Below are 57,671 nucleotides of genomic sequence, written 5' to 3' on the forward strand. Positions count from 1 at the left end.
AAAATAATTACTTTTACCCATCGTATTTTGTATGTCGAAACACAAATTTACGATTCATTTAAAGAAGCCATCTTTTTGGCTTCTTTTTTTATTTATTTATATCGGACAACAATGATTAGTTAAATATAATAAGAAGAAAGAGGATTAAAGTATTCTTTCAATTTAAGGTACTTGAAAAATAGTAAAGCCGGTTAGATCTCATAAAATAGTAGAACATTTATAAACCTGTATCCTATTGTTAAATGAAAACCTCACTCAACTTTACAATATTATTATATTTATATCTCTCCAACATTGTATGAACTATCCAAGCTAATAAAGAATAACAATCTTACTATTCCTCCTTGAAATCAACTGATAGAGAGTTTACACAGTAACGTTGTCCGGTTTTTGTAGGTCCATCATCAAATACATGACCTAAATGGCTTCCGCAATTAGCGCACAGTATCTCTGTGCGTTTCATACCGTGAGTTACATCGGAGATATATTCTACTTTTCCAGGTATTGACTCGTCAAAAGAAGGCCAACCGCAATGCGCGTCAAATTTAGTATTGCTTTCGAACAATGATTCACCACACGCCCCGCACGCGTAAGTACCTTTTTCAAAGTTTAAATTGTACTTTCCTGTGTGTGGATATTCAGTTCCTTTTTTTCGAAGAATTCTATAACGTTCTTCTCCAAGTTCTGCCTTCCATTGTTCCTCTGATTTTTCTAATGGATATTTCATTTCTTTACAATTTAAGTTAGTCTTTTTTCAGTATTATAATAATTATCTTTTTTCTATTTATCTAAGAACGTAATTGTTTTTTCAATTACGGCATTATTTCCTAGAATTTTTCGGTGTCCTAAACCATGAGTTAACATCAATTCTCCATTTTTTAAATATTTATGGATATGAATTCCTGCCTTGACAGGAACTTCTGGATCATCGTGATCATGTATAACTAATACAGGAATAGTAGCTTTTGCTGCAGCGATATAAGCAGAATAGCTATTCATCTCTTCACCATATTTCTTTTCGAAATGCAAACGTAATAGTGTGCTAATATTTGGCTTTAACTCTAATTTAGCAACGAAATCATCTAAAATATCTTGGACAATATCACCGCTTCCTATTACAATAGCTTTATTAACTTTTAAACCGCTTTTTATAGCGTTTAGAACAGACATTCCCCCTAAGGAGTGACCGATCGCAGCTTCGAATGGTCCGAATTGCTTATCGATTTCCATAATCGAGCTAATAAAATCGGTCATAATTGTCATTTTTCCTGGAGACTTACCATGAGCAGGAGCATCAAAACTTATTGTAGAATATCCTTGTTTTACTAATTCATCAGCTATCTTAAATAATTGTGTTCCTCGACCGGACCAACCATGAACTAGTAGTATTTTCTTTTTGCTATCTCCGTACTGATACAGAACAATTTCTTTACCAATCTCTGGTATGTTAATTAACTTTTGTGTGCTTTTACGATCCATATCTAACTCCCTTTTAGGAATTTTATGTTTTATTGGAGTCGTAAATAATTTAGAAGCAAAGAGTGTAATGAGTTTTGGTGAAATTAAAGAGATTAATTTACATGTTACTAACATAATCTTAGGAATTTTTAAAGATTGTGTATGTACAGAACTATTTTTTGTCATATCAATAAATTTTCAATCGGGCAATGATGTTAATTTTTTTTTAGTAAATTTAGAAAAACATAAAAGTAGTATTTTTTACAAACGTATTTATTGCTATTAACATAAAAGGGACAAATAAAGCGTAATTGCGATGATCGTACTAGAATTAATTATAAAATCAAATTTCATTTATGGAAATATTTCATATTAGTGCTGAATGTTATCCGGTAGCCAAAGTGGGTGGATTAGCGGATGTTGTAGGAGCGCTACCAAAATATCAAAATAATGCTGGACATCTTGCAAGGGTTGTTGTACCAGGTTATGATACAAAATTTAAAAGTGAAAATGATTTTGAGTGTGTTCATTGGGGACATGTGAAATTAGGTAATTTTAGTTTTCCTTTTAATGTTCTTAAAGAAACCACGGATATGCTGGGTTTTGAACTCTACTTGATAGAAATACCAGATCTTTTTAATAGAAAAGATGTTTACGGTTATGAGGATGACATCGAACGCTTTTTATCATTTCAAATTGCAACTTTAGATTGGATTATTGGAAGAGGTTCAGTGCCAGATGTAATTAATTGTCACGATCATCATACGGGTTTAATACCTTTTATGATGTTATACTGCCACAAGTATAATAAACTTAAAGAGGTGCCCTCAATGATTACAATTCATAATGGATTGTATCAAGGTCAATTCAGTTTTGATAAATTATATTATTTACCTCATTTTGATTTAGCGCACGTTCACGTTTTAGAATGGGATAATTGCATTAACTCATTGGCAGTAGGTATCAAATGTGCATGGGCGGTGACTACGGTTTCTCCAAATTATCTAAATGAAATTAATTATTCAGCTAATGGATTAGAATCCTTGTTTAATTTAGTTCGTTATAAGTCAAAAGGAATTTTGAATGGGATAGATATCGAAGTGTGGGACCCTGAAAAAGATTCTGCGTTAGAAAAAAACTATTCTATCAAAAATTTCGAACTTGGTAAACAAAAAAACAAGGAAAAGCTATGTAAACTTTTTGATTTAGATCCTAGTAAACCGCTTTTTAGCTTCATTGGAAGATTATTAGAGGAAAAAGGAGGAGATTTATTACCCCATGCTTCAGCTCTAGCTTTATCTGAAAATTATCAACAAATAAATATTTTGATATTAGGTTCTGGTAACACAACTATTGAAAAGCAGCTCAATAGTTTATTGCATGATTACAAAGGAAATTACAATACTTTTATTGGCTATAATGAAGAATTAGCGCATCTAATTTATGCAGGTTCAGATTTCCTACTGATGCCATCACGTGTTGAGCCTTGCGGTTTAAACCAAATGTATTCACTTAGATACGGTACGATTCCTATAGTAAGAAGAACAGGTGGATTAAAGGACACCGTAATAGATTTTGGAGATAACGGAAATGGTATTTGTCATGACCAAGCAAGCGTGAGAGATATTTGCTATTCCATTGATAGAGCAGTAGATCTTTTTAATGATAAAAAGCAATTCAATAAAATTAGAAAAATAGGGATGAACACGGACCATTCATGGGAGCGAGTTTGCCAAGAATACATAGAGATATACAAATTAATAAGTAACAAAATATGAAGGCTAAAAAGAAAAATGTAATTGCAATTATATTAGGGGGTGGACAAGGCTCAAGATTATATCCGTTAACCGAAACAAGATCTAAACCAGCAGTACCGATTGGAGGAAAATACAGATTAGTAGATATTCCGATATCAAACTGTATGAATTCTGATATTTACAGGATGTTTGTGTTGACTCAGTTTAATTCTGCTTCATTGAATGCACACATTAAAAACACCTATAATTTCAGTGTTTTCAGTCATGCATTTGTTGATATTCTTGCCGCAGAGCAAACTCCTGATAATCCAACTTGGTTTCAAGGAACAGCCGATGCTGTAAGACAATGTATGCCACACTTTTTAAATCATGATTTTGATTATGCTTTAATACTTTCAGGAGATCAATTATATCAAATGGATTTCAATGAAATGCTTGAAGCGCACATCAACAATGAAGCTGATATTTCTATTGCTACTTTACCAGTTAATGCTAAAGATGCACCAGAATTCGGAATTCTTAAAACTAATTCTGAAAGTTTTATCGAATCATTTATTGAAAAGCCAGCTAAAGAATTACTACCTGAATGGGAATCTGATGTAAGTGACCAAATGAAGAGTGAAGGAAAACATTACTTAGCTTCGATGGGTATTTATATTTTCAATAGAAAATTGTTGATTGACATTATGTCTAATCAGGAAACTAAAGATTTTGGTAAAGAAATTATTCCACAAGCTGTAGGTCATAAAAAAATCTTGAGTTATCAATACGAAGGATATTGGACTGATATAGGTAATATTAATTCTTTTTTTGAGGCAAATATTGGGCTAACAGAAGATTTGCCAAAATTCAACTTATTTGATAATGAAAATAAGATATATACAAGACCTAGATTGCTTCCTCCTTCTAAATTTCAAAAAACTATTGTCGATAAATCGCTTATCTCTGAAGGTTGTATATTAAATGCAAAAGAAATTAATCGATCCGTCATAGGAATTAGATCTCGAATAGGAGATGGAACCATAATTCAAAATTCTTACGTGATGGGAAATGATTTGTATCAGAATATTGATGATATGAATGAAGACATCGTAAACAAGAGAAATTTAATTGGTATTGGAGAGCGTTGTTTTATAAATAATGCATTAGTGGATAAAAATTGTAGAATTGGTAATGATGTTTACATAAACGGTGGTGCGCACTTAGGGGATTTTTCTAATGAATTGTACGCCATTAAAGACGGAATAGTAGTAATTAAAAAAGGGGCAGTTATTCCAGATAATTACATTATCAAATAAATGTAAAAACTGTTATTGCTAAAAATTAATATTCTTTTGATAAAGAGAATTACAAAATCGAACTATGAATAAAGTTATTTCGCACTCTCTTTTCACGGATTTTGACATTGATTTGTTCAAAGCGGGAAAGCATTTTCGCTTGTATGAAAAACTTGGTGCACATCTTATCTCAGTTGATGGAGTCGACGGAGTTTACTTTGCTGTCTGGGCTCCTACAGCTCATTCTGTATCAGTTATTGGCGAATTCAATTTCTGGACGTCTGGCGAACATCAATTGGAAGTGAGATGGGATTCATCTGGTATTTGGGAAGGTTTTATTCCTAATGTTAAAAAAGGCACTACATACAAGTATAGAATACAATCTAGCAATAATGGCGTAATTACAGAAAAAGCAGATCCGTTTGCTTTTTACTGTGAGAAACCACCGCATACAGCATCGGTTATTTGGGACTTAGAGTACAAATGGGGCGATGAAAAGTGGATGAAAACACGTCAAAACCATAATGGATTAGATAAACCTTATTCAGTTTACGAAGTTCATTTAGGATCATGGAAAAGACACAGCAGCGAAAACAGATTTCTAACGTATGTCGAATTTGCGGAAGATCTAGTAAATTATGTAAAGGAGACTGGATTTACGCATGTTGAGTTTATGCCTATTATGGAATATCCTTATGATCCGTCATGGGGTTATCAACTAGTAGGTTATTTTGCACCCACCTCTCGTTTTGGAAATCCACAAGAATTCATGTTTCTAGTTGATAAACTGCACGAAGCTGGTATAGGAGTGATTCTCGATTGGGTTCCTTCTCACTTTCCTGATGACGCACATGGTTTAGGATTTTTTGATGGCTCTAATTTATTTGAACATCCAGATCGTAGAAAAGGTTATCACCCGGATTGGAAAAGTCTAGTTTTTAATTACGGTCGCAATGAAGTACGCTCCTTTTTAATAAGTAATGCACTTTTTTGGTTGCAATATTACCACGCAGATGCACTTAGAGTAGATGCTGTTGCATCAATGTTGTATTTGGACTATTCTAGAAATGATGGAGAGTGGGAGCCAAATATTTATGGTGGAAGAGAAAATTTAGACACCATAAGTTTCTTAAAAGAATTTAATGAAGCTGTTTACTCTAATTTTGAAGGTGTTCAAACTATCGCAGAGGAAAGCACTTCTTATCCAATGGTTTCAAGACCAACATCAATAGGTGGTTTAGGATTTGGTATGAAATGGATGATGGGTTGGATGCACGATACTTTAGACTATTTTAAAAGAGATACTGTTTACAGAAAATATCATCAGAATGATTTAACTTTCTCTATGAATTATGCCTTTTCAGAAAATTTTATGTTACCGCTCTCGCATGATGAAGTTGTATACGGTAAAAAATCAATCGCTGAACGCATGCCAGGTGACGAGTGGCAAAAGTTTGCTAATTTGAGATTATTGTATGGCTATATGTTTACGCATCCTGGCACAAAATTACTTTTTATGGGATGTGAGTTTGGACAAAGTCGCGAATGGAATTTTGAAGGAAGTTTAGATTGGCATTTGTTACAATATCCGTTTCATGAAGGAGTGAAGAAATTAATAACTGACCTAAATAATTTATACAAAACGCAACCTGCACTGTATGAGAAGCAATTTAGCCAAGAAGGTTTTGAATGGATTAATTATTCAGATCATCAAAATGCAGTGATTTCTTTTATTCGAAAAGGGAACAAGCCTAAAGAATCAGTTATCGTTGTTTGTAATTTTACAGAAGTCGTGCGAACTAATTATCGCGTCGGAATTCCTAAGAAAGGAAAATTAACGGAGATTTTTAATAGTGATGCAAAAATGTATGGAGGAAGCGGTGTTTCTAACATCAAAAAAATCGCTATTCAAGCAATGCCATACGATGGTAGAGATTACTCAGCCGAGCTTGTTTTAGCACCATTAAGTGTATCTGTTTTTAAAATCTAAAAAAAATTACCGAGTAAGGTATAAGTAATGATTCTCACTTTTTTGAGAGTCATTATTTATTTTAAGTAAGGAGTAGCTATAACGTTTTCGTGAATAAATATTCATAAACAACTGAATGCGAAGTAATTTTGTATTTTTGACAACCCAAATTTGAATAAAATTAATATTATAAAAAATGATTACAAATACAGAATTAGAATATAAAGGAGATTTATATCCCACAAAAATTGTTTCTTATGACCATGAGGTAGATTCTGTGAGTTTTTATACAGATAATAGTGTGATCTTGAAGGTAACCGTATTAAGAGATAGTTTAATTCGATTCAGATTTACTACCAAAGGATATTTCAGTAATGACTTTTCGTATGCAATTGATAAAAGTCACACTCATGGATACAATTTTTTAGAAGTTACTGATGAAGATGATTATTACCAAATAAAGACTAGTAAAGTCAAATGTAAGATACAGAAAATTGATATGAGATTGTCAATTTTTGATTTAAATGACTGCATTATCTTAGAAGATGAACTTGGTTTTCACTGGGAAGAAAGCTATGAACTAGGAGGTAATATTGTAAAAATGAGCAAAACATCGAAAGATGGTGAGTGTTTTTACGGGCTTGGTGACAAAGCTACACAGCTAAATTTGAAAGGAAAAAGATTAGAGAATTTCGCAACTGATCAATATGCTTTTCAAAAAGATCAAGAACCTTTATATAAAGTTGTTCCTTTTTATATCGGGCTTCATAATAAAAAATCCTACGGAATTTTCTTTGATAATACATTTAGAACCTATTTTGATTTCTGTTATGAAAGAAGAAATGTAACTAGTTATTGGGCTGAAGGTGGTGAAATGAACTACTATTTTATTTATGGTCCCCAAATGGAAGATGTGGTAACTACTTACACAGATCTGACAGGTAAACCAGAATTACCGCCTTTGTGGGCTCTGGGTTATCATCAATGTAAATGGAGCTATTATCCAGAAAGTAATTTAAAAGAGGTAGCTGCAAAATTTAGAGAGTTGAAAATTCCTTGTGACGCCTTGTATTTAGACATCGATTATATGGAAGGATTTCGTTGTTTCACTTGGAACAAAGAGTATTTTCCAGATCCTAAAAGAATGGTCGCTGAATTAGCTGAAGATGGTTTTAAAACAGTTGTTATTATTGATCCAGGAATAAAAATTGATAAAGAATATTTTGTTTACAAAGAAGCTTTAGAGAAAGATTACTTCTGTAAGAGAGCTGATGGTCCTTATATGAAAGGAAAAGTATGGCCAGGAGAATGTAATTTCCCAGATTACACAAATCCAGTTGTGCGAGAATGGTGGGCAGGATTATTCAAGGAATTAATTTCAGACATTGGAGTAAAAGGCGTGTGGAATGACATGAATGAGCCTGCCGTTATGGAAGTTCCCAATAAGACTTTTCCAATGGATGTAAGACATGATTATGACGGAAATCCGTGTAGTCATAGAAAAGCACATAATATATATGGTACTCAAATGGCAAGAGCGACGTATCATGGAGTGAAGCGATTCGCTTATCCTAAAAGACCATTTGTTATAACGAGATCTGCTTATGCAGGAGCGCAACGTTATTCTTCCTCTTGGACGGGAGATAATATTGCTACTTGGGAACATTTATGGATTGCGAACATACAAATGCAGCGAATGTCGATTTCTGGAATGGGATTCACCGGTTCTGATATTGGTGGTTTTGCAGAACAGCCTTCTGGCGAATTGTATGCGAGATGGATTCAACTAGGTGTTTTTCACCCTTTTTGTAGAACACACTCTTCAGGAGATCATGGAGATCAAGAACCTTGGGCTTTTGACGAGGAAGTTATTGATATCACAAGAAAATTTGTGAACTTAAGATATCAGTTATTGCCGTATTTGTACACGATGTTTTGGCAATATATCGAACAAGGTATTCCTATGTTGAAACCATTAGTATATTTTGATCAAGAAGATATTCAAACGCATTATCGAAACGATGAATTTATATTTGGAAATCAAATTTTAGTTTGCCCTATTTTAGAACCAAATGCATTAGGAAGAAGGATGTATATTCCAAGAGGTGATTGGTATAATTACTGGACAAATGAATATTGTAAAGGTGGAAAAGAAATTTGGATTGATACCAAGTTTGATGAAATTCCAATTTTTGTTAAAGCAGGAGCTATAATTCCGAAGTATCCCGTTCAGCAATATGTGGGCGAACTAGAATTTGATGAGTTGTCATTAGATGTTTATTATAAACTTGGCAAAGAAAAGTCTGTAGTATATGAAGATGCTCAAGATGGATACGATTATAAGAAGGGTAGGTATAGCTTTTTGTCATTTCAAACAAATGGAAAAGATAATGAGCTAATTGTTCAAGTCCATAAAGAGGGGAAGTACGATACACAATATTCAAAATATAAAATTAATCTTATTGGACTTCCTTTTGCAATCAAGGCAATTCAAATTGACAATGTTGAATTCTTGTTTGATAGAGAAACTTTAGAAAAAGAGAGTTATTTGATTGTTGATAAAGGATTTACCGCTTTACGTATTATAGGTGAATAACAATAATAATGAAACATTATGTTTAAATTATATAAATGTTAAAGTTTGTTAACAGTGTATATTTGTCCAATAAATTAAATCTTAGATTATGAAAAAACATATATTATTAGGAATATGCGCGTTAGGTTTAGTGTACTCTTGTGCGACTAATCCAATTACGGGAAAAAAGAGTTTGAACTTTGTTTCGAATAGTGAATTGTTTCCTTCATCGTTTCAACAGTATGGCACTTTTTTGAAAGAAAATAAAGTTATTACTGGAACTGCCGATGCAAGAAAAGTAGAAAATGTAGGTTTAAGAATAAAAGCTGCTGCTGAAAAATACTTAATTTACCTAGGACAAGGACAGTATTTAAAAGACTACCGTTGGGAATATAAATTAATTGATAACAAAGAAGTAAACGCTTGGTGTATGCCAGGAGGAAAAATCGTTGTTTACTCTGGTATTTTACCAGTAACAAAAACTGATGCAGGTTTAGCAACAGTAATGGGTCATGAAGTTTCTCACGCATTAGCTAATCATGGTGCTCAGCGTATGAGCGCAGGTCAGTTACAAGAAATTATCGGTGTAGGTGTTTCTGCAGCTACTTCTGGTAAAAGTGAGCAAACGCAACAAATTTGGAATCAAGCTTACGGGATTGGTTCTCAAGTAGGAGTAATGTTACCTTTTAGTAGAGGTCACGAAACTGAAGCTGATAAAATTGGTCTTACATTAATGGCTATCGCTGGATATAATCCTGAGGAGTCTATTACTTTCTGGACAAGAATGGCATCACAATCATCTGGTCAAGCGCCATCAGAGATTATGAGTACGCACCCTTCTGATGCTACAAGAATTGCAAATTTAAAAGTATTAATTCCAGAAGCTAAAGCAATGGCTGCTAAAGTTGGAGTTATAAAATAATCTTCTTTTAGATAATTTTAAAAAAGGCTAATCTCATTTGAGTTTAGCCTTTTTTTTGTTTTAAAATTGCTATTGATTGTTAAAGTTATTGATGAGTAATAAGCTAAGCTTGTTGCTATTTTAATAAAACTATACTTTTTCTTTGGATAAAATTAAATAAATTCGCAACTCAAAATATCTACTATGTCTGATTTACCAAAAGGAAGTAAGAAATTATTAAATGCTTGGGCTTTTTATGATTGGGCAAATTCTGTTTATACTTTAACCATTGCATCGGCAATATTTCCAATATTTTATGAAGCCTTATTTTCTGATCGAAGTCATTACATCAATGCTTTTGGTTTTGGCTTAAAAAATTCAGCGCTCATAAGTTTTGTAACGGCCATTGCCTTTTTACTCGTTGCTGTAATGTCTCCATTATTATCTGGAATAGCAGATTACGCGGGTAATAAGAAGTCGTTTATGAAATTCTTTTGTTATGTTGGAGCACTTTCGTGCATGGGTTTGTACTGGTTCAATTTAAATAACATATATATTGGATTAAGTTTCTATCTTTTTGGTTTGATAGGGTATTGGGGAAGTTTAGTTTTTTATAATTCCTATTTACCTGATATTTCTTTTGTAGAGCAGCAAGACAAAATTAGTGCAAAGGGATATTCAATGGGATATGTGGGAAGCGTAATTTTACTTGTAATCAATTTAGCAATGATTATGAAGCCCACTATATTTGGAATTACAGGTAGTTCAGGTGAAGCGGCAATGAAGGCGATGCGATATTCCTTTGTGATGGTTGGTGTTTGGTGGATAATCTTTAGTCAATATTCGTATTATTACTTACCAAAGGGTAACAGAAAAGATGATAAAAAAGTAACGCATCACTTAATTTTCAATGGCTTTAAGGAGTTAATGAAAGTTTGGATTTTGCTTAAAGCTAATATTGCGCTTAAACGATACCTAGGAAGTTTTTTTATATCTAGTATGGCTGTGCAAACAGCGATGTTAGTTGCTACATATTTTGGTGCTCAAGAAATTGAGTGGTCCTCAAAAGAGGAAAGCACTACAGGACTCATAATATGTATTTTATTAATTCAGCTTGTTGCCATTGTAGGAGCATTGTTGACTTCCAAGGCTTCTGAAAAATTTGGGAACATACCAACATTAATTTTTATTAATTGTTTTTGGGTTTTGCTTTGTGCGGGCTCATTTTTTATCACGCAACCTATCGAATTTTATGTAATGGCTACTTTGGTTGGTCTGGTAATGGGCGGAATTCAAGCATTATCGCGTTCTACATATTCAAAACTACTTCCTGAAACTCAGGATACAGCATCTTTCTTTAGCTTTTATGATGTGGCAGAAAAAATCGGAATAGTAATTGGGATGATGGTTTACGGAATAATTGATCAAATTACTGGAAGTCCTAGATTCGGAATAGCTTCATTGGCAATCTTTTTTATAATAGCTGTTATTCTGTTGAATAGAGTGCCAAAAAAAGGTGTTTTAAATTAATAAAACACCTTACTATAAAATCTATTTTTAATTACAATTTAGTGATATCACCTGAGCCGTTAACTTTAGTATCTTTTTTCTGAGGATCACCGCTATATTTAATATCACCCGATCCAGAAACCCTTGCATAAATACTTTCTGAACAGAAAACCGAACTATCACCAGATCCAGAAACAGTTACATTGGCGTTTTTAGATTTCATTTTAGAAGCCTTTATATCACCAGAGCCACTTAGAACGCTATTGATATTTTCTGTTTTACCATTAAGCACGATATCTCCTGAGCCATTTAGCGTCACATCTAAATCTTTTGACTCAATACTTAATCTTAAATCTCCAGAACCTGTTAGCTTAACAGCAAATTTATTAGCCATAATAGTATTTTTAGTATCGATATCACCTGATCCTGTTAAAGAAACTTGACTAATACTTTCAAATGGAACCGTAATCAACAATTTCTTTCCATTACTGGTGCTTATATTTTTATTTTTTTCGGTGCTGATTTTAAGTTCTTGATTTACTACTTCAATTTTAATATATGGCAATAAATTTTCTTCGCCGTTCAAAGTAATATTCCCCTCTTTTCCAGCAATTAATTCTACATCAAAAAAGCCTATTACTGCAATTTTGTCGTAGGCTGCAGTTACTCTTTTTTCAGAAACTACTTTGCCGTTTCCCTTAATTCTTTGATTAGAGAACCATTGGGCATTTGAGACTGTTGTGAATAATAGTGCACAAGTAAGTGCTAATTGGATTGATTTTTTCATAATTTTTTTTGATTAATGATTATTGTTTATTGTTTTTTTGCAGTGATACGTTTCCATAATCAGACATGATAATTAAATTATTAACTCCCTTTTTCTTGTAAAATCCACTGTACTTTTTTGAATTTGACACTACTTCTTTAACGCTAAAGTCTAGATCGTTATCATAATTAAAATTGGCATATTTCAAGGATACATTAAAATCGAAAGCATAGTTACTGTCATAACCAATATTAATTCCGGTGTAGCCGGCGGCAATGTTGACAGTGTTTACTTTGGCATTAATTCTATCAATATTTAAAGAACTATACTTTGTATTTAATTTTAAATAATCGGAAACTTCTCCAATGCGTATTGTCAAATAATTTCCAGTAGCATTCAATGTTTTGACACTTATAATTGTGATCTTTCCATATTTACTGCTGTATTTGATTTCGTCACTGTCAAATATAGTAACGTCAGTATAATCGGAAATTAAATCTAATTTATTAGCCTCAGTTATTTTCAAATTCGAATATTTTGCAATTACGGTACCATTTTTTAAAAGAGCAATGGTAGAATTTGAGCAGTAATCAATTTGAACTGAACTGTTTTTAAGAAGTTTACCAGTATTTATTTTTCCATATTTACATTTGATTTCAGCATCACCATAAATATCTGCGGTTACAATGTTTCCATATTTGTTAATAAGCTTTACACTTCCATTTTTTGGTATTTTTAATGTGTAATTAATTTCGAAGCTATTATTTCTTCCTTGATTTTTCGAACTCGAATTACTAATAATTGTTGTAGCTGAAACTAAATTTTTTAGTGCAACAATATCTATATCAATATCATTTATGCGCTGATTTACCCACTTTTCATTATCGCCACTTACCTTTATACTGATGTCAAGTTCGACTTTATCTTCATTCCATGTTGTAACAGAAATATTACCATAGGAATTATCAATTGATAGGGTCACATCTGAGTTTACAGTATAGGCTTTACTAATATTCTTCTGTTTCGAATAATTAAAATCGGTTTCTCCTGCGTATCCAAGAAATGGAATGATAAGTAGAAAAAATAAAATTTTACATTGTTTTTTCATCGGGAAGCTGTTTTAATTGTTCATTTTCTTCTATATGTTGCATCACGGTTTGTAAAAACGAAATCCTAGTTTGAAGATTGCTAATCATTGCGTAAATTATTTGCTTGCTTTCTCCGTTGGTTTCTAATTCGATAATTATTTTTTCATAATCTTGATCTAGAATTTTCATTTGCTTTAAAGCATCGTTGATAATTTTTTTATTTTCTGGAGATTTTTTCTCATTTAATTTCTCTAGCTCTTTTTTTATCACAACTGTAAATATGGAATCAGTTTGTCTTGTTTCTTTCGAAGCAAATTGAAACTCGTTTACTTTCTCTTCTGATTTATGAAAAAAAGATATTCCTAGTAACAGCGCAATTGAGGCTGCAATTGCTAACGGAAGAAAATATTTTTTTGATCTTTTTTTAGTCTTTAGTTTATTTAAAAATCGTTTGTTATGACCATCTTGTAAGTCTTCTACGTCCCAGTTTTGATTTACTTTTTGAAATACATTATCTATTTTATCATTTTCCTTTTTCATATTTCTTCTAATTTTTTTCTAAGACTTTCTTTAGCTCGGCTTAAAGTTGTTCTACAGTTAGAATTGCTTATGTTCAAAATTTCGCTAATTTCTTCAGAATCGTAGCCTTCGATATAGAATAGCGTTAAAACCATTCTGTAATTATATTTGAGAGCGTTTATCGTTTCTAATATTTGCTTTACTTTTAAGTTATTAAACGATTCAACATCTGCTGAATCTTCACAATTCTCCTCGATTTTATAAACATTACTTTCAAAATCTTCTAAACTAAATTGATTGTTTTTTTTGTAAAAATCTATACTAGCATTGACAATAATCCTCTTAAGCCAAGAGCCAAAAGCAACTTCTTGCTTGTAATTATTTATTTTATCAAAAGCTTTCAAAAAACCTTCTTGCATAACATCTTCAGCATAGTGGGCATCTTTTACAATTCTATACGAAACATTATACATCGCTTTAGCATAGCGATTGTAAACTTCGCATTGTGCTTTTTGATTTTTTTGCTTACAAAGCAAAATCAAGTCTTCGATATTAATTTGGTTTAAACTCAATCAACTGGTTATGTTATACTATAAAGACTCACTAATTAAATTTTTGTTACACTTAATAAAATTAATCTTTCTTTTTTCTTAAATTATTTATTTTTTTCTTTAAAAAAAGTAATGTTTTCCAATGCGTTTAAATTGTATAAGAAGGGGAAATTCCAAATTGAAACATTCGCTTTGGCACAGAGATTGAATCTTTTACCCTCTAGCAAATATTAGGTATTAAACACGGTTTATATGGTATTAGATTACTTTGAAACGGTATATTTGCTTAAATACTGATTTTTTTTAATGACAAAAAGACTTAAAATAATATATGTCAAATCACAAAATACTTACAATTGACAATCTGTCACTTCAAGAATTTGATTCTGAGGCAGATTTAATTCCACTTTTAACTCCTGAAGACGAGGAGGAAATGAATAATGAAGCTTTACCTGAATTACTCGCCATTTTACCTTTACGTAATATGGTTTTGTTTCCAGGAGTTGTGATTCCAATTACAGCAGGACGTGACAAATCTATTAAATTGATAAATGATGCCAACGCTGCAGGAAAAACGATAGGTGTTGTTGCTCAAATCAACGAAGAGGAAGAAGATCCAACGAAAAAAGATATTCATAAAATAGGAACCGTTGCGCGAATTTTACGCGTGTTAAAAATGCCTGATGGAAATATCACGGTAATTCTACAAGGGAAAAAGCGTTTTGAAATTGACTCTGTAGTAGATGAATTACCATATATAACAGCAAAAATAAAGGAAGTTCCTGAAAAAAGACCAAAGAAAAACGATACTGAATTTTTAGCAATACTGGATTCTGTAAAGGAGTTAGCAATCCAAATTATTAAAGAAAGCCCAAGCATTCCTAGTGAAGCTACTTTTGCAATAAAAAATATTGAAAGTCAATCTTTCTTGATAAATTTTGTTACTTCTAACATGAATTTATCAGTTAAAGAAAAGCAGGATTTACTTGCTATCAATAAACTAAAGGATAGAGCATTAGAGACGCTTCGATATATGAATATCGAGTTGCAAAAACTTGAATTAAAGAATGACATTCAGTCTAAAGTTCGTTTTGATTTAGATCAGCAACAAAGAGAATATTTTCTTCATCAACAAATGAAAACCATCCAAGAAGAGCTAGGCGGTGTTTCACAGGAAGAAGAGATGGACGAGATGTTACAGAAATCTTTGTCTAAAAAATGGGATGAAAAAACCAAAAATCATTTCGAGAAAGAATTGTCAAAAATGCGCCGCATGAATCCGCAAGCACCAGATTTTGGTATCCAACGAAATTATTTAGAATTATTTTTAGAATTACCTTGGAATGAATTTTCGAAAGATAATTTTGATTTAAAAAGAGCGCAAAAAATCCTTGATAAGGATCATTTTGGGTTAGAGGATGTTAAAAAAAGAATGATTGAGCATTTAGCAGTTTTGAAATTGCGCAATGATATGAAATCACCTATTATTTGTTTGACTGGACCTCCAGGAGTTGGTAAAACATCGATTGGACGCTCTATCGCCGAAGCTTTAGGAAGAGAATATGTTCGAATTTCTTTAGGTGGATTACGCGATGAATCCGAAATTAGAGGGCATAGAAAGACATATATTGGCGCAATGCCAGGAAGAATAATCCAAAGTTTAAAGAAAGCTGGAACGTCAAATCCTGTTTTTGTTTTAGATGAAATTGATAAATTATCAAACAGTCATAATGGGGATCCATCATCTGCGTTATTAGAAGTTTTAGATCCTGAGCAAAATAATTCATTTTACGATAACTTCCTTGAAATGGGATATGACTTATCTAAAGTGATGTTTATTGCGACATCTAATAATATGTCGGCAATTCAACCTGCTTTACAAGATAGAATGGAAATTATAAGAATGTCTGGTTACACTATCGAGGAAAAGGTAGAAATAGCGCGTCAGCATTTGTTTCCAAGACAATTAAAAGAGCACGGAATGACTACTAAAGATTTATCCATTGGAAAAAAACAGTTGGAAAAAATTGTAGAAGGTTACACTCGTGAATCTGGTGTTCGTGGACTTGAAGCAAAAATTGCACAAGTAATCCGTAATGCGGCAAAGTCACTCGCTATGGAAGAAGAGTATAATAAAAAAGTAACTGACGAGGACATTTTAAAAGTATTAGGTGTTCCAAGATTAGGGAGAGATAAGTACGAGACTAACGACGTAGCTGGTGTGGTAACTGGATTAGCATGGACTTCTGTGGGTGGAGATATTCTTTTCATTGAATCTTTACTATCTCCAGGAAAAGGAACAATGACTATTACAGGGAATTTGGGAACAGTTATGAAGGAATCGGCAACGATTGCATTAGAATACATAAAGGCAAATACTAAATTATTAGGATTAGATTCTGATATTATTTCGAAATATAATATTCATTTGCACGTACCAGAAGGAGCAACTCCAAAAGATGGTCCAAGTGCTGGAATCGCAATGTTAACTTCATTAGTTTCTTTGTTCACACAAAAGAGAGTGAGGAAAAACTTAGCGATGACTGGAGAGATTACATTGCGCGGAAAGGTTCTTCCTGTAGGCGGAATTAAAGAAAAAATTCTTGCTGCAAAAAGAGCAAACATCAAGGATATAATTTTATGTCACGAAAATAAAAGTGATATTAACGAAATTAAAGCAGAATATTTAGAAGGTCTTTCTTTTCATTACGTAAAAGAAATGAGCGAAGTCTTAGAATATGCTTTAACAGACCAAGATGTAAAAAATGCAAAGGTTTTGTAAATAAAAGAGCTTCCAATATTAAAATTCAAATTCCAAATCTTAATTTTTAAGAATTGGAATTTGGATTTTTTTTTGATTTAAATCAGATTTATAATTTTATCTTCGCAACTGCGTTTTACTTTCATAAATCGCACTTCAAAGAATGCTTAAAAAACTTTTATTATATCTTTTTCTACTTATTTGCGCTGCGTCATACAGTCAAATAGGAGGGAAGTATACCTATCAGTTTTTGAATTTAGTTACGTCGCCAAGGCAAGCCGCATTAGGAGGGAAAGTTGTAACGATTTACGACGATGATGTTAATCAAGTACATTTTAATCCTGCTACTATCAATGCAGAAATGGATAACCATTTAGCTTTGAATTATGGTAGCTATTTTAAGGAAGTCACTTATGGAACAGCATCCTATGCTTACACTTATGATCGTCATATTAACACTTTTCAAGCTGGAGTCAATTATGTGAATTATGGCAGCTTTGAGGGCTATGATGAAAATGGTCAATCGACATCATCATTTACAGGAAGTGAAATAGCACTTTCATTTGGTTATGCATACAACATTCCGTACACAAATATTCACGTAGGAGCTAGCGCTAAATTAATATCTTCAAGTTTAGAGTCGTATCATTCCTTTGGAGGTGCTTTAGATATTGGTGCTTTGTTCATTGACGAAAGAAATGACGTAAATTGGGCTTTAGCAATTAGAAATATAGGAACACAATTTTCTACATATAATGATGTTAATGAAAAGTTACCACTCGAAATTATCGCCGGTGTTTCTCAAGAGTTAGAAAATGTTCCCATTCGTTGGCATCTTACTTTAGAAAATTTGCAGCAATGGAATCTCAGCTTTTCGAATCCCGAAAGAGCAGAGTCATCACTAGATGGCGAGGTGAAGGCTGAAAAAGTTTCATTTGTAAATAATGCTTTACGACACGCAATAATAGGAGTAGAATTATTCCCTAAAAAAGCATTTAATTTAAGAGTTGGTTATAATTTTAGGAGAGCGGAGGAACTGAGACTTTTAGAACAGCGAAACTTTTCGGGAGTTTCTTTAGGATTCGGACTTAAAATGAATAAGTTAAAATTCAATTATTCCTACTCGAGATACACCTTAGCAGGAAATACAAGTCTGTTTGGATTAACAGTAAATTTTCAATAATATAAAAATTTAAATTTTGAATAAAAAAATTACTATCGCAATTGATGGGTTTTCATCGACTGGGAAAAGCACATTAGCAAAGCAAATTGCCAATCATTTAGGATATGTTTATGTGGATACTGGTGCAATGTATCGCGCTGTCGCTCTATTTGCAATGCAAAATGGATATATTACTTCTGAATTTTTTGATAAAGATTCTTTAATCAATAGTTTGCCTTACATAAAACTGCAATTCAAGTTTAATGATGCTTTAGGTTTTGGGGAAATGTACCTCAATGACGTGAACGTCGAAACTGAAATACGCACTATCGAAGTTTCTAGTTTTGTGAGCAAAGTTGCAGAGATTTCTGAAGTTCGATCTAAATTAGTGGAGCAACAAAAAGAAATGGGTAAAGACAAAGGAATCGTAATGGACGGCCGAGATATAGGTACTGTTGTTTTTCCAGAGGCAGAACTTAAAATTTTCATGACCTCAAGTGCAACTACTAGAGCGCAAAGACGTTATGACGAATTAGTAGCTAAAGGTGATAATGTGACTTTTGAAGAAGTTCTTAAAAACGTTGAAGAACGCGATTATATTGATACGCACCGCGCTGATTCTCCTCTTGTAATGGCTGAAGACGCTATCGAAATTGATAATTCTCACTTGGATAGAGAAGAGCAATTTCAGTTAGTTTTAGAAATCGTAATTGACGCTACTAAATCGATATAAATAGTTGCAGATATCATTTTTAATAGTAGATTTACGTCCTCTTATTTTTTAAATAAAAACAATTCATCTTATGGGAATTAAAAATAGATTGATAATAATGAGCTTTCTTCAGTTTTTTGTTTGGGGAGCTTGGTTAATTACAATTGCAAATTATTGGTTTGGCACCAAAGAGTGGGATGGAACGCAATTTGGATTGGTCTTTGGTACCATGGGAATTGCTTCATTATTTATGCCAACGCTAACCGGAATCTTAGCCGATAGATGGATAAATGCTGAAAAATTATACGGAATTCTGCATGTTCTTTACGCTGCCGTTTTATTCTACATTCCCCAAGTCACGAGTCCTGAAAATTTTATTTATATTATGCTTTTGGCAATGTGTTTTTACATGCCAACAATTGCGCTAAGTAACTCTATTTCATACACAGCACTTAAATTAAATGATGAAGATGTAATCAAGAGTTTTCCGCCTATCAGGGTTTGGGGAACGGTCGGTTTTATAGCAGCGATGTGGATTACAAATCTATCTGGAAGCAAAGCCACTGAATACCAATTTTATATTGCAGGTATAGCAGCATTAGTATTAGGTATTTACGCTTTTACTTTGCCAAAGTGTAAGCCACAGAAACTTACCAAAGAGAACGCATCGCTAATGGAAACATTAGGTTTAGAATCATTTAAATTGTTTGCTGATTATAAAATGGCGCTGTTTTTTATATTCTCTATGTTTTTAGGAGGAGCGTTACAGTTAACAAATGCGTATGGTGATGTATTTTTAGATGAGTTTAAGCATTTTCCTAAATATGCTGATTCATTTGTAGTAGAATATTCAACTATAATTATGTCTATTTCTCAAATTTCTGAGACCTTGTTTATCCTTGCAATTCCTTTTTTCTTGAAGCGTTTTGGAATCAAACAAGTAATGTTGATTAGTATGTTGGCATGGGTATTGCGCTTCGGACTATTTGCTTACGGGAATCCAACTACTGGATTATGGATGATTATAATGTCGTGTGTAGTTTACGGAATGGCGTTTGATTTCTTTAATATATCAGGATCACTGTTTGTAGAAACGAATACAGATCCTAAAAATAGATCTTCAGCACAAGGTTTGTTTATGATGATGACAAATGGTTTTGGAGCAGTTTTAGGAAGTTTCACTTCAGGATGGGCTATTGATAAATACTTCACAAAGTCTTTTAACAATACAAAAGATTTAGCTGGCTTTCTAGAAACAGAACCAACAAACTCTAAAATGACTGAGTTTATAACAAGTCAGGGAAATGCGATTTCAAGCGATGGCCTATTTAGTAAAGTAGTTCTAATGAAAGATTGGCATACGATATGGCTTGCTTTTGCAATTTATGCTTTAATTATTGCGGTGGCTTTTGCTATATTGTTTAAACACAAGCATGATCCAAAAGCGCTAGAAAATATCAGTCATTAAGAGCAGCCCGATAAATGGAAAGCCCGATAAATTTTTAAAAATTTGTCGGGCTTTTTTTTATATTTTTAGAATTGCAAGTTAATTTTGATTAGCCCCGATTGAAGCGGCATCCTTTTCAATAGTTTTCAGCATTTTAAAGGCTAGAAACTATAGAAAAGATAAAGCGGAAAGCGGGACTAGATTTCTTGAAAAGTAATAAAATTTGTGCTCCTAATAATCAATCAATTATACTGTTTACAAAGTTTTGTTATTTAATTTAAATGTGCTACTTTTGCAGTCCATTTGGTGAATAAGAGTTTCCTTTGGGGTTCAACTAATTATACAAACAACTTCTGCTGTTTTCTAGCACACTAAGAAACTCGAGAGAATACAGAATACAAATTTTTAATCAGCATGTCTGAACAAGTAAAATCACAAGAAGAGTTTTTAGCAAATTTTAACTGGCACAATTTCGAAGAAGGTATTGATGCTGTTGATCAAAAAAACTTACAAGAATTCGAAGAATTAGTTTCAAAAACTTTTATCGCTACTGATCAAGAAGAGGTAGTTGATGGAACTGTTGTTAGAATTACAGATAGAGACGTTATCGTTGATATCAACGCAAAATCGGAAGGTGTTATTTCATTAAACGAATTCCGTTACAACCCAGCATTAAAAGTAGGTGATACTGTTGAAGTATTAATCGACATTCGTGAAGACAAAACTGGTCAATTAGTTTTATCTCATAGAAAAGCTCGTACTATCAAATCTTGGGATAGAGTTATTTCGGCTAACGAAACAGGAGAAATCGTTAATGGTTTTGTAAAATGCAGAACTAAAGGTGGTATGATCGTTGACGTTTTCGGAATTGAAGCGTTTTTACCAGGATCTCAAATTGATGTTAAACCAATTAGAGATTATGACGTTTACGTTAACAAAATGATGGAATTTAAAGTTGTGAAAATCAACCACGAATTCAAAAACGTTGTTGTTTCGCATAAAGCGCTTATTGAAGCGGATATCGAAATTCAGAAAAAAGAAATCATCGGTCAATTACAAAAAGGTCAAGTATTAGAAGGTGTTGTTAAAAACATTACTTCTTACGGTGTCTTTATTGACTTAGGTGGAGTTGATGGATTGATTCACATTACTGACCTTTCTTGGTCAAGAATTAATCACCCATCTGAAGTTCTTGAATTAGATCAAAAATTAAATGTTGTAATCCTTGATTTTGATGATGAGAAAACAAGAATTCAATTAGGATTGAAACAATTAAATGCTCACCCTTGGGATGCTCTAGATGCTAAATTAGCAATAGGAGACAAAGTAAAAGGTAAAGTAGTTGTAATCGCTGATTACGGTGCATTTATCGAAGTTGCTGAAGGTGTTGAAGGTTTAATCCACGTTTCTGAAATGTCATGGTCTACTCATTTACGTTCTGCACAAGATTTCGTAAAAGTAGGAGATGTTGTTGAGGCTGTTATCTTAACTTTAGATAGAGATGACCGTAAAATGTCATTAGGTATCAAACAATTATCTCAAGATCCTTGGACTGATATCACTTCTAAATACCCAGTAGGTTCTAAACATACAGGTATCGTTAGAAACTTTACAAACTTTGGTATTTTCGTAGAACTTGAAGAAGGAATTGATGGATTAATCTACATTTCTGACCTTTCTTGGACTAAGAAAATCAAACACCCATCTGAATTTGTAAATGTTGGTGAGAAACTTGACGTAGTAGTATTAGAATTAGATGTTGACGGACGTAAATTATCTTTAGGTCACAAACAAACTACTGCTAATCCTTGGGATCAGTATGAAGATTCTTTCGCTGTAGGAACTATCCACAACGGTGAAATTTCTGAAATTGTTGATAAAGGAGCTACTGTAGAATTCGGAGATGATATCGTTGCTTTCATTCCTACTCGTCACCTTGAAAAAGAAGACGGAAAGAAATTGAAAAAAGGTGATTCAGCTGATTTCAAAGTAATCGAATTTAACAAAGAATTTAAAAGAGTTGTTGCATCTCACACTGCTATCTTCCGTGAAGAAGAAGAGAAAAATGTGAAAGCAGCTACTGAAAATACTTCTTCTGCATCTTCATCTACTAATAATGCAGCTGCTGCAACTTTAGGAGATAACAATGATGTATTAGCAGCATTGAAAGCTAAAATGGAAAAATCAGAGAAAAAGTAATTTCTTGAAATTTTTTGAATATAGAAAGCCTCACAGAAATGTGAGGCTTTTTTTTTAGTTATAAATAAACCTATTTTTTCCTACAACACTCTTTCTAGTTATTAGCTATCTTTGAGAATCTAGTATTAATTCTATTTTAATAAAAAGAAATGAAAAGAATAGCATCCATAATTACCTGCCTTATATCAATAGTGGTTTTTGCCCAAAAGGAAAATCTTGTTCAATATGTTAAACCTATCATTGGCACTCAGCGCATGGGTCACGTTTATCCTGGTGCTACATCGCCTTTTGGGATGGTGCAATTAAGTCCTGATACAGATACAATTCCTTATGCAGTAAACGGGAAATACAATCCAGATGTTTATAAATACTGCGCAGGTTATCAATATGACGATAAAACGATTGTGGGCTTTAGTCATACACATTTTAGTGGAACAGGTCATTCAGATTTGGGTGATTTCCAAATCATGCCAACTGTTGGAAAATTGCAATTAAATCCTGGAACAGCAGATAAGCCACTGTCTGGTTTTAGATCTTCATTTTCGCATAAAAATGAGGTCGCTGAAGCTGGCTACTATAAAGTAAAGCTCGATGATGATAATATTTTAGCTGAATTAACAGCAACTACAAGTGTTGGAATGCATCAATATACCTTTCCAAAAACTAACGATGCTCATATAATATTAGATTTAATGGCCGGTATTTATAATTATGAGGATAAAAATGTATGGACATTTGTGCGAGTTGTTAATGATACTTTAGTAACAGGTTATAAACAAACTAACGGATGGGGTAGGACAAGAACTGTATATTTTGCAATGAGTTTTTCAAAACCTTTTAAAGGTTATGGTCAGAAAAATTTTGATACGAAGCAAATCTATCGTGGTTTTTGGAGAAAATTTAATCAAGAACAAAATTTTCCAGAAATAGCGGGTAAAAAAATCAGAATGTATTTTGATTTTGATACAGAAGAAGATGAAAAAGTAAAAATTAAATTTGCTTTGTCACCCGTGAGTCAAAAAAATGCAATTGAAAATATGCAAAACGAGATACCAGATTGGGATTTTGAAAAAGTAAAACTTCAGACGCAAGAAAATTGGAATAATGAATTAAATAAAATTGTAATTGACGCTTCTAATGACAACAAAATTAATTTTTATACCGCAATGTACCATGCTTTTATTAGTCCAACGACTTATATGGATACTAATGGAGAATATAAAGGTTTAGATCAAGAGGTGCATAAAGCAGCTGGATTTACAAATTACACTACTTTTTCTTTATGGGATACCTACCGCGCGTTGCACCCTTTATTTAATTTGGTTCAAACTAATCGCAATAGTGATATGGTACAATCGATGATAGAACATTACAACCAAAGCACACTGAAAATGTTACCGATATGGAGTCACTATGCTAATGATAATTGGTGTATGAGCGGCTATCATAGTGTTTCTGTGATTGCAGATGCGATTATTAAAGGAAGTTACAAAGGTGATGCAAACAAGGCATTAGACGCTTGCGTAGCAACAGCACGAAAGCGAAGTTACGAGAATATTGGTGACTATATTGATAAGGGATATATTGCTGCTGAGAAAACAGATATTTCCGTTTCAAATACATTAGAGTATTCTTATGATGATTGGACAATAGCGCAACTAGCTGAAAAACTTAACCGACAAGATATCTACAATGAATTTATCAAACGCGCTGATAATTGGAAAAACAATTACGATGCTTCAGTTGGTTTTATGCGTCCAAAACTTGCTGATGGAACTTTTAAAAAGGAATTTGACGCATTAAGTACACATGGTCAAGGATTCATTGAAGGTAATAGTTGGAATTATAGCTTTTTTGTACCTCATAATCCTACGGCATTAATTGATACGATGGGAGGCAAAAGCATATTTACAAAAAAACTAGATAACTTATTTACTATGCATTTGCCAGATTCTTTCTTTGCGGAAACAGAAGATATAACCCGTGACGGAATTATTGGTGGTTACGTACATGGAAATGAACCTGCACATCATGTAGCATATTTATACAATTGGACATATCAGCCTTGGAAAACTCAGGCTCAAGTTCGAAATATTATGAAAATGCAATATAAACCGACGCCAGATGGTCTAGGAGGTAATGACGATTGCGGCCAAATGAGTGCTTGGTACATATTTAGTAGTATGGGTTTTTATCCCGTTGCGCCAGGTTCTTCTGAATATTCTATTGGAAGTCCATTGGTGAATAATGCTAAGATTAATTTAGAAAATGGTAAAACTTTTGAGATAGTAGTAAAAAATCAATCTGACAAAAATGTGTTTGTCAAGAATATTACATTAAATGGCAAACCTGTAAATAATTATTCTATTGACCATAGTGAAATTGTAAAAGGAGGGAAAATGATTTTTACGATGAGTAATAAACATAACTAGACTTAAACAGTATTAATTAACTTTAGATCGAAAATTGAAAATAATACTTAATTGAATTTTATGATTATTTAGAGCCTCACAACCGTGAGGCTTTTTTTATATAATTTCGTGGTATTTAGTAGCACAGCCATTTGCTTTCTATTCACTATTAGTCCCGCTTTGCGCTATATCTTTAATAAGGCTTGATGCCTTATTAAAGGATGCCGCTACAATCGGGGCTATTTGAGTATTTTTTATTTTCAGGAGATTAAAATATTTTGTTTATAAATATATGATATTCAGCAATTTGAAAAATACTTTCGTTTTTTTAAAACCAAACTCAATCTTAGTGCGTAAATGACTTTATATAACTTAAAAAAATAGATTATTATGAACACTAGAAAATTTTTATCAGTTGCTTTTATAGCATTAGTATTTGGAGCTACATCATTCGCTCAAAAAACAGTAATGGTTGGTGGAGCAGCGATGTATCCAACAAAAAACATCGTTGAGAACGCTGTAAATTCTAAAGATCACACTACGCTAGTTGCAGCAGTAAAAGCAGCAGGATTAGTTGAGACATTACAAAGTAAAGGACCATTCACGGTTTTTGCTCCAACAAATGCAGCATTTGATAAATTGCCAAAAGGAACAGTTGAAACTTTATTGATGCCAGAAAATTTAAAAATGTTACAAACAATATTAACGTATCATGTTGTTGCAGGAAAAATGAATTCAATGGACATAGCAAAAGCTATCAAAATGGGTAAAGGAAAAGCAACTTTGAAAACTATTAGTGGTGGTACATTAACAGCATGGATGAAAGGAAAATCGTTATACATCACAGATGAAAACGGAAAAAGCGCTAAAGTAACTATTGCTGATGTAAACCAATCAAATGGTGTAATTCACGTTGTTGACGCAGTGGTTTTACCAAAAAGTTAATTGTTGATTATAGGTTGGTGTTTTATTAGTTAAAAAGGCTCTGCAAAATTTGCAGAGCCTTTTTTGTATAAAAAAATCCCATTCACCGAAGCGAATGGGATTTCAAAAAAAAAAAAATTATCTTAAACTTGCTCCAAGTTCAGTTTCAAAATTATTTTGCAATTTACTCATGATTTTATCAATTTGAGTATCAGTCAAAGTTTTTGAACAATCTTGAATTGTAAAGCGTAAAGCGTATGATTTTTTACCTTCAGGAAGATTGTTTCCTTCGTATACATCAAATAAGCTAATGTCTTTTAAAAATGATTTCTCTGTCTGTTTTGCAACACTATAGATACTTTCATATGTTACACTTTGATCAATTAGTAAAGCTAAATCTCTAGTAACCTCTGGATATTTTGGAATTTCAGTGTATTTAATTTTAGTTGTAACAAGTTTTAGAATTAAAGCCCAATTAAAATCAGCGTAGAATACTTCTTGTTTAATTCCAAAGTGTTTCAAAATTGATTTTTTAACAACTCCGAGCTCAACTAATGTTTCCGTACCATATCCAATAGCGATTGCTTCTGAAAATACATCTGAAGTTGCTGGTACATTTTGTGTTTTTGAAATACCTAATCTCGAAAGTATTCCACTCACATATCCTTTAAACAAAAAGAAATCAGATGGCTTTTCTGCTTGAGTCCAACTCTCTTGATTTCTATCTCCAGTCAAAAACATACTTAGATGTTTTTTCTCTTCGTAACCAGCAAGATAGTTGTGGTAGGTTTTTCCGAATTCAAATAATTTTAAATCCGCATTCTTTCTATTGATGTTATAGGACACTGCTTCTAATCCTGAAAATAATAAGGACTGTCTCATTGTAGATAAATCAGCACTTAACGGATTTAACATAGTTACATTATGAGATGCATTTAATTCCGATGAAAGTTCAATGTATGAAGCTGTCGTCAAGGAATTTGCCATCATTTCATTAAATCCTTGAGAATTTAATTGAGTAGCAATTACATTTTGAACCTTATAATCTTCATTTCTAGGAGAATTAGAAACAGTAGCATTTACTTTTTTCGAAAAGTTAATATTGTTGTAGCCATAAACTCTTAGAATTTCTTCTATTACATCAATTTCTCTTTGTACATCTACTCTGTAAGCAGGAATTGTTAATCCTAATCCAGCGTCAGAAAAACTATTTACCTTAATATCTAAGGAAACTAATATTTTCTTGATTGTATCTTTTGGTAATTCTTCTCCAATAATTTTGGCTACTTTACTAAAGTTTAGAAAAACTGTAAAGTCTTCAATTTTCTTAGGATAAACATTAAGAACATCAGATGTGATTTCTCCACCTGCAACTTCTTGAATCAGCAAAGCTGCGCGTTTGAGAGCGTATTCCGTAATAGTTGGATCAATACCTCTTTCAAATCTAAAAGAAGCATCAGTATTTAATTGATGTCTCTTAGCCGACTTACGAATACTTATTGGATTAAAGTAAGCGCTTTCTAAGAAAATAGAAGTTGTGTTTTCTGAAACTCCTGACTTTTTACCACCAAAAACTCCTGCTAAACATAACGGACCTTTCTCATCACAGATCATCAAATCTTCTTCGTGCAATGTTCTTTCGATATCATCTAGAGTAACAAATTTAGTTCCTGCAGGAAGCGTTTGTACTACGATTTTACCGTTTATTTTTGATGCGTCAAATGCGTGTAGTGGTTGACCTAATTCGTGTAATACATAATTAGTAACATCTACAATATTATTTTTTGGATTTAATCCAATTGATTTTAATCTATTTTGTAACCAAGCTGGAGAAGGTTTAACTTCAATACCTGAAATAGTTACACCACAATATCTAGGAGCAAGCTTTGGCTCTTTGACATCAATGTCGATTTTTAGTGTTCTTTTATCAACTCTAAAATTACTAACAGAAGGTGTTATTAATTCGACATTAATACCTTTTTGCTGCATTCCTGCTCGCAAGTCACGTGCTGTTCCTAAATGACTCATTGCATCGGCACGATTTGGCGTTAATCCAATTTCAAAAACTTCATCATTTTCAATTTTAAAAACCGTCGCGGCTGGAGTTCCTGGAATCAATGCTTCATCGAGAACCATAATTCCGTCATGACTTTCACCTAAACCTAGTTCGTCTTCAGCGCAAATCATTCCGTGGCTTTCCTGTCCACGAATTTTTCCTTTTTTGATAGTAAAAGAAACTCCTTCTTTATCATACAATACAGTTCCAATTGTAGCAACAGGCACTTTTTGTCCCGCAGCAACATTGTCAGCTCCACATACAATTTGCAATGGAGTTCCTGTACCTAAATCTACCGTAGTTATTTTCAATCGGTCGGCATCTGGATGCTGAACGCAAGTGAGTACATGTCCAACAACAATTCCTTCTAATCCACCTTTTACGGATTGATATTTCTCAACAATTTCCACCTCAAGACCTAGATCTGTTAGCAAAGCTGCAGTCTCTTCTGATTTACAGTCTATTTTAATGAATTGCTTTAACCAGTTGTACGATATTTTCATTTTACGATTTTATTGAGAGTGCAAATATAAGGATTGCATACTGTAGAAAGAAACAAAATTTTTGCTTTTTTGTAACCATTTATAAAAATTTTGAGCCATTCCAAACAAATAATTGCTAAACAAAAAAGCAAATAAATGAGAATATATTAAGATAATAACTTTAAAAAAACACATTTGAAAATTTAATGCTACTACTTGAATGAATAGTGCTATTACGTTAAGAAATTCAGAGCTAAATTTGAGAAAATAAAATATTTAATGGTATGGGAAATATAGTTAAAAGGCCTGAATTCAAGGCAAAGTATGATAATTTTATAGGAGGAGAATTTGTTCCACCTATTGGCGGACAGTATTTTGATGTTGTTTCTCCCATAGATGGAAAAGTGTTTACTAGAGCAGCACATTCGACTAAAGTAGATGTGGATTTTGCAGTTGATAAAGCGCACGAAGCCTTCCAAACCTGGGGAAAAACATCCGCTACAGAGAGAAGTACCGTTTTAAACAAGATAGCGCAAATTATTGAAGACAATTTGGAATATTTAGCCGCTATTGAAACGGTAGATAATGGAAAAGCAATTCGCGAGACACTTGCTGCTGACATGCCATATGCAGCAGATCACTTTAGATATTTTGCTGGTGTAATTAGAGCAGAAGAAAGTTCAATTACAGAGCTTGATGAGGATACAGTTTCTATTGCTTTAAGCGAACCTTTAGGTGTTATTGCACAAATAATTCCATGGAATTTTCCAATTTTAATGGCTGTTTGGAAATTAGCACCAGCGCTTGCAGCTGGAAATACAGTGGTTTTAAAACCTGCAGAAAGTACACCAATTTCCATTTTAATATTGATGGAATTGATATCAGATGTGCTTCCTGCTGGTGTAATAAATATCGTGAATGGTTTTGGTGCTGAACTAGGAAGAGCATTGGTAACGAATAAAAAAGTGTCTAAAGCTGCATTCACAGGCTCAACTCCAACAGGAAGGTTAGTGATGCAATATGCAACTGAGAATATAATTCCAGTAACATTAGAATTAGGTGGAAAATCTCCAAATATTTTTATGAAGTCAGTAGGGGATGCCGATGATGCATTTTATGACAAAGCGATTGAAGGTGCTGTATTATTTGCATTCAACCAAGGAGAAATATGTACATGTCCTTCAAGACTTTTAGTGCATGAAGATATTTATGAAAAATTTATTGCGAGAGTTATCGAGAGAACGGAAGCAATAATAATGGGGAATCCATTGGATAAAACAACTACAATGGGAGCTCAAACCTCATTAGTTCAAAAAGAAAAAATTCTTAGTTATATAAAATTAGGTAAAGAAGAAGGTGCAGAAGTTTTAACGGGCGGTGAGGAAAATCATCTAGGTGGCGAACTTGCAGGTGGTTATTACATTAAACCAACGCTTTTTAAAGGGAATAATAAAATGCGTATTTTCCAAGAAGAGATTTTTGGACCAGTATTGGCAGTAACGACTTTTAAAACCACTGAAGAAGCTATTGCTATTGCAAATGATTCTATGTATGGATTAGGTGCTGGAGTTTGGACTCGTGATGCGCACGAAATTTACCAAGTTCCTAGAGCTATTCAAGCTGGACGTGTTTGGATCAATCAGTACCATTCTTATCCTGCTGGAGCTCCTTTTGGTGGTTACAAACAATCTGGTATTGGACGTGAGAATCACAAGATGATGTTGGGACATTATCGCCAAACTAAAAACATGTTGATTTCTTATAATAAGAATAAATTAGGTTTCTTTTAATAGTAATGATTATTGGTTAATCATAAACCTGGTAGATTGTAAAATTTACCAGGTTTTATTTTAAAATTAAATCCTATGAAAAGAAGAATTGACGCTACAGAAAAAGCAGTAGAATTAATAAAAATTTTACAAGAAAAGCACGGTGATTTGATGTTTTACCAAGCCGGTGGATGTTGTGAAGGAACTCAGCCGCAATGTTTTGAAAAAGGTGGTTTTTATCAGCGCATGGGTGACGTATGCATTGGTACAATTGAGGATACAGAGTTTTGGGTGGACAATGATTTATTCGAATATTGGAAACATTCTCACTTTACTTTAGATGTCATTGATGCATTTGGAGTAGGAGGTTTTTCCTTAGAAACGCCATTAAAAAAAACATTCCGTATTGAATATAGAATCTTCACGCCGGAAGAGGAGCTATCTCTAGAACCATTAAAGTTTATAGAGTAAGATTAGTTGATTATATAAAGTGCTTGGTATTGCTTAGGAGTAATTCCTTCATGTTTTTTAAATAATCGTATAAAGTAATTAGAATCTTCAAATCCTGATAAATAGCAAACCTCATTAATTTGAATCGTTGGATTTTTCAGTAGTTGCTTAGCGCATCTAATTTTTTCGCTAATCACAAATTCGATAGGACTCATTCCTAATTCTCTTTTGAATAGTCGATAAAATGAAGTGGTACTCATACAAGCCTTTTCGCTGAGATTCTTTAAACTTATGTTTTCCTTTAAGTTGGATCGAATGAATTCTACAACTTGTGTGATTGGGTTTTTCGGATCGCTGTATTCACCATCGTTAATTGCTTTCGCAGTTTGAGTTTGGATAATCCGAATCAATAATTCTTGTAAAGTTAAATCAGCTAATACATCTTTGGTAATCGAAGTACTCATGCATTCTTTTATCAATTTATTGATTGTAGAAGCTAATTCCACATTATTGTAAAAGAAGTAATTTTGATAGTTGAGTTGCCAGAAATTCGAATTTCCCTCCTTAGGATACCTTTCGTTTAAATAGTGTAAAGTGTTTGTAATCTTAGCATGGTCTATCGCCAAAGCTAAACATTGTGTAGGATTGTTTTTAGAAGCTTCAGGAAAGTCAATTTTCATTTCCACATTAGAAGGAATAACTACTGTTTCTCCTGGTAAATAAACAAAACTGGGATCGTCAAAAAGATGCATTACCTTCTTTCCTCTCAACATGCTCGTAACCACAAAGTCATTGAATTTTAATGGTACTGATTGAGTAGGTTCATATGTCTCAAAAATATTTAACTCACAGTGATTTAGGGAATAAACGGTTCTATTCTCCACTAATGTTTTTAATGATTTTTCATTTGATAATGATGGAGGATGTATAAAGGCACGATTACTATTCATAGATTTAAACTTAAAAAAGGCGAAGTTTAAATTTAAGGAAAATAATAGTATGGATTACAAATGAATTTACTAATTAACAAAAATTAATCATTTGATTAACGTTAAAATGAAATTGTTCCTGCTAGCTCTTTTAACGCGATTTCTGATAATTTAGCTTGAAATTGTGCGTTGCTGTAACGAACTTTTGCATTCACATAATTTAATTGTGCTGTTCTGAACTCAAGAGTAGTAATAGTACCAATTTTAAATTTATCTAGTGTGATATTTAAATTTTGATTGGCTATAGCCTCATTTTTCTCTTCTAAATCAATCAGCTCTAGATTTGTCATATACGTTTGATATGAAGTCGCTAATTGAGAATAAAGTTGCTCATTTTGCTGATCAAAAGCTAGTTTAGAGTTATCAATTTGGATTTTAGCAATCTGTTCATTTCTATTCTGTGCAAAACCATCAAATAAATTTAACGAAGCACTAAAACCATAGTTCAAACCTCTCGCAGAAGATTCTGTTGTAAAGCCAAGGCTAGACTGACTTTCTGAAAAATTGTAGCCCGTGTTTAGTCTAACAGTTGGATATCGAGTTCCTTTAATTTGTTTTAATTGTAATTCTGCTACTTTTCTATTTATAATTTGAGCTTCTAATTGTGGATTTTGTTTTTCTGCTAACTCCGTTAATTGGGGAAGTAGTAAAGTAGAATCAACTGTTATTGAATCAACAACATTAAAATCTGTCTTGACATCTCTTGCAAGGATCTGATTTAAAACAATTTTAGTGTTTGCATATAATTCCTTTTGTCTAAGTAATGCTACTTTATCAGTATTTAAATCGACTTGCGCATTTAAAACTTCCAACTTAGATGCTTTTCCAATGGAGAATCTATTTTGAGCCAAATTTAAACGCTGGTTCGAAATTACAATTGTAGTGTCTAAGGCTGCTAACTGTTGTTGCTGCTGCACAAGATCAAAATAGGTTGCGTTTACATCACTTATCTTTGTGATTATCGTCATTTTAAGTTGCGCTTCGCCTAGCTTTTGAAGTTCTTTCAATTGATCTAGTTTCGCAAACATTTTAAAACCATCAAAAATGGTCCAGTCTAAACCAACACCATAATTCAAATTACTACTTTTTCCATTATTCAAAGTGGTCACCGTACCGTCAGCACGTGTTTGAGAAAGATTCTGGATTCCGTTATTATCAACGATTGTTGCAGTAGCTTTAGGAAGCATTCCTGCGTTACCTGAAGTAACGTTGGTTTTACTAATTAATGAATTATTAGATGCAATTTTTATTTCGTAGTTGTTTTCCAATGCGATTTTTACAGCATTTTCTATTGTTAATACTTCTTGTGCGTTAACATTAACTGCAAAAAAGAATAGCACAATCAAACTTCGAAATATTATTTTATTATGTGTCATAATTATATTTTGTTGGACACGAAAAGTGTTTTTAGACATTTAAGTTGTAAGTTTTACTTTTCGTGATATATCTATTCCTCTTTATTAATTAACGTCTTTTTCATATTCTTCAATATGGTCAAACTCTGGATAATGCTTTCTCGCTTTAGACCACATTAAGTATAGCGCAGGAATAACAAACAAAGTTAAGACCAAAGAGAAAATTGTTCCTCCTACGATTACAACTCCCATTCCCATTCTACTTGTAGAAGCTGCACCAAAAGATATCGCAATAGGAAGTGCACCTAGAGAAATTGCTAAACTCGTCATTAAAATAGGACGTAATCTTGCTTCTGAAGCTTCCAAAATGGCTTCTAATTTTGGTTTTCCTTGCTCTCGGAGTTGATTGGCAAATTCGACAATTAATATTCCGTTTTTAGTTACTAGACCAATTAGCATGACGGTTCCAATTTGGCTAAAGATATTCCACGTTTGGTTAAATAACCATAACGAGAACAGAGCACCTGCCACTGCCATTGGCACTGTTAAAATAATAATGAATGGATCTATAAAACTTTCAAACTGTGCTGATAGGATTAGGAAGATTAATAATAATGCTAGTCCAAAAGCAAATGCTGTATTCGAACTACTTTCAACAAAATCTCGAGATTCTCCACCTAAATCAGTAGTGAAGGTATCGTCTAAAACTTTGGCTTTTATTTCATTCATCGCATCAATTCCATCATTGATACTTTTACCAGGAGCAAGACCTGCAGAAACAGTCGCCGAGAGATATCTATTGTTATGGTATAATTGCGGCGGATTACTTTGCTCTTCCACATTAACAACGTTGTCCATCTGGATTAATTCACCTTTCTTGTTTTTAACAAACATCGAAGTTAAGTCAAGAGGTTTAGATCGATCTTTTTGATCAAACTGACCAATTACTTGGTACTGCTTTCCATTTCGCATAAAGTAACCAAAACGCTGTCCACTTAAAGAGAGTTGCAACGTTTGTGCAATGTCAATTACTGAAATCCCTAAACTTTCTGCTTTTTCGCGATCTATTGTTACATTAATTTCAGGTTTGTTGAATTTTAAATTCACATCAGTAATGGAGAAAGTCTCATTTTTAGCAGCTTCATCCATAAAAATTGGAATTTTTTCTCTCAATTTCTCGAAATTCGGTGCTTGAATTATATATTGTATTGGTAAACCACCACGTCTATTTACAGCGATAGTTGGCTGTTCGATAATGGATGTTTTAGCCTCGGGATAACGCTTGGTCCATTTTGTAAGTTTCTCGGCAATCTCTTTCTGAGAGTCAGTTCTTTCACCAGGATCGACTAATGAAACACGGATAAATCCACTATTCACAGATGAAGATCCAAAACCAGGAGAGGTAATAACTAAACTCACCTTTTTTCCAGGAATAGAATCATCCACTAATTTAGATATTTCTTGCATGAATCGGTCAGTATACTCATAAGAAGAACCTTCTGGAGTAGTCATACGCATCACAAAACTACTTCGATCGTCATAAGGCGCTGTCTCTTTTTGTAATAAATTAAAAAACAAATAAATCAGTCCAAAACAAACGAATAAAATAGGGAAACTCAGCCACTTTCTTTTCATGAAATTAGATAGTGAATCCGCATATCCTTTATTCAATTTCTGGAAATAAGGCTCTGTTTTAAGATAAAAATTTGATTTCTTTTGTTCGCCACCTTTCATCAAGTACGCGTTCAACATAGGAGTTAACGTTAGTGATACAAAGGCTGAAATAAGAACAGCGGCGCCAATCACGACGCCAAATTCCCTAAATAGCCGCCCGACAAATCCTTCGAGGAAAATAACAGGTAAAAATACAGCTGCTAAGGTTACGGAAATCGAAATTACAGCGAAGAATATTTCATTTGAACCTTTAATTGCAGCCTCGATTGGAGTCATTCCTTCTTCAACTTTCTTAAAAATATTTTCGGTAACAACAATTCCATCATCAACTACAAGTCCTGTTGCAAGAACAATGGCTAGTAAAGTCAATACGTTGATCGAGAATCCAAAAAGCCACATTATAAAGAAGGTAGCAATTAATGAAACCGGAATATCAATTAGTGGTCTAAATGCAATCGCCCAATCTCTAAAGAATAAAAAGATAATTAAGATTACTAAAATAATCGAAATCCCCAGTGTTTCCGCTACTTCAATAACGGATCTTTTAACAAAAATAGTGTTATCGATCGCTATATTTAATTTTATGTCTTGCGGTAAATCCTTTTTCAAGGCTTCAAAAACTTTGTAAAATTCTTTAGATATATCTAGATAATTGGCACCAGGTAAAGGAACAATCGCAACACCAACAAGAGGAGTACCAGATTGTGTCATTTTAGTTTCAATATTTTCAGGACCTATACTAGCACTTCCAATATCACTTAAACGAACAATTTTATCTCCTTCAGAACGTATAATGATATTATTAAATTCCTCGGCAGTAGAAAGATTACCAACAGTTTTTACTGTTAATTCGGTGTTAGCGCCTGTCAGTTTTCCAGAAGGTAATTCAACATTTTGTTTATTCAAGGCCTCTCTTACTTCTGAAACCGTGCAGCCGTAAGATGCTAATTTAATTGGATCAATCCACAAACGCATTGCGTATCGTTTTTGTCCCCAAATTTGGACACCACTCACGCCAGGAATTGTTTCTAAACGTTGGGAAATTACATTTTCAGCATAATCACTAAGTTCTAGTGCGCTTCGCGTATCACTCTGAACTGTCATCGAAATAATTGCTTCACCATTGGCATCAGCCTTGGAAACAACAGGAGGAGAGTCAATATCTTGTGGAAGATTACGCACTGCTTGTGACACTTTATCACGAACATCATTGGCGGCGTCTTCAAGATTTTTATCCAGATTAAATTCGATCGTAATATTACTACTTCCTTGCGCACTCGAAGAAGTTACGTTTCGAATTCCGTCAATTGAGTTAATTGCCTTCTCTAAAGGTTCTGTAATTTGGGATTCGATGATATCAGCATTTGCACCAGCATAATTGGTACGAATAGAAACTTGAGCAGGATCAATTGATGGAAATTCTCGAACACCCAAAAAAGTATATCCTATTAATCCGAATAACACAATGGCCAAATTGATCACTATGGTCATTACTGGTCTTCTAATACTTGTAGTTGATAAACTCATTTAAATTTTTATTTTGATTGTTGGTTTTTAGATTAAAATTAAAATCTAATTGCGAAATCTATTTTACTATAACTTTAACGGGATCATCATTTTTTAATGCCATCACACCATTTGTAATAACGGTATCACCTTCTTTCAAACCTGAAAGTACTAAAACCGAAGTTTCTGTTCTTGTAGCGGTTTCTATCATTAATTCTTTCGCTAAACCGTTATTAGAAATAAAAATTTTCTTTCCATTTTGGACTGGAATAATCGCTTCAGTAGGAACAACAATCGCGTCTTTTATAATATCTAACGGTAATTCTACGTCTGCAAAAGTTCCCGGTAATAATTTACCATCTTTATTCTCTGCAATAGCACGAACTTGTAAAGTTCTAGTGGCTACGGCTATTTCTGGCTCAATCGCATACACTTTTGCTGTATATCTTTGTTCTGAACCTGCAACTTTAAAGCTAATAGTAGTGTTTGTTTTAACTTGAGTTGCGTATTTTTCAGGGATCGAAAAAGTAATTTTTAATTTTCCTGTATTAACTAGTTTTGTTACTAAAATTGCTGGCGTAATATAAGTTCCAGGAGAAATAGAACGCAAGCCAATTTTACCAGAAAATGGCGCTCTTACAGATGTTTTTGCGATTTGGGCTTGTATCAACTGACTTTGGGCTTGTGCAGATTTTAAATCGGCTCTTGCTAAGTCATATTCTTCTTGACTTATTGCCTCTTTTTGCAATAGTAATTTTGCTCTTCTCTCGTTTTCAGAGGCTAGACCTTCTTTAGTAGAGGATTGTCTTAATTGAGCTCTTAATTCAATATCATTAACTTTAAAAAGAACTTGTCCTTTACTAACATTGCTTCCTTCTTTAAAATAAATACTTTCAACTATACCTGAAACTTCACTACGAATTTCAACTTGCTCGTTTGCTTCGATAGAACCAGAAAGGGATAAGTTATTATCAAATGTTTGATATTTAACAACGATTCCAGTCAAAGTCATTGCTTTAGACTTGCCTTTTGGACCTTTAGAATCTCCTGCTTTGTTACTATTTGAGTTAATTCTGTAACCAATAAAGCCAATAATTCCAACGGCTAGTAAAGTGTAAACTAGGTATTTAATTTTCATATTTAAAGTTATAAAGTAAGAATAAAAAGCAATCTAATTATTTCAAAAAAACAAATTTAGTTTTTAGAATCTTAAATAGTGAATTTGTTAAATATTATTTAACGTTTGTACATACAAATATTAATTAAAACACAAAATTAGCCACCTAAAGTTCCTAAAACTTCAATTGAACAAGACTGTAAAAAATGATAAAGGTTTAATTATGTTGTAAAAAAATATTAGCTAATATAATTCCAGATATTTTTTTTCTTAGTCATTTCGATGTAAACTGCACGTAAGGACGCATGTTCTGGCTTTTGCATAGCAGCATCTTCCTTCAATAATTTCATGGCATAATTTCTGGCTAATGCCAAAGTATCGCGATCTCTGACTAAATCAGCGATTTGTAAATTTAGTACACCACTTTGCTGAGTTCCCATAAGATTTCCGGGACCTCGTAGTTTTAAGTCTACTTCGGCAATTTCGAAACCATCATTCGTTCGAGCCATTGTTTCCATTCTTGTCTTGCTATCGGTACTCATTTTATGGCTCGTCATCAAGATGCAATAACTTTGTTCGGCACCACGTCCCACACGACCGCGAAGTTGATGAAGCTGTGATAATCCAAAACGTTCAGCACTTTCGATTATCATTACACTCGCATTAGGAACATTAACGCCAACTTCAATAACCGTTGTAGCCACCATTATATTTGTTTTGCCTTCATAAAAGCGTTTCATTTCAGCATCTTTATCTGCTGGTTTCATCTTTCCATGCAAAATAGAAATTGAATATTGCGGAAGTGGAAAATCTCTTGAAATACTCTCATAACCATCCATCAAATCTTTATAATCCATTTTTTCGGATTCTTGAATAAGAGGATAAACGATATAAATTTGTCTTCCTAAAGCAATTTCATCTCTCAGAAATTTCCAAACTTTCAATCGATTGCTATCAAAACGATGTACTGTTTGAATTGGTTTTCTACCGGGAGGCAGCTCGTCAATTACTGAAATGTCTAAATCACCATACAAACTCATCGCTAAAGTACGAGGAATAGGAGTGGCGGTCATTACTAATACGTGTGGTGGAATTGTATTTTTTTTCCACAATTTAGAACGTTGCTCTACCCCAAAACGATGTTGTTCATCAATGACAGCAAGACCTAAATTTTTAAATTTCACTTTATCTTCTATTAAAGCATGCGTTCCAATAAGAATATCTAAAGTACCGTTTTCCAGTTCCTCATGAATTATTCTGCGTTGTGCAATTCTAGTTGAACCTGTAAGAATTCGAATGTTGATATTCACGCTTTCTGCTAATTCAGATAAACCGATAAAATGCTGATTGGCTAAAATTTCTGTTGGTGCCATCAAGCACGCTTGGAAGCCATTATCTAATGCTAAAAGCATACTCATAAATGCGACAATAGTTTTACCAGAACCTACGTCTCCTTGCAATAATCGGTTCATTTGGGCATTGCTACCCATGTCGTTTCTAATCTCTTTTATTACTCTTTTTTGCGCATTAGTCAATTCGAAAGGCAAATGATTTTGATAAAAGTCATTGAAATATTCACCGACTTTAGTAAAGGGATGTCCTTTTATTTTATGTTTTTGGATGAGATTTTTAGTAATTAACTGCAATTGAATAAAAAACAATTCTTCAAAAATCAATCTAAATTTTGCTTTGGCCAAGATTTCTGGGCTTTTTGGAAAGTGAATGTTGAATAAAGCTTCTTTTTTAGAAATCAATTTTAATTCTGAAATCAAGTAGTCGGGCAATGTTTCGATAAACAATGTCTGAGTTTCAATAAACAATTGCTGCATCATTTTATTGATGACTTTATTTGAAACCCCGCGATTAGTCAAAGTTTCAGTCGATGGATAAACGGGTTGCATTGCAGAACGCAGACTTTGTTTGTGCTCCGCCATTAGTTCGATTTCCGGATGTGCCATGTTAAACATATTTCCAAAGGAAGTACATTTTCCAAAAATCACGCAGACTTCATTCACTTTCAAGCTTTCGCGAATCCACTTATGACCTTGAAACCAAACCAATTCCATTTGTCCCGTATCATCAACGAAGGTTGCGACGAGGCGTTTTTGGTTTTTACCAAATTCAACTGTTTTAACGTTTATTATTTTCCCAATAATTTGAACTTCAGCACCATTATTCTGTAGCTCATTAATTTTGTAATAACGCGTTCGATCAATATATCTATTTGGAAAAAAGTTGACCAAATCCGAATACTTATAAATCCCTAACTCCTTACGTAGCAATTCGCCCCGATTATGGCCGACACCTTTTAGGAATTCTATGGGAGTAAGTAGTAGGTTTTGCTGCATCGTGCGAAGATAGTTCTTTGTTTTTAATTTTGAAAATTGGTGTATTTTACAAAGAAAAATATTGCAATAATAGCCTTTTTAGTGATTTTATCTAAATATATAAAATAAGACTATTTGAAATTCATTTCTACTTCATAACTTTCTTAGATGAAACATAAAAAAGTAAAATTTCAATATTGAACAGATAGTTTAGCAATCCCCAAATAACATAATCCTTTTCAAGTAGTAGAATTATTGTAAAATTTCCTTTTAAACACAATATCTTTGCTAAAATAAAATTTAAAAAATGACAACTCATCTCGCACTTCTTCGTGGCATCAATGTTTCTGGTCACAGTATGATCAAAATGGATGCTCTTAAGACTACTTTAGAAAATATCGGTTTTCGAAATGTGGAAACCTATATTCAATCTGGAAATGTTTTTGTAGATACCGACGAGGAAAATGCAGCAGCAGTTGGTTTTAAGATTAAGCAAGAAATCTTTAAAATTTTCGGTCATGAAGTTCCGGTTGTAGTTATTGGTAAACAAGACCTTGAAGCTTGTTTTAAAAACAATGCTTATTTAAAAGAGAAAGAAGTAGATTCTAAAAAGTTATATGTTGCTTTTATTTCGACCACTTTATCGAGTACAAGTATGAATGATTTGAGAATTAGTCAATTTAAACCCGATGAAGCTAGTATTGACGGAAATAAAATTTTTATTAAGTACGCTGTTGGAGCCGGAAAGACACGGTTTGATCAAAAATATATTGAGAAAAAATTGAATGTAATTGCTACAATTCGAAATTGGAATACGGTTACGCAATTGCTTAAAATGTATGAGGAGAGATAATTTTATAGTCTTCACTTTCTGTTGTGCTTTTTCTTTTTAGTTTGTCTCGCTGGAAGCGTCCCAACTTTAGACAGCAACGTAATTGAGACGCTTCCAGCGTGACAAAAGTACTCATGATAAGTTTTGAAAATACTTCGCAGTTTCGTTAATGTTCAGCATGTCGCGAAGTAATAAACCAAAATTATTTTGGAAGTAAATCACAATACCAAAATCCAAAATTAAAAACATCTAAAGAACTTGTTTCACAAGCTGAATTAGATGAATCCTCTTGTGTTGGTTGCTCATATTTTCGGTAAACGATATCTCCTATATTAAAGCTAATTGGCTTAGAGAATATTGGTCCATCAAAAGTAAAGGTATGAAATTCTCCATTTTCTCCACATACATCTACATTGTCTGGCAAATCATTAATGAAATCCTGATTAATGATTCGACCCACAAAACTTTTATCTAAAAAACGTTCGTTTACACAAACGACAATAGTTTTAAATCCTAAACTTATGAATTCTTGAATTAAATTAATGGTTGGTATTTGCCAAAGCGGAAATACAGTTTTAAAACCTATTTTGGATAATTGATCTTCTCTATATTTACGTAAATCTTCCAACAAAATATCGCCAAAAATAGAATGTGTTACTCCTTGATCTTTTAGCTTCATTAAAGTTTCATTCATCACATTTTCATATGCTTCCATCGTTGGCGTTTCAGGAATTTGCATAATTTCAAGAGGAATTCCGAGACTTTCTGCTTGTTTTTTCAAAAGTTCAACACGCACTCCATGCATAGAAATGCGCTGAAACTCTTGATTTACGCTAGTTAGTAAACAAGAGATTTCAAATTCAGAATTTTGGATTACTTTGTATAATGCTAAAGCAGAATCTTTTCCGCTGCTCCAGTTAAAAATGGCTTTTGGTTTCAATAGTTATTTATTGTAGTTTTCTAACTGTAAACTTACGCTATTCAATTTATTTTTTAATTAAATGATTGTAACTTTGAGTTTTTAGTATAAAATAATAGCAATGAAATATCTCTTCCTCTTTGTAACTTCTTTCATTTTTGCACAACAAACTCAATTTACTGATTTTAAATCAGTTTTAGGAAAAATTACTATAAATCCTGTTAGCAGATCAATTGCAGGCGATGTTTACTATGATTTTGAAGTATTGAAACCCATTGATACGATTAAAATTGATGCTCAAAACATGATATTCTCAAATGTAAAATTGAATGGTAAAATAGTCAATTTTATATACACGATGAAAGAATTACAAATCATTTTCCCTTTCCAAAAAGGAAAAAATAAATTGAGTTTTTCTTATTCCGCTACGCCAAAACAAACACTTTATTTTGTTGGTTCAGAAGAGAAGAACAATCTCCAAATATGGACGCAAGGACAAGGTAAATATACTAGTCATTGGTTTCCTAGCTTTGATGATGTAAATGAAAAAGTGATTTTTAATTTGAATATTGTTTTTAATAAAGAGTACCAAATTATCTCGAATGGAAAACTTGATTTTAAATCAGAATTTAATGGAATGTCGGTATGGAATTATAGAATGAAAAAACCAATGAGTTCCTATTTATTGATGCTAGCCATTGGAAAATATGGACAGCAAAAGCAATTATCTCACTCAGGAATCGCTCTAGAAATGTACTACGAACCGAAGGACAAAGAGAAATTTGAACCTACTTATCGCTATTCTAAGAAGATGTTTGATTTTCTCGAAAAAGAAATAGGAGTGAAGTATCCATGGGAAATTTACAAACAGACACCTGTTCGTGATTTTTTGTACGCTGGAATGGAAAATACTTCTTCAACTTTATTCTCAACTCGCTATGTTGTAGATTCAATTGGATTTGCTGATCGAAATTACACAAATGTAAATGCACATGAATTAGCACATCAGTGGTTTGGTGATTTGGTAACCGCCGAGAGTAGTAAACACCATTGGTTGCAAGAAGGATTTGCGACGTATTATGCTTTGCTAGCAGAAAGAGAAATATATGGCGAAGATTACTTTTACTCTAAACTATACGAATCCGCTCAGCAACTTAAATTTGCTTCACGATCTGATACTATTCCTGTTTTAAATGCTAAAGCGAGTTCTTTAACTTTTTATCAAAAAGGAGCTTGGGCTTTATTTGTTTTAAGAGAAGCGATCGGTGATAAAAAATTCAAAAAAGCGGTAAAAGCGTATTTGAGAAAAAATTCTTTCAAATCAGTAAATACGGAAGATTTCTTTACTGAAATAAAAAAAGTATCGTCTTTTGATTTAAAAAGTTTTAGTAAAGTTTGGCTTGAATCAAGTGAGTTCAATACTTTAGAAGCGAATAAGTTACTTAAAAAAAATAAAGCAACAGCTGTTTTTCTAGAAGTGGATAAATTAAGAAATAAATCTTTGGTAGAAAAGAAGAAGTACTTTACTGAAATTATGCAATCCGATGTGTATTACACTATTAAGGAAGCTGTGTTAAATCAAATTAATAATGAAAAATTTGAAGACAAAAAAGAACTTCTAGTTTTAGCTTTGCAGACTAATAATGTAAAAGTTCGCCAAGCTGTAGCACGAACTGTAAATAATATACCAGAAGATTTTAGAGCTGAATATGAATCGTTGTTAGACGACAGATCATATCAGACACAAGAAATCGCATTGTTCAATCTTTGGAATAACTTCCCCTTACAGCGGTTTAAATATTTGGATCAGTCTAAAAATTGGATAGGTTTCAACGATTATAATTTGAGAAATTTATGGTTATCGTTAGCGCTTACAACAGCAAATTATGCAGATGATAAGGAAGCTTTGATAAGTGAATTAATTGAGTATTCGTCAATAAATTTCGAAGCTACAACCCGACAAAACGCTTTAGAAAATCTAATAGCTTTTAAATTAATAAATGATGTTGTTTTGAGTAATTTAGTTAATGCAACTACACATCATATGTGGCAATTTTCTAAATTTGGAAGAGACAGTATTAGAAAACTATTGAAAAATAGCGAGATGAGAATTTCGTTTGAAAGGATCCTTCCCAAATTAAATGAAAATGAGCAGTTTCAACTTGAACGGTTACTAAAAGAATGAGATTTTAATATATCTTAGATTTTACCAATTTTATTCAATAATAATAATTTTATGAGAGCATTAGTAATTTCGGGTGGAGGAAGTAAAGGAGCATTTGCAGGCGGTGTTGCGCAATATCTTCTTGAAGTAGAGAAAAGAAAATATGATATTTTTATAGGAACTTCAACTGGTAGTTTACTAATCCCGCATTTAGCTTTAGGAAATATTGAAAAAATTCATCGCATTTATACTAATGTTGATATGAAGAAAATTTTTAATGTAAATCCTTTTATTGTAAAAAAGAAAAACGGTGTTGACATCGTAACAATCAATCATTTTAATGTCATTTGGCAATACATAAAGGGAAAGCGAACATTTGGAGAAAGTAATCGACTGCTGACTTACATTAAGAGAAATTTCAATACGGCTGATTTTAATAAGCTAAAGTCTTTAAATACTGATGTTGTTATTACAGTTACAAATCTTTCTAAAAATGAAGCTGAGTATAAGTCGATACACGATTTTAAGTATTCTGAATTTTGTGAGTGGATTTGGATTTCGAGTAATTACATTCCTTTTATGAGCCTAGTGACAAAAAATAATGATGAATATGGCGATGGCGGATTCTCTAGTTTAGTTCCTATTAGAGAAGCTATCAATCGCGGCGCTACTGAAATTGATGTTGTCATTTTAGAAAGTGAAGTAAATTTAGAAAAGGCTATTGTTGGTAAAAATCCTTTTTCACTAATGATTGATCTGTTCCGAATTGCCTTAGACCAAGTAGAAAAGCATGATATTGCTATTGGAAAGTTATTAGCAAATCATAAGAATGTAAAGCTGAATTTATATTATACGCCTGTAAAATTGACAAACAACGCACTTATTTTCAATAAAAAAGTAATGAAAGAATGGTGGAAACAAGGTTATGAATATGCCCAAAATAAATCAGAGTTAATGAGTGATAATAGGTGATCGCAGATTAATAAATCGCTACTATTTTACTATTTCTAATAAAATTTAAATGTATGAGTTCAATTACAAAGATATTTTCATTATTAATTCTAGTTTTTATTTTTAGCTGCAGCTCGTATAGAAATCATTTAAAAAATGTGCTGAATTCAACTAATCCAAAGATTAAAGGTGTAATGGATAATGCAAAACAGCACGAACTGCAGATTATTTACACTGAAATTATAAGAGATAAGAATGGCAAAGTTTCATTCAAAGATTACACTTATAATCTTAATACCACTAACTACTTTTACCCTGCTAGTACTATAAAACTTCCAATTGCTATTCTCGCGTTAGAAAAATTAAATACAATTGATAATACTTCAGTAAATACAGAATTTTCTATTGAAGGAAACAATGAAAAATTAAAATTTGCTGACGAAATTTCGAAAGTATTTGCAGTGAGCGATAATGCGGCTAGCACTAATTTATTTGAATTTATACGATTTGATTACATTAATCAAAAGATGACAGAGAAAGGTTTATCTCCATTTAGAATGAGTCATAGACTTTCTGGTGTTGATCCAAGAAACCCTTTAGTTAAATCCACTACATTATTTAAGGAAGATCAAGTTTTAATAGAATTTTCATCGAAACTAAATCAGGAAGTAACTGCTTTAAAACTGAGCGGAACTCACAAAGGAGTTGGCTATCTTAATGGAGAGGGAAAAGTGGTCAACGAATCATTCGACTTCTCTAAGAGAAATTATTATCCTTTGCAGTCCTTACACAGTACCTTAAAGCGCATTGTGTTTCCGGAGGCTTTTAAAGAAGAAGAGCGTTTCAAAATAACCGAGAATGACAGACAATTTCTATTGTATTCAATGCAGAATCTGCCAAAAAACGCTGGGTATGATGCTACTGAATATTACGATGGATATTGTAAATTTTTTATGTTTGGAGACACTCAAGAAAACATTCCTCCGTCAATAAAGATTTATAATAAAGTTGGAAATGCTTACGGAACAATGATAGACTGCGCTTACATCGTTGATGCAGAAAACAAGGTCGAATTCATGTTATCGGCCACAATCATCGCTAATAATAATGGAATATTTAATGATAATGTTTATGAATATGACACTGTAAGTTTGCCTTTTCTAGCTGAATTAGGTCGTCAATTATATGAGAGAAACAAACGTTAGAGATTTCTTTTAACTAGAATTTTCTGCATTACCACAATTGTCCGACCTCATTTTTGATAAATGATAGTGCTGCACTACTTGGTGTTGGTTTTTCGATAAAATCACTTACTACATAAGCACGTAAACTATCGGCATCTGTTACCTTGTCATTTTGAGTTGCTAAGCGAATCATTTGAATTGTAGCGTTTTTTGCTGTCATTATTATAGACCAACACTCTTCAGAAACATAAATTTGTTGCGATAAATTATGCTCGAATTCTTGATCTATTTGCGCTATCACAAAGTTTTGATAATCTACTTTGTCATTCGATAGCGGGTTTATTCGAACCATCATTTGCGAAGGATTAATTCGTTCCATTAAAAGCGTTATTCTTTCGTATGCTTGTAATCGCAACGGTAAAATAGCAGGAAGCGTATCTTTTTGCAACAACCACTTTCGCGTATTTTGCTGATCTTTAAAATAAGATATAAAAAGAAAATACGCCACGCCACCAGTTATAAGTGACGGTATTGAATAAGCTAATATTTCGATTATTCTAGTAGAATCCATTTTGAGTATAATTTGAAAAGCACAAATATACTTTTTAGATTATAAATCGCCGCCATTTAATTAGTAATAACTGTTTTCGAATGGTAATTTTGCCATTTACTGTCAAAAATTTAACACGGACTATTTTAATGGAAACTTACATATTAGTTTTACTTTGTTTAGCTGCTTTTGCTGCAGGATTTATAGATGCGATTGTGGGTGGAGGCGGACTAATACAAACTCCAATGGGACTTATTTTATTACCTAATCTTCCGGTTTCAACTGTAATAGGAACTTTAAAAGTCCCTGCATTCAGTGGAACTTCATTTGCAGCCTATCAATATCTAAAAAAAGTAAATATGAATTGGAAATTATTAAGTATTATGATGCTTCTAGCATTTCCGTCAGCTTTTCTTGGTTCAACTTTACTTACATATGTTAGCAATGATTTTATGAAACCTCTACTTTTAGTGGTTTTGTCGTTCTTAGTAATCTATACCTACGCAAAGAAGAATTTTGGTCAACATGCAGAAAAAAATCATTCCGCACGTACCCAAATTTTTAATGCTATAGGAATTAGTTTTATAGTAGGTCTGTATGATGGTTTTATTGGGCCAGGAACAGGGAGTTTCCTTGTTGTAGCATTTATAGCTATCATGGGATTTGATTTTTTACATGCTTCTGCAAATGCCAAAATGGTCAACTTATCGACAAATTTTGGTTCTATTTGTCTGTTCATATTAAAAGGTAAAATTATATGGGCTGTTGCGATTCCAATGGCTTTTAGTAATGCGCTTGGAGGTTGGCTTGGAGCTAAACTAGCGATTAACAAGGGAAATAGTTTTATTAGAATTTTCTTTTTGGTAGTTGTAATTGGAACTCTAATTCGTTTTGCATACGATGTGTTTTTTAAATAAAGGACTAGAAGCTCTATTAATAAAGACAGACACAAATTTCACAAATTAGCACTAATACTTAGATCTTCATATTACACTAATAGTTACAATAATTCATGGTTATCAAAATTATTTGCGCGATTCATCTAAAACTTAAATGTTCTTATATATCTTATATGGTAAAAACATTTAAACACTACATAATTATTAATTAAAAAGAATAATTTTTCTTCTCTGCAATCAGCCAAAATTTATAACGAAATCAATTATTCATTGTTCTTTTTTGATACTGAAAACCTCGATCTAAATTGCTATTTTTGTATAACAAAATTTAAAATTTCACATGCATAAATATATTGATCAGCTAAACGAAGCGCAACGTGAACCCGTTCTACAAAAAGAGGGTCCTATGATAATTATTGCAGGAGCAGGTTCTGGTAAAACTCGTGTGTTGACTATTAGAATTGCTTATCTAATGCATCAAGGAGTTGATGCTTTTAGTATTTTATCTTTGACTTTTACCAATAAGGCGGCACGCGAAATGAAAAAGCGTATCTCTGATATTGTTGGTGTTGGTGAAGCTAAAAATCTTTGGATGGGAACATTTCACTCTGTTTTTGCTCGAATTTTAAGATCAGAAGCGGAACATTTGGGTTATCCCTCTAATTTTACAATTTATGATTCTCAAGATTCATTACGTGCCATTTCTGGAATTATTAAGGAAATGCAGTTGGATAGAGATGTATATAAACCTAAACAAGTTTTAAGCCGAATTTCAAATTTTAAAAATAGCTTAATTACGGTTAAAGCATATTTTAATGACCCAGATTTGCAAGAAGCAGATGCGATGTCCAAAAAGCCACGTATGGGAGAAATTTATCAAAATTATGTAGATCGCTGTTTTAAATCTGGAGCGATGGATTTTGATGATTTATTACTAAAGACCAATGAACTTCTGACACGTTTTCCTGAGGTTCTTGCAAAATACCAAAACCGTTTTAGATACATTTTAGTTGATGAGTACCAAGATACGAATCACTCACAATATCTGATTGTACGTGCTTTATCCGATAAATTTCAAAATATTTGCGTGGTAGGAGATGATGCCCAAAGTATTTACGCGTTTCGCGGAGCGAATATTAATAATATTCTGAATTTTCAAAAAGATTACGAGGGAGTAAAAACATATCGATTAGAACAGAATTATCGCTCTACTAAAAACATAGTTGAAGCAGCTAATACTATTATTGATAAGAATAAAGTTAAATTAGATAAAGTCGTTTGGACTGCAAATGATTTTGGAGCTAAAATAAAAGTGCACCGCAGTTTAACAGATAATGAAGAAGGTCGATTTGTTGCTAGTACTATCTGGGAGCAGAAAATGCAGAATCAATTACACAACGGTGCTTTTGCTATTTTATATCGCACCAATGCACAATCACGTGCGATGGAAGATGCTTTGAGAAAAAGAGATATTCCGTATCGAATTTACGGAGGACTTTCATTCTACCAAAGAAAAGAAGTAAAGGATGTTTTATGCTATCTACGACTAGTTATAAATCCAAAAGATGAAGAGGCGTTGATGCGAGTGATCAATTATCCTGCTCGTGGAATTGGTAATACAACAATCGAAAAATTGACCATTGCAGCAAATCATTACAAGCGCTCGATGTTTGAAGTGATGCAAAATATAGAACGTATTGATTTAAAACTGAATTCAGGAACGAAACAAAAATTATTAGATTTTGTTACGATGATTCAAAGTTTCCAAGCAATAAATGAAAACCAAGATGCATTCTACGTAACGGATCACGTAGCTAAAAAAACAGGATTACTTCAAGAATTAAAGAAAGATGCTACTCCAGAAGGAATGGGCAAAATTCAGAATATTGAAGAGCTTTTAAATGGAATAAAGGATTTCACGGACGGTCAGAAAGAAGTCGACGGAGCGAGAGGAGCTTTGTCTGAATTTATGGAAGATGTGGCCTTAGCAACAGATTTAGATAAAGACACCAGTGATGAAGATCGCGTTGCTTTAATGACAATTCACTTAGCTAAAGGACTTGAATTCCCACACGTTTTTGTCGTAGGAATGGAAGAGGACTTGTTTCCTAGTGCAATGAGTATGAGCACCAGAAGTGAACTGGAGGAAGAACGTCGCTTATTTTATGTGGCTCTAACTCGAGCAGAACATCAAGCATATTTGACTTATGCACAGTCGCGTTATCGTTGGGGAAAATTGACAGATAGTGAGCCATCTCGATTTATCGAAGAAATTGATAGTCAGTATTTAGAATATTTATCGCCCCCTGAAAATAATTACCGCTATAAGCCAATGATTGATAGTGATATTTTTGGAGATGTTGATAAATCTAAATTACGCTTAGCTAAACCAGTAGGTGGGACTCCTCCGCAACCTACATCTAGTAGTGATTCTAAACCAGATATTAATGTTCGAAGACTAAAACCAGTTGCTACCAATGCATCTTCTGGAAGCGCTAATTTATTTGATAATAAATTAACTGCAGGAAATATTGTAATGCACGAGCGTTTTGGCAAAGGACAAGTGGTGAATCTAGAAGGCGTAGGAGCAGACAAGAAAGCAGAAATTAAGTTTGAAGTTGGTGGAATTAAGAAGCTCTTACTTCGCTTCGCAAAACTGGATATTATAGGTTAAAATCAAATTGCTTAAATTTGATAATTAGAAAAAAAGAGAAAAATGGCAGAATTTATAAAAATATACGAGAACAAACCTAACGAAGCGGCTATAGCCAAAGTAGTAAAGGTTTTGAGAGACGGAGGATTAATAATTTATCCCACGGATACAGTTTACGGATTGGGATGTGATATTACCAATACTAAAGCTCTAGAAAGAATTGCAAAGATTAAAGGTATAAAGCTTGAAAAAGCTAATTTTTCATTTATTTGTCACGATTTAAGTAATATTTCAGATTACGTGAGGCAAATTGATACGTCGACATTCAAAATATTGAAGAGAGCTTTGCCGGGTCCTTATACTTTTATTTTACCTGGGAATAATAATCTACCAAAGGAATTCAAAAAGAAAACTACTGTAGGTATTAGAGTTCCTAATAATTCTATTGCGCTCGAAATTGTAAAGGTTCTAGGAAACCCAATAGTATCTACTTCAATTAGAGATGATGATGATGTAATTGAATATACTACAGATCCAGAACTTATTTTTGAGAAGTGGCAAAATCTTGTAGACTTAGTTATTGACGGTGGTTATGGAGATAATGTAGGTTCTACAATTGTTGATTTATCTGGCGATGAGCCAATTATTATTAGAGAAGGAAAAGGGAGTTTAGATATTTTATAAGTAAATTCAAAAAATTGGCAAGATTATTGTAATTTTATATTAGAATTTAGTATGTTTACTAATAATTTAAACTTAGTTAGTTAAAAATAATTACAATATCTTATTCTTAATTATATTTAATTGGTTGTTAAAGAAGAATTGAGGATAGGTAAAGGCAGATCATTTTGATCTGCCTTTTTTTATTTATGACGGGAACGAACATGTAAACATATTTTTTGGATCAGTTTTAAAAATTGGTCATAAATAAAACGCCTCAAATTGAGGCGTTTTATTATTTAAATTAATCTAGGATTAATTATTGTTTTTGCTTTTTCATTTCTTTTTCAATCATTTCGTAGAACTGATCAATTTTTGGCAATACAACAATACGAGTTCTTCTGTTACGTGCTCTGTTTTCAGCAGAATCATTTGCAACTAAAGGAATGTATGAACTTCTTCCTGCAGCAATCAATTGCTCTGGTTTAACTCCTAATTGGTTTGTTAAAACACGGATAATTGAAGTAGAACGTTTAACACTTAAATCCCAGTTGTCTAACAATACACCTGAACCGTTAAGTGGAACATTATCAGTATGACCTTCAACCATACACTCAAAGTCTGGTTTATCATTAACTACTTTTGCAACTTTAGCTAAAACACCTTTAGCTTTATCAGTAACATCATAGCTTCCTGTTTTAAACAATAATTTGTCCGCAATAGAGATAAAAACAACTCCTTTTTCAACATTTATTTCGATATCTGGATCAGATATTCCTACTGAACTTTTTAAACTTGTCACTAAAGCAAGAGTTACACTATCTTTCTTAGTTAATGCATCTTGCATTCTACTAATTTTTAAATCTTTTTCTTTAATAGATTCTAAAGCTTTTTCAATACTTTGAGCACCTTTAGTAGTCAAAATTGTCATATCCTTAGATGTAGTGATTAGTGTTTGATTGTGTTCTTTCAAACCATCAACTCTAGCCATAAGACCCGCTTTTTCCTCTAAACAAGAATTTAATTTTACCGTAGCAGTATTTAGTAAATCTTGAGTTTCTTTATTTCTAGCTTCTAAGTCTGTATATTTCTTTTTTGAAACACAAGAAGTTAAAAGAGCCATTACCGATAAGGCGATTACGATTTTTTTCATAAATTGTTTAAATTTTTTGATTATAGTGTTAAAAGCAAAGTTACTTTTTTTAATTCTATTTAATTCTAAATAAATCGTTAAATACAATAACTTTCCTAATGTAATAGGAGTAAACGATACTTTTTACATTATAGTATTGCTGTTGTTGAAATTCAGTTCTTTTTCCATAATAAACCTTAAAAAAGCCATAAAAAGACCAATGGGCTTTTAATATTGCCCATAAGTGAGTTGGCTTTCCTTTCACTAAAAATTGTATTCCAGCAACTCCATCTAAGAGCATTCGAACCAAAAGAATTTTATACAGTTTTGACTTTGGAAGATTTTTAGTCAACATTAATAATGAATTCCTAAAATTCAAAAATGTTTTCATTGGGTGACCTTGTTGTAAAGTCGCTCCGCCAACGTGATAAACAACCGACTGCGAATTATATTTTATTATAAATCTTTTATTACGAGCTCTCCAGCATAAATCAATCTCTTCTTGATGAGCAAAAAATTCACCATCAAAACCGTTTAAATCATGATAAACTTGACTTCTAATGAAGAAGCAAGCTCCAGAGGCCCAAAATATTTCACAGTTATCATTATATTGTCCATTGTCTTTTTCTAAAGTTTCAAAAATTCTTCCGCGGCAATATGGATATCCATACTGATCTATATATCCACCAGCAGCTCCCGCATATTCAAAATACTGCTTTTGTTTAAAATCTAAAATTTTAGGTTGAATAATAGCAGTTTTAGGTTCTTTTTCAAATGTCGAAAGTATAGGTTGTAACCAATTTTTAGTTACCTCTATATCAGAATTTACTAAAGCATATATATCCGCTTTAATATATTTAAGCGACTCATTATATCCGCTTGCAAAACCAAGATTACTATCGTTTTTAATAATTTTAACCGATGGATAAAAAACTTCTAAAAAAGAAACAGAATCATCAGTTGATGCGTTATCAACGACGTAAACTGTAGCTTCAGTAGAATATTCAACGATGGATGGAAGAAATTTTTCCAACAATAACATTCCATTCCAGTTTAATATAACAACAGCTATTTCCATTTTAAAATTTAATTATTGGTTTTGATACATTGGTAATTCAGTAAGAAACTGGTATTTCTCATTTTCAAAATCCATTTGGCAAAAGTAATGATTCAAACCATTAGTTACCATCAAAAATTGGGCATTCATAGTCATATTATATCTAGCGATCTGATCAAAAGTAGCTTGAGCAATTGTAATTGCAGGCGCTTTACATTCGATTAATATAAAAATTGAACCATCTGAGTTAAACACTACAACATCATACCTTTTTCGTAATCCATTGACTTTTAAAACTTTCTCTACATTAATTAAAGATTTTGGATATTTTTTTTCTTCCAATAAAAATTGAACAACGTGCTGTCTTACCCATTCTTCTGGAGTGAGAATGATAAATTTTTTCCTGATTTCATCAAAAATAGACACTTTATTTTCGCTATTTTTGAATCGAAATTTATATGTTGAAAAATTCAATTGCTGCATAGAGCAAAAGTATAAAATAAGATTTAAAGATTAAAACGTAATATGTACGTACGTTTTGTTGCTAAGAAACTCAGAATCTGAAAGATAAAAAAATGGATGAAGTTTTAAAAATAGTTAACGATATTAAAAATGGTAATATAAAGCCCATCTATTTTTTAATGGGTGAGGAAACCTATTATATAGATAAGCTATCTGATTATATTGAGCAAAAAGTATTAACGGAGGAAGAAAAAGGCTTTAACCAAACTGTTCTTTATGGCAGAGATGTTACAATCGAAGATATTATTTCTACTGCAAAACGATATCCAATGATGGCAGAACGCCAAGTTGTAATTGTAAAGGAAGCTCAGGATTTAGCTAGGACTATTGAAAAATTAGAAGCGTATGCTGAAAACCCAATGCCAACTACCGTTTTAGTAATTTGCTACAAATACAAAGCTTTTGACAAACGTAAGAAAGTAACTAAATTAATAGCTAAAAACGGTGTCGTTTTCGAAAGCAAGAAATTGTATGAAAACCAAGTTGGAGACTGGATAAAGCGTGTTTTAGCTGGGAAGAAATACGCAATTGAACCAAAAGCTACTGCAATGCTTGTCGAATTCTTGGGAACGGATTTGAGTAAAATCAACAATGAACTTGAAAAATTACAAATAATACTTCCTGTTGGAACAACCATTAGTCCAAAAGACATTGAAGAAAATATAGGTTTTAGTAAAGATTTTAATGTATTTGAATTACGAAAAGCACTTGGTGAACGTAATCAATTAAAAGCATATACTATTGCTGAAAACTTTGCTCAGAATCCAAAGGATAATCCAATGGTAGTTACTACAAGTTTAGTGTTTGGTTTTTTTATCCAATTATTAAAATATCATGGCTTGAAAGATCGTAATCCTAAAAATGTTGCGGCCGTAATAGGAGTAAATCTATACTTTTTAAAAGAATATGATTTGGCTTTGAAAAATTACCCCATGAAAAAAGTAAGCCAGATTGTGGGTGCTTTACGAGATATCGACGTTAGAAGTAAAGGTGTTGGTTCAAATGCAATATCACAATCAGATTTATTAAAGGAAATGCTTTATAAAATATTTAATTAAAGCATAAAAAATACCGATATTTGCAAATCCGTTTCGAAACTTCGAAATAAGAAATAAAAATTAAAACATCACAACTATGGGAATGAATAAAAATACCATTTTAGGTTGGGCGACCTTAATCATGATTCTTATGGGGTTACTACTTATAGGACTAGGAGCTTTTAGATATAGCGATGTTTCAGGATGGGGATTTGCAGCAGTAGGTCTTGGCTTTTTAGCTAATGCATGGGTATTTAGTTCACTTAAAGGCAGACTTTAGTGGTAATCATTGTTCCTATTGAATATATAGAGTAACTTTAAAAAATAAACAAAAAACACTTTAAACAAGAATTATGGCAGACGATAAAAAAGTTATCTTCTCAATGTCAAAATTGAGTAAAACCTATCAAGGAGCAGATAAACCTGTACTTAAAAATATCTACTTGAGTTTCTTTTACGGAGCTAAAATTGGTATTTTAGGTTTAAATGGTTCCGGAAAATCTTCTTTATTAAAAATTATTGCAGGTGTAGATAAAAACTATCAAGGAGATGTTGTTTTTGCACCGGGTTATACTGTGGGTTACTTAGAACAAGAGCCAATTCTTGATGATACTAAAACAGTAATTGAAATTGTTAAAGAAGGAGTTGCTGAAACGATGGCCGTTCTTGATGAATTTAACAAAATCAATGATAGTTTTGGTTTACCAGAAGTATATGAGAATGCAGATAAAATGGAGCAATTGATGGATCGTCAAGCGCTTTTACAAGATAAAATTGATGCATTAGGTGCTTGGGAAATTGACACAAAATTAGAAATTGCCATGGATGCATTGCGTACTCCAGAAGGTGATACTCCAATTAAAAATTTATCTGGTGGAGAGCGCCGTCGTGTTGCTTTATGTCGTTTGTTATTACAACAGCCTGATGTATTGCTTCTGGATGAGCCTACGAATCACTTGGATGCAGAAAGTGTTCTTTGGTTAGAACAACATTTAGCACAGTATGCTGGAACAGTGATTGCTGTTACGCACGATAGATACTTTCTAGATAATGTTGCAGGATGGATTTTAGAATTGGACAGAGGTGAAGGTATTCCTTGGAAAGGAAATTATAGTTCATGGTTGGACCAAAAGTCTAGTAGAATGGCATTAGAAGAAAAAACAGCTTCTAAACGTAGAAAAAACTTAGAACGTGAGTTGGACTGGGTTCGACAAGGAGCTAAAGGTCGTCAAACAAAACAAAAAGCACGTTTACAGAACTATGATAAATTATTGAATGAAGACCAAAAGCAATTGGACGAAAATTTAGAAATTTATATTCCAAATGGTCCGCGTTTAGGAACAAATGTAATTGAGGCTAAAAATGTTGCCAAAGGTTTTGGTGATAAATTATTATATTATAATTTAAACTTCACTTTGCCACAAGCGGGAATTGTTGGAATTATTGGACCAAACGGTGCTGGTAAATCAACTATTTTCAAAATGATAATGGGTGAAGAAAAACCAGATTCTGGTGAATTTATGATTGGTGATACTGTTAAAATCGCTTATGTGGATCAAGCACACTCTAATATTAATCCTGACAAATCTATTTGGGAAAACTTTTCTGATGGTCAAGAATTAATTATGATGGGTGGAAAACAAGTAAACTCAAGAGCTTATTTATCTCGTTTTAACTTTGGTGGAGGAGAGCAAAATAAAAAGGTTTCTGCTCTTTCTGGTGGAGAACGCAACCGTTTACACCTTGCGATGACTCTAAAAGAAGAAGGAAACGTTTTATTACTAGATGAGCCTACAAATGATTTAGATATTAATACACTTCGTGCACTAGAAGAAGGTTTAGAAAGTTTTGCTGGTTGTGCAGTAGTAATATCGCACGATAGATGGTTCCTAGATAGAATATGTACTCATATTTTAGCTTTTGAAGGAAACTCAGAAGTGTATTGTTTTGAAGGTGGATTCTCTGAATATGAAGAGAACAAGAAAAAACGTCTAGGTGGTGATTTAACTCCGAAAAGATTGAAATACAGAAAATTAATTAGAAGCTAAATCGCTTTCAAATTTTCTAACAGCAAGAGGATGTCCAAAAGGTCATCCTCTTTTTTTTGCTGTTATTTATTTCTTTTTATCTGAATTCATCATAATAAAAACGGCGGCAACTAGTCCTACTATTACCAAACCAAATACGACAACCATTATAAATGTCCCGTTATCCATTGTAAAAAGTGTTGTGTCTTTCATGTTTTATTAAATTTTAAGATTCGTCAAATATATACTTCTTGCAATATAAAAGGTATGATATTTATCATAATTATTTTTATTCCAAAAATTTCGCCTTTAAATGAGTTGAAGGGAGCATGCAGGCATCTTTTTTTCCATACCACTTATAACGATTTTTAGCGATGTAATCATATATAAAATTCGTAAAGGAAGAAGGCAAGATTGAAAAAATTTGAGATAACGAGAAAATTCCTCCGAGATCTTTTGCAATTTCAAAAACAGCTTGTGATTTATGGTAGTAAGCAAAACCAGGCTGATATAAAATTATACTATCCAATTTCTCACTGCTTACTCCAAGGTATGTCGTAATTTCTTTCCCTAAATCTGATTGTAGTGATGCAAATCTAAAAATATCTTTTTTATCGTGTTTGATTATAAACTGAACCGCAGAATCACAAAGATTACAAACGCCATCAAAGAGTATTATTTTTTTATCGTTTGGTAGTTTTTCCATTTTATAGTGATTGCAAGGGATGAAGTGATTTTAATAGGTCAGCAAGTTTTATTGTTATTGCGAGGTGCGAAGTAATCCAATTAAGTTGATCACTTTCATTACTCAACTCGGTTAATTTTAGTGTGGTTGCGTCGTTCCTCGCAATGACTAGTGTTATTAGATAATATTATGTCCAGCATACTTTTATCCTGATGCTAATGCCTCGTTCCTCGCAATGACTTTATTCAGTCATTATGGATTTAATATCCTCAAATAAATCTTTCCATGTAGGATTTAATGAGCGAATCAAATTATTTTTACTTTCTCTCGAACCAGCTTTAATCTGTTTTTCTCTTGTAATTGCATCACCAATCCATTGAAATTGTTCGTAGTAAACTAATGTATTAAGATTGTAACGAGCCGAAAATGAATTGGAATACCTTTTTTCTTTATGCTCCAAAATTCGTTGCGGAAGATTGGAAGTTACTCCAGTGTAAACTACAGTTTGGTATTTATTAGTGATTATATAAATAAATCCTGGTTTCATAGTTTTTATTTTATTAATACTGTCATTACGAAGAACGAAGTAATCTTATTAAGTTGATCACTTTCATTACTCAACTCGGTTATTTTTAGTGTGGTTGCGTCTTTCCTCGCAATGACTTGCGTAACCGACTGTATTTAACTC

45 protein-coding genes are annotated in these 57,671 nt (G+C 32.7%); 25 read left to right on the forward strand and 20 right to left on the reverse strand.

Annotation, left to right across the window (positions count from 1 at the left end):
• Positions 1-334: 334 nt before the first annotated feature.
• Positions 335-727, reverse strand: coding sequence for a peptide-methionine (R)-S-oxide reductase MsrB (gene msrB, locus RCH19_RS04285; protein ID WP_343022183.1), 393 nt, complete (start codon positions 725-727; stop codon positions 335-337).
• Positions 728-780: 53 nt separating this feature from the next.
• Entirely contained in the window at positions 781-1,644 is an 864-nt protein-coding gene (locus RCH19_RS04290; protein ID WP_343022184.1) for an alpha/beta hydrolase, read from the reverse strand.
• Positions 1,645-1,814: 170 nt separating this feature from the next.
• Between RCH19_RS04290 and RCH19_RS04295 the strand changes: the two genes are divergently transcribed.
• The 6 genes from RCH19_RS04295 to RCH19_RS04320 all read left to right on the forward strand — a co-directional run bounded on the left by RCH19_RS04295 (position 1,815) and on the right by RCH19_RS04320 (position 11,467).
• Complete coding sequence (locus RCH19_RS04295) at positions 1,815-3,236, forward strand: glycogen synthase (protein WP_121925124.1); 1,422 nt, start codon at positions 1,815-1,817, stop codon at positions 3,234-3,236.
• Entirely contained in the window at positions 3,233-4,513 is a 1,281-nt protein-coding gene (locus RCH19_RS04300; RefSeq protein WP_343022185.1) for a glucose-1-phosphate adenylyltransferase, read from the forward strand. Before RCH19_RS04295 ends, RCH19_RS04300 begins: the two co-directional genes overlap by 4 nt.
• Positions 4,514-4,577: 64 nt before the next feature.
• Positions 4,578-6,482 carry a 1,4-alpha-glucan branching protein GlgB gene (gene glgB / locus RCH19_RS04305; RefSeq protein ID WP_343022186.1) on the forward strand — a complete coding sequence of 635 codons (1,905 nt, stop codon included), beginning with the start codon at positions 4,578-4,580 and terminating at the stop codon, positions 6,480-6,482.
• A 175-nt stretch (positions 6,483-6,657) separates the two neighbouring features.
• Positions 6,658-9,057 carry a glycoside hydrolase family 31 protein gene (locus RCH19_RS04310; RefSeq protein WP_343022187.1) on the forward strand — a complete coding sequence of 800 codons (2,400 nt, stop codon included), beginning with the start codon at positions 6,658-6,660 and terminating at the stop codon, positions 9,055-9,057.
• Between the two features lie 88 nt (positions 9,058-9,145).
• The gene (locus RCH19_RS04315; protein ID WP_343022188.1) at positions 9,146-9,958 is read left to right on the forward strand and encodes a M48 family metallopeptidase; all 813 of its coding nucleotides are present in this window, start codon (positions 9,146-9,148) and stop codon (positions 9,956-9,958) included.
• 183 nt (positions 9,959-10,141) lie between these two features.
• On the forward strand, positions 10,142-11,467 hold the full coding sequence (locus RCH19_RS04320; protein WP_343022189.1) for an MFS transporter: 1,326 nt from the start codon (positions 10,142-10,144) through the stop codon (positions 11,465-11,467).
• 31 nt (positions 11,468-11,498) lie between these two features.
• On the opposite strand, the gene RCH19_RS04325 is transcribed toward RCH19_RS04320, so the two are convergent.
• Genes RCH19_RS04325 through RCH19_RS04340 form a run of 4 tightly spaced genes read right to left on the reverse strand, consistent with a single transcriptional unit; the run spans position 11,499 to position 14,391 of the window.
• Positions 11,499-12,233 carry a head GIN domain-containing protein gene (locus tag RCH19_RS04325; protein ID WP_343022190.1) on the reverse strand — a complete coding sequence of 245 codons (735 nt, stop codon included), beginning with the start codon at positions 12,231-12,233 and terminating at the stop codon, positions 11,499-11,501.
• Positions 12,234-12,252: 19 nt separating this feature from the next.
• Positions 12,253-13,320 (reverse strand): hypothetical protein, encoded by a 1,068-nt coding sequence (locus RCH19_RS04330; RefSeq protein ID WP_343022191.1) that lies wholly within the window; start codon positions 13,318-13,320, stop codon positions 12,253-12,255.
• Positions 13,304-13,840 (reverse strand): anti-sigma factor, encoded by a 537-nt coding sequence (locus RCH19_RS04335; RefSeq protein WP_343022192.1) that lies wholly within the window; start codon positions 13,838-13,840, stop codon positions 13,304-13,306. Before RCH19_RS04335 ends, RCH19_RS04330 begins: the two co-directional genes overlap by 17 nt.
• Positions 13,837-14,391 (reverse strand): RNA polymerase sigma factor, encoded by a 555-nt coding sequence (locus RCH19_RS04340; RefSeq protein ID WP_343022193.1) that lies wholly within the window; start codon positions 14,389-14,391, stop codon positions 13,837-13,839. The genes RCH19_RS04335 and RCH19_RS04340 overlap by 4 nt, the downstream gene beginning before the upstream one ends.
• A 310-nt stretch (positions 14,392-14,701) precedes the next feature.
• Between RCH19_RS04340 and lon the strand changes: the two genes are divergently transcribed.
• The 7 genes from lon (at position 14,702) to RCH19_RS04375 (ending at position 26,007) form a co-directional block, all read left to right on the forward strand.
• Complete coding sequence (lon, locus tag RCH19_RS04345; protein ID WP_343022194.1) at positions 14,702-17,152, forward strand: endopeptidase La; 2,451 nt, start codon at positions 14,702-14,704, stop codon at positions 17,150-17,152.
• 142 nt (positions 17,153-17,294) lie between these two features.
• Positions 17,295-18,314: a type IX secretion system protein PorQ gene (gene porQ, locus RCH19_RS04350; protein ID WP_343022195.1), complete on the forward strand. Its 1,020-nt coding sequence runs from the start codon at positions 17,295-17,297 to the stop codon at positions 18,312-18,314.
• A gap of 16 nt (positions 18,315-18,330) precedes the next feature.
• Complete coding sequence (gene cmk, locus RCH19_RS04355; RefSeq protein WP_343022196.1) at positions 18,331-19,026, forward strand: (d)CMP kinase; 696 nt, start codon at positions 18,331-18,333, stop codon at positions 19,024-19,026.
• 70 nt (positions 19,027-19,096) lie between these two features.
• The gene (locus RCH19_RS04360) at positions 19,097-20,473 is read left to right on the forward strand and encodes a nucleoside permease (protein WP_121925137.1); all 1,377 of its coding nucleotides are present in this window, start codon (positions 19,097-19,099) and stop codon (positions 20,471-20,473) included.
• A 393-nt stretch (positions 20,474-20,866) separates the two neighbouring features.
• Positions 20,867-22,651 carry a 30S ribosomal protein S1 gene (gene rpsA / locus RCH19_RS04365; protein WP_121925138.1) on the forward strand — a complete coding sequence of 595 codons (1,785 nt, stop codon included), beginning with the start codon at positions 20,867-20,869 and terminating at the stop codon, positions 22,649-22,651.
• A gap of 149 nt (positions 22,652-22,800) precedes the next feature.
• Positions 22,801-25,083 (forward strand): GH92 family glycosyl hydrolase, encoded by a 2,283-nt coding sequence (locus RCH19_RS04370; RefSeq protein ID WP_343022197.1) that lies wholly within the window; start codon positions 22,801-22,803, stop codon positions 25,081-25,083.
• 369 nt (positions 25,084-25,452) lie between these two features.
• Positions 25,453-26,007: a fasciclin domain-containing protein gene (locus RCH19_RS04375; protein WP_343022198.1), complete on the forward strand. Its 555-nt coding sequence runs from the start codon at positions 25,453-25,455 to the stop codon at positions 26,005-26,007.
• A 117-nt stretch (positions 26,008-26,124) separates the two neighbouring features.
• Here the strand turns inward: RCH19_RS04375 and pheT are convergent, their stop codons facing one another.
• A complete protein-coding gene (gene pheT / locus RCH19_RS04380) occupies positions 26,125-28,545 on the reverse strand; it encodes a phenylalanine--tRNA ligase subunit beta (RefSeq protein WP_343022199.1) in 2,421 nt (806 codons plus the stop codon).
• Between the two features lie 263 nt (positions 28,546-28,808).
• On the opposite strand from pheT, the gene RCH19_RS04385 reads away from it, so the two are divergent.
• Positions 28,809-30,314, forward strand: a complete 1,506-nt coding sequence (locus tag RCH19_RS04385; RefSeq protein ID WP_343022200.1) for an aldehyde dehydrogenase family protein — start codon at positions 28,809-28,811, stop codon at positions 30,312-30,314.
• Between the two features lie 75 nt (positions 30,315-30,389).
• Positions 30,390-30,764 (forward strand): DUF779 domain-containing protein, encoded by a 375-nt coding sequence (locus RCH19_RS04390; protein ID WP_343022201.1) that lies wholly within the window; start codon positions 30,390-30,392, stop codon positions 30,762-30,764.
• A gap of 2 nt (positions 30,765-30,766) precedes the next feature.
• Here RCH19_RS04390 and RCH19_RS04395 read toward each other — a convergent pair whose 3' ends face one another.
• The 5 genes from RCH19_RS04395 to recG all read right to left on the reverse strand — a co-directional run bounded on the left by RCH19_RS04395 (position 30,767) and on the right by recG (position 39,732).
• Positions 30,767-31,693, reverse strand: coding sequence for an AraC family transcriptional regulator (locus tag RCH19_RS04395; RefSeq protein ID WP_121925144.1), 927 nt, complete (start codon positions 31,691-31,693; stop codon positions 30,767-30,769).
• 101 nt (positions 31,694-31,794) lie between these two features.
• Entirely contained in the window at positions 31,795-33,108 is a 1,314-nt protein-coding gene (locus tag RCH19_RS04400; RefSeq protein ID WP_343022202.1) for a TolC family protein, read from the reverse strand.
• Between the two features lie 84 nt (positions 33,109-33,192).
• Positions 33,193-36,288 carry an efflux RND transporter permease subunit gene (locus RCH19_RS04405; RefSeq protein ID WP_343022203.1) on the reverse strand — a complete coding sequence of 1,032 codons (3,096 nt, stop codon included), beginning with the start codon at positions 36,286-36,288 and terminating at the stop codon, positions 33,193-33,195.
• Between the two features lie 58 nt (positions 36,289-36,346).
• Positions 36,347-37,405, reverse strand: a complete 1,059-nt coding sequence (locus RCH19_RS04410) for an efflux RND transporter periplasmic adaptor subunit (RefSeq protein WP_343022204.1) — start codon at positions 37,403-37,405, stop codon at positions 36,347-36,349.
• Between the two features lie 218 nt (positions 37,406-37,623).
• On the reverse strand, positions 37,624-39,732 hold the full coding sequence (gene recG / locus RCH19_RS04415; protein ID WP_343022205.1) for an ATP-dependent DNA helicase RecG: 2,109 nt from the start codon (positions 39,730-39,732) through the stop codon (positions 37,624-37,626).
• 286 nt (positions 39,733-40,018) lie between these two features.
• Here recG and RCH19_RS04420 point away from each other — a divergent pair, with 286 nt between their 5' ends.
• Positions 40,019-40,564 (forward strand): DUF1697 domain-containing protein, encoded by a 546-nt coding sequence (locus RCH19_RS04420; protein WP_343022206.1) that lies wholly within the window; start codon positions 40,019-40,021, stop codon positions 40,562-40,564.
• A 181-nt stretch (positions 40,565-40,745) separates the two neighbouring features.
• Here the strand turns inward: RCH19_RS04420 and RCH19_RS04425 are convergent, their stop codons facing one another.
• Positions 40,746-41,483, reverse strand: a complete 738-nt coding sequence (locus tag RCH19_RS04425) for a diphthine--ammonia ligase (protein WP_343022207.1) — start codon at positions 41,481-41,483, stop codon at positions 40,746-40,748.
• A gap of 100 nt (positions 41,484-41,583) precedes the next feature.
• On the opposite strand from RCH19_RS04425, the gene RCH19_RS04430 reads away from it, so the two are divergent.
• Genes RCH19_RS04430 through RCH19_RS04440 form a run of 3 tightly spaced genes read left to right on the forward strand, consistent with a single transcriptional unit; the run spans position 41,584 to position 45,782 of the window.
• Complete coding sequence (locus RCH19_RS04430) at positions 41,584-43,647, forward strand: M1 family metallopeptidase (RefSeq protein WP_343022208.1); 2,064 nt, start codon at positions 41,584-41,586, stop codon at positions 43,645-43,647.
• 51 nt (positions 43,648-43,698) lie between these two features.
• Positions 43,699-44,598 carry a patatin-like phospholipase family protein gene (locus RCH19_RS04435; RefSeq protein WP_343022209.1) on the forward strand — a complete coding sequence of 300 codons (900 nt, stop codon included), beginning with the start codon at positions 43,699-43,701 and terminating at the stop codon, positions 44,596-44,598.
• 53 nt (positions 44,599-44,651) lie between these two features.
• Positions 44,652-45,782, forward strand: coding sequence for a serine hydrolase (locus RCH19_RS04440; RefSeq protein WP_343022210.1), 1,131 nt, complete (start codon positions 44,652-44,654; stop codon positions 45,780-45,782).
• 28 nt (positions 45,783-45,810) lie between these two features.
• On the opposite strand, the gene RCH19_RS04445 is transcribed toward RCH19_RS04440, so the two are convergent.
• Complete coding sequence (locus RCH19_RS04445) at positions 45,811-46,332, reverse strand: hypothetical protein (protein ID WP_343022211.1); 522 nt, start codon at positions 46,330-46,332, stop codon at positions 45,811-45,813.
• 128 nt (positions 46,333-46,460) lie between these two features.
• Between RCH19_RS04445 and RCH19_RS04450 the strand changes: the two genes are divergently transcribed.
• The 3 genes from RCH19_RS04450 to RCH19_RS04460 all read left to right on the forward strand — a co-directional run bounded on the left by RCH19_RS04450 (position 46,461) and on the right by RCH19_RS04460 (position 50,547).
• Positions 46,461-47,228: a TSUP family transporter gene (locus RCH19_RS04450; protein ID WP_343022212.1), complete on the forward strand. Its 768-nt coding sequence runs from the start codon at positions 46,461-46,463 to the stop codon at positions 47,226-47,228.
• Between the two features lie 322 nt (positions 47,229-47,550).
• Positions 47,551-49,884, forward strand: coding sequence for a UvrD-helicase domain-containing protein (locus tag RCH19_RS04455; protein ID WP_343022213.1), 2,334 nt, complete (start codon positions 47,551-47,553; stop codon positions 49,882-49,884).
• A gap of 42 nt (positions 49,885-49,926) precedes the next feature.
• Positions 49,927-50,547, forward strand: coding sequence for an L-threonylcarbamoyladenylate synthase (locus tag RCH19_RS04460; protein WP_343022214.1), 621 nt, complete (start codon positions 49,927-49,929; stop codon positions 50,545-50,547).
• Positions 50,548-50,842: 295 nt separating this feature from the next.
• On the opposite strand, the gene RCH19_RS04465 is transcribed toward RCH19_RS04460, so the two are convergent.
• From RCH19_RS04465 to RCH19_RS04475, 3 genes are read right to left on the reverse strand one after another with little or no spacing between them, the layout of a single operon-like run.
• A complete protein-coding gene (locus RCH19_RS04465; RefSeq protein ID WP_121925158.1) occupies positions 50,843-51,676 on the reverse strand; it encodes an OmpA family protein in 834 nt (277 codons plus the stop codon).
• A gap of 55 nt (positions 51,677-51,731) precedes the next feature.
• Complete coding sequence (locus tag RCH19_RS04470) at positions 51,732-52,733, reverse strand: glycosyltransferase family 2 protein (protein ID WP_343022215.1); 1,002 nt, start codon at positions 52,731-52,733, stop codon at positions 51,732-51,734.
• 12 nt (positions 52,734-52,745) lie between these two features.
• Positions 52,746-53,195, reverse strand: coding sequence for a type I restriction enzyme HsdR N-terminal domain-containing protein (locus RCH19_RS04475; protein ID WP_121925160.1), 450 nt, complete (start codon positions 53,193-53,195; stop codon positions 52,746-52,748).
• 92 nt (positions 53,196-53,287) lie between these two features.
• Between RCH19_RS04475 and holA the strand changes: the two genes are divergently transcribed.
• The 3 genes from holA (at position 53,288) to ettA (ending at position 56,319) form a co-directional block, all read left to right on the forward strand.
• The gene (holA, locus tag RCH19_RS04480; RefSeq protein ID WP_343022216.1) at positions 53,288-54,292 is read left to right on the forward strand and encodes a DNA polymerase III subunit delta; all 1,005 of its coding nucleotides are present in this window, start codon (positions 53,288-53,290) and stop codon (positions 54,290-54,292) included.
• A 76-nt stretch (positions 54,293-54,368) separates the two neighbouring features.
• Entirely contained in the window at positions 54,369-54,551 is a 183-nt protein-coding gene (locus tag RCH19_RS04485; protein WP_121925162.1) for a CAL67264 family membrane protein, read from the forward strand.
• A gap of 73 nt (positions 54,552-54,624) precedes the next feature.
• Positions 54,625-56,319 carry an energy-dependent translational throttle protein EttA gene (gene ettA / locus RCH19_RS04490; protein WP_343022217.1) on the forward strand — a complete coding sequence of 565 codons (1,695 nt, stop codon included), beginning with the start codon at positions 54,625-54,627 and terminating at the stop codon, positions 56,317-56,319.
• A gap of 66 nt (positions 56,320-56,385) precedes the next feature.
• Here the strand turns inward: ettA and RCH19_RS04495 are convergent, their stop codons facing one another.
• The 3 genes from RCH19_RS04495 to RCH19_RS04505 form a co-directional block, all read right to left on the reverse strand.
• Complete coding sequence (locus RCH19_RS04495; protein ID WP_262706557.1) at positions 56,386-56,511, reverse strand: hypothetical protein; 126 nt, start codon at positions 56,509-56,511, stop codon at positions 56,386-56,388.
• A gap of 76 nt (positions 56,512-56,587) precedes the next feature.
• Positions 56,588-57,004: a DUF393 domain-containing protein gene (locus RCH19_RS04500; protein WP_121925164.1), complete on the reverse strand. Its 417-nt coding sequence runs from the start codon at positions 57,002-57,004 to the stop codon at positions 56,588-56,590.
• Between the two features lie 220 nt (positions 57,005-57,224).
• The gene (locus RCH19_RS04505) at positions 57,225-57,530 is read right to left on the reverse strand and encodes a GIY-YIG nuclease family protein (protein ID WP_343022218.1); all 306 of its coding nucleotides are present in this window, start codon (positions 57,528-57,530) and stop codon (positions 57,225-57,227) included.
• Positions 57,531-57,671 lie beyond the last annotated feature (141 nt).

This window comes from Flavobacterium sp. PL12, from assembly GCF_039123485.1.
Taxonomy (GTDB): Bacteria; Bacteroidota; Bacteroidia; order Flavobacteriales; family Flavobacteriaceae; genus Flavobacterium; species Flavobacterium weaverense.

Excerpts from the sequence above, each read along its gene's own strand:
- msrB (WP_343022183.1), bottom strand. The coding sequence starts at position 727 with ATGAAATATCCATTAGAAAAATCAGAGGAACAATGGAAGGCAGAACTT.
- RCH19_RS04290 (WP_343022184.1), bottom strand. The coding sequence starts at position 1,644 with ATGACAAAAAATAGTTCTGTACATACACAATCTTTAAAAATTCCTAAG.
- RCH19_RS04295 (WP_121925124.1), top strand. The coding sequence starts at position 1,815 with ATGGAAATATTTCATATTAGTGCTGAATGTTATCCGGTAGCCAAAGTG.
- RCH19_RS04300 (WP_343022185.1), top strand. The coding sequence starts at position 3,233 with ATGAAGGCTAAAAAGAAAAATGTAATTGCAATTATATTAGGGGGTGGA.
- glgB (WP_343022186.1), top strand. The coding sequence starts at position 4,578 with ATGAATAAAGTTATTTCGCACTCTCTTTTCACGGATTTTGACATTGAT.
- RCH19_RS04310 (WP_343022187.1), top strand. The coding sequence starts at position 6,658 with ATGATTACAAATACAGAATTAGAATATAAAGGAGATTTATATCCCACA.
- RCH19_RS04315 (WP_343022188.1), top strand. The coding sequence starts at position 9,146 with ATGAAAAAACATATATTATTAGGAATATGCGCGTTAGGTTTAGTGTAC.
- RCH19_RS04320 (WP_343022189.1), top strand. The coding sequence starts at position 10,142 with ATGTCTGATTTACCAAAAGGAAGTAAGAAATTATTAAATGCTTGGGCT.
- RCH19_RS04325 (WP_343022190.1), bottom strand. The coding sequence starts at position 12,233 with ATGAAAAAATCAATCCAATTAGCACTTACTTGTGCACTATTATTCACA.
- RCH19_RS04330 (WP_343022191.1), bottom strand. The coding sequence starts at position 13,320 with ATGAAAAAACAATGTAAAATTTTATTTTTTCTACTTATCATTCCATTT.
- RCH19_RS04335 (WP_343022192.1), bottom strand. The coding sequence starts at position 13,840 with ATGAAAAAGGAAAATGATAAAATAGATAATGTATTTCAAAAAGTAAAT.
- lon (WP_343022194.1), top strand. The coding sequence starts at position 14,702 with ATGTCAAATCACAAAATACTTACAATTGACAATCTGTCACTTCAAGAA.
- porQ (WP_343022195.1), top strand. The coding sequence starts at position 17,295 with ATGCTTAAAAAACTTTTATTATATCTTTTTCTACTTATTTGCGCTGCG.
- RCH19_RS04360 (WP_121925137.1), top strand. The coding sequence starts at position 19,097 with ATGGGAATTAAAAATAGATTGATAATAATGAGCTTTCTTCAGTTTTTT.
- rpsA (WP_121925138.1), top strand. The coding sequence starts at position 20,867 with ATGTCTGAACAAGTAAAATCACAAGAAGAGTTTTTAGCAAATTTTAAC.
- RCH19_RS04370 (WP_343022197.1), top strand. The coding sequence starts at position 22,801 with ATGAAAAGAATAGCATCCATAATTACCTGCCTTATATCAATAGTGGTT.
- RCH19_RS04375 (WP_343022198.1), top strand. The coding sequence starts at position 25,453 with ATGAACACTAGAAAATTTTTATCAGTTGCTTTTATAGCATTAGTATTT.
- pheT (WP_343022199.1), bottom strand. The coding sequence starts at position 28,545 with ATGAAAATATCGTACAACTGGTTAAAGCAATTCATTAAAATAGACTGT.
- RCH19_RS04385 (WP_343022200.1), top strand. The coding sequence starts at position 28,809 with ATGGGAAATATAGTTAAAAGGCCTGAATTCAAGGCAAAGTATGATAAT.
- RCH19_RS04390 (WP_343022201.1), top strand. The coding sequence starts at position 30,390 with ATGAAAAGAAGAATTGACGCTACAGAAAAAGCAGTAGAATTAATAAAA.
- RCH19_RS04395 (WP_121925144.1), bottom strand. The coding sequence starts at position 31,693 with ATGAATAGTAATCGTGCCTTTATACATCCTCCATCATTATCAAATGAA.
- RCH19_RS04400 (WP_343022202.1), bottom strand. The coding sequence starts at position 33,108 with ATGACACATAATAAAATAATATTTCGAAGTTTGATTGTGCTATTCTTT.
- RCH19_RS04405 (WP_343022203.1), bottom strand. The coding sequence starts at position 36,288 with ATGAGTTTATCAACTACAAGTATTAGAAGACCAGTAATGACCATAGTG.
- RCH19_RS04410 (WP_343022204.1), bottom strand. The coding sequence starts at position 37,405 with ATGAAAATTAAATACCTAGTTTACACTTTACTAGCCGTTGGAATTATT.
- recG (WP_343022205.1), bottom strand. The coding sequence starts at position 39,732 with ATGCAGCAAAACCTACTACTTACTCCCATAGAATTCCTAAAAGGTGTC.
- RCH19_RS04420 (WP_343022206.1), top strand. The coding sequence starts at position 40,019 with ATGACAACTCATCTCGCACTTCTTCGTGGCATCAATGTTTCTGGTCAC.
- RCH19_RS04430 (WP_343022208.1), top strand. The coding sequence starts at position 41,584 with ATGAAATATCTCTTCCTCTTTGTAACTTCTTTCATTTTTGCACAACAA.
- RCH19_RS04435 (WP_343022209.1), top strand. The coding sequence starts at position 43,699 with ATGAGAGCATTAGTAATTTCGGGTGGAGGAAGTAAAGGAGCATTTGCA.
- RCH19_RS04440 (WP_343022210.1), top strand. The coding sequence starts at position 44,652 with ATGAGTTCAATTACAAAGATATTTTCATTATTAATTCTAGTTTTTATT.
- RCH19_RS04445 (WP_343022211.1), bottom strand. The coding sequence starts at position 46,332 with ATGGATTCTACTAGAATAATCGAAATATTAGCTTATTCAATACCGTCA.
- RCH19_RS04450 (WP_343022212.1), top strand. The coding sequence starts at position 46,461 with ATGGAAACTTACATATTAGTTTTACTTTGTTTAGCTGCTTTTGCTGCA.
- RCH19_RS04455 (WP_343022213.1), top strand. The coding sequence starts at position 47,551 with ATGCATAAATATATTGATCAGCTAAACGAAGCGCAACGTGAACCCGTT.
- RCH19_RS04460 (WP_343022214.1), top strand. The coding sequence starts at position 49,927 with ATGGCAGAATTTATAAAAATATACGAGAACAAACCTAACGAAGCGGCT.
- RCH19_RS04465 (WP_121925158.1), bottom strand. The coding sequence starts at position 51,676 with ATGAAAAAAATCGTAATCGCCTTATCGGTAATGGCTCTTTTAACTTCT.
- RCH19_RS04470 (WP_343022215.1), bottom strand. The coding sequence starts at position 52,733 with ATGGAAATAGCTGTTGTTATATTAAACTGGAATGGAATGTTATTGTTG.
- RCH19_RS04475 (WP_121925160.1), bottom strand. The coding sequence starts at position 53,195 with ATGCAGCAATTGAATTTTTCAACATATAAATTTCGATTCAAAAATAGC.
- holA (WP_343022216.1), top strand. The coding sequence starts at position 53,288 with ATGGATGAAGTTTTAAAAATAGTTAACGATATTAAAAATGGTAATATA.
- RCH19_RS04485 (WP_121925162.1), top strand. The coding sequence starts at position 54,369 with ATGGGAATGAATAAAAATACCATTTTAGGTTGGGCGACCTTAATCATG.
- ettA (WP_343022217.1), top strand. The coding sequence starts at position 54,625 with ATGGCAGACGATAAAAAAGTTATCTTCTCAATGTCAAAATTGAGTAAA.
- RCH19_RS04495 (WP_262706557.1), bottom strand. The coding sequence starts at position 56,511 with ATGAAAGACACAACACTTTTTACAATGGATAACGGGACATTTATAATG.
- RCH19_RS04500 (WP_121925164.1), bottom strand. The coding sequence starts at position 57,004 with ATGGAAAAACTACCAAACGATAAAAAAATAATACTCTTTGATGGCGTT.
- RCH19_RS04505 (WP_343022218.1), bottom strand. The coding sequence starts at position 57,530 with ATGAAACCAGGATTTATTTATATAATCACTAATAAATACCAAACTGTA.